This is a genomic window from Streptomyces sp. AC627_RSS907 (assembly GCF_019049165.1).
The window spans coordinates 107,953-165,623 of the sequence record NZ_JAGMUE010000127.1 but is presented as its reverse complement, the minus strand read 5'-3'; the positions used below and the strand labels follow the sequence as shown (position 1 = coordinate 165,623).

Sequence of the window (57,671 nt, the reverse complement as noted above, 5' to 3'; positions counted from 1 at the left end):
CGTCGGTGTCCCGCCAGAACCCCGTGGCCAGACCCGCCGCGTACGCCGCGCCGAGGGCGGTGGTCTCCGCGACGACGGGACGGCTGACCGGGACGCCGAGGACGTCGGCCTGGATCTGCATGCACAGGTCGTTGGCGGTCACACCACCGTCGACCTTGAGGACGTCGAGGTGGACCCCGGAGTCCTGCTCCATGGCTTCGACGACGTCGCGGCTCTGGTAGCAGATGGCTTCCAGCGTCGCCCGTGCCAGGTGCGCGTTGTCGTTGTACCGGGCGAGGCCGACGATCGCTCCCCGGGCGTCGGAACGCCAGTAGGGGGCGAACAGGCCCGAGAAGGCGGGGACGAAGTACATGCCGCCGTTGTCGTCGACGGTACGGGCGAGTTCCTCGCTCTCGGCCGCGGACTTGATGATCTTCATCTGGTCGCGCAGCCACTGCACGGCGGACCCCGTCACCGCGATGGATCCCTCCAGCGCGTAGACCACCGGGCTGTCGCCGAACTGGTAGGCCACGGTGGTGAGGAGACCGTGCCGGGAACGGACCAGTTCCGTGCCGGTGTTGAGCACCAGGAAGTTACCGGTGCCGTAGGTGTTCTTGGCCTCGCCGGGTGCGAAGCAGACCTGTCCGACGGTGGCCGCCTGCTGGTCGCCGAGCACCCCGCCGACGGGAACGGCGGCGCGCACCGGCCGGGAGGTCCGGGTCGTGCCGTACGCCTCCCGGTGCGAGGAGGGGTTGATGGTGGGCAGCATGGCCCGGGGGATGCGGAAGAAGCCCAGCAGTTCGTCGTCCCAGTCGAGCGTCTCCAGGTTCATCAGCATGGTGCGGCTCGCGTTGGTCACGTCGGTGGCGTGGATGCCGCCGTCGGGGCCGCCGGTCAGGTTCCACAGGACCCAGGCGTCCGTGTTGCCGAAGAGGGCGTGGCCCGATTCCGCCGCCTCCCGGACACCGTCGACGTTCTCCAGGATCCACTGGATCTTGCCCGCGGAGAAGTAGGTCGCGGGCGGCAGTCCGGCCTTGCGGCGGATGACGTCGCCCCGGCCCGAACGTTCGAGGTTCGCCGCGATGGAGTCGGTGCGGGTGTCCTGCCACACGATGGCGTTGTAGTAGGGGCGGCCGTCGCGCGGGTCCCAGACGATCGTGGTCTCCCGCTGGTTGGTGATGCCGATGGCCGCCAGGTCGGTCCCGGAGAGACCGCCGTAACGCAGGGCGTTCTGCATCACCGAGTTGGTGCGTTCCCAGATCTCCACCGGGTCGTGCTCCACCCATCCCGGGCGGGGCAGGATCTGGGCGTGCTCCAGCTGGTGCTTCGCCACCTCGTTGCCGTCGTGGTCGAAAATCATGAACCGGGTGCTGGTGGTCCCCTGGTCCACCGCGCCGATGAAGTCCGCCATGCTGTGCCGCCTCTCCGGCCGGTGTCAGTCCTGGGGCGCCGGGACGCGCCCGGTGGGCTCCGGTTCCGCCGTGGGCAGGAACCGGCTGACGAGGCCCTTGTACAGGCCCGCGCCGAGCACGCCACCGATCAGCGGGCCGACGATCGGCACCCAGAAGTAGAGGTTCCCGTACTGGTCGCGCCATGCCCCGCCGTATCCGGTGAGGAAGCTGGCCAGCCGGGGGCCGAAGTCGCGGGCCGGGTTGATGGCGTACCCCGCGTTGGTGCCGAAGGCCATTCCGATCGCGACCACCACCAGGCCGATGACGAAGGGCGCCAGGTTCGCGCCCGGAGGCGTGTTCAGCATGTCCGTGATGGCCATGATCAGCAGCAGGAGGATGGCCGTGCCGATGACCTGGTCGCGAAAGGCACCCCACTCGTGGACCGGCAGGGCCGTGTTCCCGTTCGCGGGGAGCGTGGAGAACACGGTCTGGGTCTTGACGGTGTGGCCCGGGTCGGCCTTGGCCAGCGCCTCGGTGTAGTTCCAGCGGACCAGGAGAGCGGCCACGAAGGCGCCGGCCGTCTGAGCCAGCGCGTAGGGGACCACCTTCCGCCACGGGAAACCCTTGAACGTGGCGAGGGCGAGGGTCACCGCGGGGTTGAGATGGGCGCCGCTCAGCCGTGCCGCCACATAGACGCCCAGGGTGACACCCAGGCCCCATGCCCAGGAGATGCTGTCGTGGTCCCCGAGCCCGCCGGCCGGGTCCGTGAGGGCGCCGCCCGCGCTCACCTGGGCCACCACGCCGCAGCCGAAGAGGATGAGGATCATCGTGCCGGCGAACTCTGCCGACAGTTCGCCGGCCAGACCGGACCTTTTGAGCCGCTCGGCCATGGAAGCTCACCTTCCGCCGGGTGAACCGGCCGTCGACTGTCCAAGCCTCTCCTCGGCCACGCTAAGGCGGTAAGGGAAAAAGCGCACGTGAAGTGCGTACGTCCGGACGACGGGCCAGATGCCGGGGTACCGGCACAGACGGACCGGCGCGCGCGCCGCCGTCCGCGGGAGCCCGCGGGACGGCCGGCCGGTGTGCGCTTCCCCCCTCCGGACCCCGTCCGGCGTCACGGACCGATGGGCAGCCGGCGCTTGTGATCGGTCAGCCGGTAGCGGGTGACGATCGTCTCGAAGGCCCGCTCGGGCACCGGCTTGCCCTCCAGGAAGTCGTCGATCTCCTCGTAGGTGACTCCGAGGGCGTCCTCGTCGGCCTTGCCGGGGTCGAGGCTCTCCAGGTCGGCCGTCGGGACCTTCCACACCAACTCGGCGGGTGCGCCCAGCACGTCGGCGACGGCGCGCACGCGGCGCTTGGTGAGGCCGGTCAGCGGCACCACGTCGGCGGCGCCGTCACCGAACTTGGTGAAGAAGCCGGAGACCGCCTCGGCGGCGTGGTCGGTGCCGACGACCAGGCCGTTGTGCGCCCCGGCCACGGCGTACTGGGCGATCATGCGCTGCCGGGCCTTGATGTTGCCGTGCACGAAGTCCTGGTGACCGGCGTCGCGGAAGGCGACGTCGGCGGCGAGCAGGGCCTCGAGCGCGGCGTCGCTCGCGGGCTTGATGTCCACGGTCAGTACGTGGTCGGCCCGGATGAAGGTGAGCGCGAGCTGGGCGTCGTGCTCGTCGGCCTGGACGCCGTGCGGCAGCCGCATCGCGTAGAAGCTCGCCTCGTGCCCCTCGTCCCGGGCCCGCTCGACGGCGAGCTGGCACAGCCGGCCCGCGGTGGTCGAGTCGACACCGCCGCTGATACCGAGCACGAGCGACCGCAGACCCGTGGAGGTCAGTCGCTCGGCGAGGAAGGCCACCCGGCGTTCGATCTCGTGCTCGGCGTCGAAGGTCTCGGCGACCTCCAGTTCCCGGGCGATCTCCAGTTGCAGGGCGATGGACGCCGGCTCGCTCAATTCCGCTCCTTGTTCGACTCACGGGTGACCTTTCGTCCAGCCTACCCAGAGGCGCCCGGCGGATGAGGTCCGGCCGGCGGGGGAGCGCGACGTGCGGGGCGGCCGTCAGGGGCCGCCCCGCACGTCCGCCGGTCAGTCCAGCGGCTCCACCCGGATGTCGCGGAACCGGACCTTGTTCCCGTGGTCCTGCAACCGGATCGCTCCGGCGGCCGGCGTCTCGGCCCTGCCGGACGCGGTGGGCCCGTCGAGGACGACGTCGTCGTGGACCGTCTCGCCGTTCCACACCACCGACACCCGTGCGTCGGCGGTCTTGCGTCCGCTGTCGTCGAAGCGGGCCGCGCGGAAGACGATGTCGTACGTCTGCCACGTCTCGGGAGCGGCCGCCGCGTTGGTGTCGGGCGCCTTCTTCAGATAGATCGCGCCGGCCTCGTCGGTGCCCGGGGAGGTGTCACCGTAGGAGTCGAGGATCTGCAGCTCGTAGCGGTCCTGGAGGTAGATGCCGCTGTTGCCGCGGTCCTGACCGGTCACGTCGGGCGGCAGCAGCGGCACGCGGAACTCCACGTGCAGCTTGAAGTCCTGGTAGGCGTCCTTGGTGCGGATGTCACCGCAGCACACCTCCATGGACCTCTCCTCGGCGAGCGGCCACGCCACGCGCCGCCCGTCCGTGTGCTGCCACTGGTCCCGCGAGGCGGCGGTGCCGTCGAAGAGGGCGACCCGGGTGCCGTGCGGGTGCACGGTGATCAGGTCGAGGTTCACATGTCCGGTGTCACCGGGGTCGTACCGGTAGGAGACCGTGTTGTGCCCGGCCCGCAGGGTCAGGCGTTCGGTCCGGGTCGACCAGGTGTCCCAGTCCCCGGTGGAGGCGAGTTCCGTCTGCCGCACCTTCTTCCCGTTGGCGTACAGGGAGAGCGTCTTGGTGCCCTCGAAGGGGTTCGGGCCGTTGGAGTAACGCAGGTTGACGTCGTAGGTGCCCGACTTCGGGACCGTCACGTCGAACGTCGTGGCGACCTTGCCCTCCGTGGCGTAACGGTCGACGAATCCGCTGCCGGAGTAGCCGACGTGGTCGGTGTTGATGCCGGCCCTGCCCGTCAGACGCGCCTCCTCGGCCTCGTACAGGGTGGCCGGCGGCGGCTGCTTGCCGGGCATCTCGTTGAGCGTGTACCAGGCCTCGGTGCTCCACAGCGTCTCACCGGAGGCGGAGGTGAAGGGGCGGGGGGAGCGCACGTGCACCACGCGGTCCGGCTTCAGGCCGTCCAGCCGCAGCCGCACGGTCCGGCCGTCGTCCGAGAGCGTCGCCGACCGTACGGTCAGTTCCTCCTCGGCGATCTTCGGGCCGCCGTAGCCGGCGGTCGGCGTGTAGCGCCACTGCTCCACCTCGTAGCGGGCGGCGAGGTCCGCGGCGGTCCCGGCGGACACCGGCTGGGTGTACGTCAGGTCGAAGCCGCCCGGTACGGCCCGCATCTTCTGCACGTCGAAGGTGTTGCCGCCGTTGGGTGTCAGTTTCTGCAGGCCGAACTTGAGCTTGCCCTCCTGGCCCCAGTTGCCGTCGGCGCCCAGGCCGCCGGCGTAGATCGCGCCGTCGGGGCCGAGGGAGATGCGGTTGACGCCCGCCTCCAGGCCCTGCGTGTAGCGGAAGACGGCGCCCTGGTACTGGCCCCTGACCTTCTCCAGGTAGGCGCGCTGGAGGCCGCCGTAGGTGACGTCGCCGATCAGCATCTGGCCCGCGAAGCGGCCCTTGTCCAGGAGCAGCGGTGTGGAGGGCGAGTTGCCGATCTCGTTCTGCGGAAGCCACAGCACCGGCTCGGTGACGGGGGAGCCCTCGAAGGGGCCGGCGGGCTCGGTGTAGTGGTTGAAGAAGCGGTCCTGCTTGATCTGCACGAGCTTCGAGGCGGGCAGCCAGCCGCCCTGGTTGTCGGTGGTGAACAGGCCGCCGTCGGGGCCCCAGCCGATGCCGTTGGGGGTGCGCAGCCCGCCCGCGACCGGGCTGATCTTCCCCGTCCTCTTGTTGATCTTGTACGTCGTCCCGCGGCCGGGCGCGGGTTGCGGGGTGGTGGTCGCGCCGCCGAGGTCGATGGCGACGGAGAGGTTCACGTAGAAGTGGCCGTCGCGGTAGAGCAGACCGAACGCGAACTCGTGGAAGTTGCCACCGTACGGCCAGGTGGCGACCGTGCGGTACTCGTCGGTCACGTCGTCGCCGTCCCGGTCGACCAGCCGGGTCAGTTCGTGCTTCTGCGAGACGTAGAGCGAGCCGTCCACGTACTTGATGCCCATGGGCTCGCGCAGCCCGCTCGCCACCTTCTTGACGGTGACCTTGTCGCGGCTGGTCGCGCCGGTGACGTTGTCGAGGACGTACACCTCCCCGGCAACGTTGTCGGTGCCGCCCCACGTGCTGATCGCGAGACGTCCGCCGGGCAGCCAGTCCATGCCGCTGACCTGGGGCTCGAAGCCGTCGGGGCGCAGGTCGGTGAGCGTGAGGTCGGGGCGCACGGAGGTGAGCGGCAGACCGTCGCCGGGGGTGTCGCGCCCGGCCTCGCACTCCTTGCGGCCCGGAGCCGTCACCCTGACGACACCGGCGTCGGTGCTCAGGGCCTCGCGGGGCACGACGGTGAACGCGCTCTCGCCCGGCGGCTTCCAGGAGAGTTGCAGCTGCTGCCCGCCGCCGCGGTCGAAGTGCTCGATGCGCAGCGGGTGGGGTCCCGCGGTCAGGTCGACCGTGCCGTCCTTCGGCTCCGCGCCGTGCAGACCGTCGTGGTCGATCACCGTGGCGTCGTCGAGCGTCAGCCGTGAGCCGTCGTCGCTCGTGAGCCGGAGCACGTAGGTGCCGTCACGCGGCGCGATCAGGTAACCGGACGCCTCCGTGACGAAGTTGTCGGCGATTCCGCCGAAGTCGGCGGTGGTGGACCAGTCGACCGTCGGCATCAGTTTGTCGTGGTTGGGCGTCTGGCCGGGTTTGAGGGTGCACAGCTTGCTCAGGGGCGTCTGCACGTCGAACACGCGCAGGGTGACCCCGGGTTCCTGCGGCGGGATGTCCGCGGGGGCGGCGGAGGAAGCGGGGGCGGCCCAGACGCCGCCGGCGGAGATCGCCGATGTCAGCAGGAGGATGAGGTGTCTTCGGGCACGCGAGAACAGCCGTTGGTGCATTGGTCCTCCGGGAGGTGGGGACCGGACCGTGCCGGAAATCGCTCCGGTCTGTGGCGGTGTGACGGAAGTTCCGCCGCCAAGGTAGGAGACTTCTGCTTGACATGTCCATACTTTGTCATCGTCGTGTTCAAAGTCCCTGGTGGTGGCGTCCGCCCACCGCGTCGGGGCAGCCCTTGCATCGACGTCCCCGTGCCGTGGACCCTGCGGGCAGCCGGAACGGGAACGGCGGGAGCGGAAGATCCGCCCCCGCCGACTACGCGTCCCCGGGCCGCGCCCGGCACGAGCGCCCCGCGACCCGCTGGTGGCGGTGGTGACCGCCGGACGCCGCCGTCCCTCGCCGCTCGCGCTCAGTCGAACGGGGCGAGCGTGAGCTGTGCCTGTGCCGGGTTGCCGTCGTGCACCAGCGACTCGTGGTTGCCGACGTCGTCGAAGGCGAAGGCGTACGCCTTGCCGTCGGCCATCCGGTCGTGGATGACCCGGGCGTAGTGGTTGGTGACGGGGTCCCGGTAGAAGTCGGCCGCCGACGTGTCCGGCTGGTTGGGGTTGCTCAGCAGCGTCGACCGGTTGAAGCCGGCGCACAGCGTGCGGGAGATCGGTCCGCGTACGGCGTCGTTGGGCGCGTCCAGGAGCTTGTGGCAGCCGAAGACGCTGGAGGCGTCGGGCTTCTGGAAGCTGGTGACGACCGTCCCGGCGCTGTCGGTGAAGTGCATGACGCCGCCCGAGACGCGTCCGGCGTACTTGGTGGCCGGCCGGTCGGCGAACGGGGTGACCGTGAGCGTGGTCGACGTGTACTTCTGCCAGACCCGGTTGATGTAGTCGTCCATGGCCGACGCGGGCAGTGCGCCGGTCTCCAGCCCGTACAGCGGCGACAGCGCCCGCAGCACCGTGCCGTCGGACCGCGTCTGGACCAGGCCGCCCCAGCCGGGCTGGGCGCGCAGAGCGCTGAACACCCCCTTGTAGCCGCCCGGCTCGAGCTGCCCGGTGGTGGTCACGCCGCCGTCGGCGCGCTGCACCCCGACGGTGTAGGGCGCGGAGAACATGTCGACCTGTGTGCTGTTCAGCCACAGCCCGGCGTCGTTGAGCGTGTACTCCGACCAGTTGAACAGGATGTTGCGGTTCGGGTCGCTCGGGTTCTGCACCGCCGGCTGCACCAGGCCGCCCGTGGCCAGCCGGAAGTCGAGCTTGTGGCCGTAGGAGAAGTAGATGCGTCCTGACAGCTTGGGGATGCGGATGGTCTTGGTCTGCCCGGCCGCCGGTCCGGGGATCGAGGCGTCCGGGGCGGGGGTGGGGGGATTGCCGCCGGCGGGCCAGGCGTGGAACGTGCCGCTCGCGTCGGCCCAGCCCTGCCGGCCCGTCGTCAGGGAGGTCCCCAGCGTGTAGATGTGGAGCTGGTCGCCGCGGCCGGAGTTGTTCGTGATCTTCAGGGGGATGGTGGCGGGCACAGCGGCGTCCGCGGGCGGGGAGGCGCCGACGGTGAGCAGGGCGCCGGCCAGGCCGACGGCCGCGGTCGCGGCGAGCAGACGGTCTCTGAGGCTCGAGAACACTCTCCACCTCCGTGCAGGTGTGGGGGGATTGGTCCGTACCGGTGCGTGAGAGCGCTCTCAGCGTCGCGCGCGGGCGCGTTCATGTCAACGTGTAGGGAGGGTTCGGCGCCTCGCACCCCCTCCGGCCCTCTCGTATCGGCGTGTACGCGGCCTTCGGCGGCTTCTTCTTCCTCACCGCCCTCCAGCTCCAGGTGGTGGTGGGCTACTCGGCGCTGGAGGCCGGTACGGCACTGCTCCCGACGACGGCCCTGATGCTGCTCTTCTCCGCCCGTTCGGGTGAGGTGGCCCAGCGCGTCGGACCGCGGGCCCCGCTGACCGTGGGGCCGTTGCTGTGCGCCGTGGCACTGCTGCTGATGCTCCGGGTGGGCCCGGGCGCCTCCTACGCGCGCGACGTGTTGCCCGCGCTGCTGGTCATGGGGGCGGGCATGGTCACGCTGGTCGCGCCGCTGACGGCCACCGTCCTCGCCTCCGTGGACACCGCCCGCGCGGGCCTGGCCAGTGGGATCAACAACGCCGCGGCCCGCGCGGCGGGGCTGATCGCGGTGGCCGCCCTGCCGCTGCTCGCGGGGATGGGCCCGGACGCGTACCGGTCGGCGGGTGCCTTCGACGCGGCGTTCCGGCGGGCGATGCCGCTGTGTGCGGGCGTCCTGGTGGTCGGGGCGGTGCTGGCCTTCGCGACCGTACGACGCCCGGCGCCCGACTGCCGCCGCCCGCAGTGCCGTACACACGGCTCCGTCGCGGTGCCCCCGCTGGAACCGCGACGGGAGGACACCCGGCCCGGCCGCGACGCCGGGGGCGGCATCCCGTAACCCACCACCTCGTGAGCGTCCAGCAGAATGACCTCCATGACCCCTCCCTCCGGAACCCGTGCCGCCCTCGACGCCGATCCGGCGCGGACGCGTCTCACGGCGGCCGCGGCCGCGTTGGTGACCGTGGGCGCGGGTCTGGGGCTCAGGGCGACGGCGGGGGGAGAGGTGGCCAAGTACGGCGGGGACGCCCTGTACACGCTCCTTCTGTCCGTCCTCGTCGTACTGGTGGCGCCCCGGGTGGCTCCACTGACGGCAGGGGGAGTCGCCCTCGCCGTGAGCTGGGGCGTCGAGTTCCTGCAACTCAGCGACCTGCCGGCGGAGCTCTCCCGGCACAGTACGGCCGCCCGCCTGGTCCTCGGCTCCACCTTCAACGCGCCGGACCTGTTCTGGTACGCGGTGGGCGCGGTGGCCGGCCGGCTCGTCGTGACCGGCGTGTCGTCCCGCCGCGCCCGACGGCGGTGACGGCGCGGGCCTCCGGTGGCCTCACGTTCAGGCTTCGGGGAGCCCGCGTGCGGGGCCGTGCCCGCCGCGCTCCGGGCCGGGCCGGGTCCGGAACCGGCGCCGGTACTCGGTCGGTGTCGTGTCGAGTCTGCGGCGGAACGCCCTGACGAGGGTGTCAACGGTGCCGAAACCGCACAGGGACGCGACGCGTTCCAGGGTGACGTCGGTGGCTTCGAGCTGCTGGCGCGCCATCTCGACACGCGCGGACTCGACGTAGGCGTGCGGCGTCGTGCCGAGTTCGTTCTTGAAGATCCGGGTGAGCTGCCGGTCGCTGACGTGGGCGCGTGCGGCGAGGTCCGCCACGGTGAGCGGCTCCCCGATGTGCCGCAGGACGTACTGCCGCAGGTCCTCCACGCGCCGGGACGCGGAGCGGTGCCGCAGTGGAACGCTGAACTGGCTCTGCCCGCTCGGTCGTTTCAGGTACATCACGAGTTGCCGGGCGACCCGCAGTGCCACGTCCTCCCCGAGGTCGTCGGCGATCAGGGCCAGTGACAGGTCGAGGCAGGCGCTGATGCCCGCGCCGGTCCACACGTCGCCCTCCCGGATGAAGATCGGGTCTCCGTCGACCTCGACCGCCGGGTGGTCGTCGGCGAGTTGCCGCGTGGTCGACCAGTGGGTGGTGGCGCGCTTGCCGTCGAGGAGTCCGGCGGCTGCCAGGATGTGCGCTCCGACGCAGACGGACGCGATCCTCCGCGTCTGTCCGGCGAGTTGCTTCACCCGCGCCACCACGGCCGGGTCGGTGAGCGCGCGTACGCGGCGCTGACGGTCGACCTCGACCGCGCCGGGCACGACAAGGGTGTCGACGCTCCGCGTGGACAACTCGTCGAAGGTGACGTCGGGCAGGACGCGGACTCCGGCGGCCGTCGTGACCGGTGCCGTGCTCTCGGCGGCGAGCACCACGTCGTAGCCCGCCGCCTCGTCCGTCTCGCGCCGTGCGAGGGAGAACACCTCCGGTGGTCCGGTGACGTCGAGCAGGTCGACCCCTTCGAAGAGGACGATGACGACCAGTCGTCCGATGGTGTTCACGGGACCCCCACGCTCCGCAGCGACGATGTCGGTAACTGCAGGTTAGTTGACATTGCCGACGCCCCTCGGCGGCCATAGCGTCATGGGCACGGGTTCACCGCGCCGGTGGCCCGCCTTCCCCACACCGGACCTCAGGAGGTTCCCCATGCCCGGAACGACGCTGCGCCGGCTCAACGGCCTCGACGACTCCCCCGCCAGGCTCGCCGACGCGACGCTGGTCCTCATCGACTACCAGAACACCTACACGACCGGTGTGATGGAACTGGACGGCTGGCGGGCGGCGCTCGACTCCGCCGCCCGGCTGCTCGCACGGGCCCGCCAGGAGGGCGCGAAGGTCGTCCACGTCGTCAACGACGGCGGCGAGGGCACCCCGTACGACATCCGGGCCGAGATCGGCCGCATCCACCCGGACGTCGCACCGGTCGACGGTGAGCCCGTCGTCGTCAAGAAGACGCCGAACGCCTTCCTCGGCACCGACCTGGACCAGCACGTCGACGCCGCGGGCCACAGCGACCTCGTCATCGCCGGGTTCATGACGCACATGTGTGTGGCCGCCACCACGCAGGGCGCCTTCCTGCGGGGCAACCACGCCACTGTCGTGGGCGACGCCAGTGCCACCCGGGCGCTGTCGGTCGCGGGCGTCGAACTGCCCGCGCGTCAGGTGCACGACAGCGCCCTCGCCGCCATCGCCGACCTGTACGGGGTGGTCGTCCCGGCGCAGAAGGACATCGCCTGACGCGGCCGCGAGCCGTTCGCGCCGGAGGCCTCCCGGAGGATCCCGTCGCGTGCCGCGGGCCGGTGTCCACCGGACCGCGGTGTCTGTCCCCCGGCCCCACGAGGCCCAGGGGGCGCGCCGCGCCCACCCCGTCGTCATCACCATGTCCGCGCCCGCGCCGCCCGTCCTCCCTCTCGCCGGCCGAGGGGCGAACCTCGTCCACCGCTACGCCCCTGCGCCCCGTCCCGCACCGCGACAGTGAGGAGTTACGCCGACCGGCTGTCCGCACCCGGCGCGCAGTCCGTCGCCGGGTGATGGTGGCGTGAGGCGGCACCCACGCCGGAACCGGCTCACGGCGGTGCCCCTTGAGTGGGACGGACAGGTGGGACACCCGGGCGGGCGGGCGGAAGCGAGGCAGGCGCGATGACGGAGGACTGGCAGGGGCCGCCGGGCGACGGCCACCCGGCAGACGGGGGCGGGACGGACGAGTCCTACACCTCCATGCTCGATCTGCCGCCCAGCTCGGAGCTGGCCCGCATCGGCGAGCAGTTGCGCGCCCTGGCCAGAGCACAGAGCACCTTGCAGGAGCTACTCCAGGCGGTGGTGAACATCACCGGCGAGCTGGACCTGCCCATGGTGCTGCGCCGCATCGTCCGTACCGCCATGGACCTCGTGGGCGCCCGCTACGGGGCCATGGGCGTGCTCGACGAGGACGGCAGGCTGCTGGAGGAGTTCATTCCGCTGGGCCTCACCGCGCAGGAACTGGCAGGCCTGGACGGGGTGGAGCTCCCGCGCGGACGGGGCCTGCTGGGGCACCTGATCCACCACCCCGAGCCGTTGCGGGTCAAGGACATCGCCCGGCACCCGGAATCGGCCGGTTTCCCGCCCGGGCACCCATCGATGCACACCCTGCTCGGCGTCGCCATCAGTGTGCGCGGGCAGGTCTACGGCAACCTCTATCTCTCCGAACGCAAGGACGGACAGCCCTTCGACCGGCACGACGAGGGCGTGATCCGGGCCCTGGCCGGCACGGCCGGGGTGGCGATCGAGAACGCCCGCCTCTACCAGCAGGTCCGCAAGAGCGGTGAACAGTTCCAGCGGCTGCTGCTGCCCCGCCTGCCCGACCTGCGGCCCTTCGCCGCCGGCGCGGCCTACCGCCCCGCGAGCGAGCCGGCCGCCGTGGGCGGCGACTGGTATGACGCCATGCTGCTGCCGGACGGGTCCTGCGCGGCGGTGATCGGTGACGTCGTGGGGCACGATCTGCGCGCCGCCGCCGACATGTCCCAGATCCGCAACATGCTGCGGGCCCTGTACTACGACCGGAACGCCCCGCCCAGCGCCTCCCTCGCCCGGCTCGACCGCATCATGAACGCCGCCCTGGACGAGGCACCCATCGCCACTGCCCTGCTGGCCCGTCTGGAACCCGCCGAGGGCGCCTGGCGGCTGCACTGGTCCAGCGCCGGGCACCCGCCACCGCTCGTGCTGCTGCCCCACGGAAGGGTGCGGTACCTGGAGGCGGAGCCCGGGCTCCCCCTCGGGGTCGCGCCCGACCTGCCACGCCCCGACCACTCCCAGGCGCTGCCGGTGGACAGCACCGTCGTCCTCTTCACCGACGGCCTCGTGGAGACCCCCGGCGAGCCGCTGGACCGCGGTCTCGACGCGCTCGCCGTCACGGCCGCCCGCCTCGCCGGCCTGTCACCCGGTGAACTGTGCCGGTCGCTGGTCGCCCACCGTCCCGGTACCGGCCACGACGACAAGGCCGTCATCGCCCTGCGCACACCGCCCCTGACGGGGTACGGCCGCTCCTGACCCGTTTCCGCATCGGTGACGCCCTGGGATCGGGCGAACGAGCGGCCACTCGAGCGTCGTCAGGGGCACGATGGACCGGGGGCGGACCGTGTACGTGTAGTACCCGTCGGGGCCGGGCCGGATCTCGTCGACGAGGTGCTTGAAGTTCGCGTCGTACGCCTGCCCGGGGTCCGCTCCCCGGGTCTCCCAGACCTCCATGGCCGGATCGCCCAGTCGCATGTTCTCGGTCTTGATCCGGTAGGTCCTGGGCCGGTCGCTGTCGTTGACGACGATCGTCGAGAAGTCCTTCTTGCGCGGGTCGGCGAGCGTCATGTAGCTGGGGCCCCGTTCGACCCGTCGGTGTCGACGGTGCCGCTCACCCCGCTGTGGCTGGCTTCCGGCACGGTCCGCCAGATGCCCGCGGTGTTGGTGTCGTTCTCCCAGCCGGTCTTCGCGAACTGGGTGAAGTGCTGCATCACGTACACGGCCGCGTCGTAGTGGAGGTGGCCCGACCACGGGTCTCGCGCGCTGACGAGTTCCTTGTGGCTGTACTGGGCGCCTTCGTAGAAGGAGCCGATCGCCGGCTGGAAGACGTAGTGCGTCCTCTTGGAGTTCGCGTAGCTCTTGACGGAGCGGTTCGCGAGGTCGAGGGCGCTCTGCACGCCACCGATGCCCGTGCTCGCCCCGTTCGGTCCCTCGGTGTTGTTGACGCGGTACTCGGTGAAGCCGAACGAGGCGGCTCCCTCGTTGTACCAGACTTCCTTGTCCTCGCCGTACTTGTTCTCGTCGGTCGCCAGCTTGGTGTGGGGCAGGTACGTGTCGCTCTCGGGGCCTCCCTCCCGCCGGTCCTCGGTGTTGTAGTGGTAGCCGACCGCGTCGACGACGCCGAAGAGCTCCTCGTCGCGGAGCACGGAAGGCCCGATGTGGTGGGTCTCGTTCTCGTCCGAGGCGATGATCATGATGTTGTGGTAGGCCTTTTCGGCCTTCTTCCGCTGGGCCGCCGGGAGGTTGTAACGCGGGTTGCCGAAGTCCTTGTCGGTCAGGATCGCGTTCTTGTACCACTTGACGAAGGCTTCGTCGGGATCCCGCGTCTCGTTGGTGTCCGGGTCGACGTAGTCGACCATGTACCCGTACTTCTCGTAGGCGTCGAGGATCGTTTCCTTGTACCAGGTGTACATCTCGTCGGCGCCCGTGCCCTTGTCCCATTCGGCCTGCATCCAGGCGGGCATGACCCACCGAAGGATCGAGACCTTGAGGCCCGGGTTGACGGTCTTGGCGTCGGCGGCCAGCTGGAACCCCGGGGAACGGGACGCGTCGGCGTGTTCGTCCGGTGTGCGCATGGTCGCCGGGTCGGAACCGGTCGACGTGTTCGTGTCCGAGCCCCTCTCGACCTTGACGTGGTTGATCAGCGGGTGCTTTCCGCCGAACAGGACTCTGATGAGCTGCCAGTACCGCTCCGGATGCTCCGCCTTGTAGTCCATCAGCAGATTGCTCGTGCTGTTGCAACTGAGTACGCCGAGGCCCTTGTACGTCAGACCGTTCACGTTGCCGCCGCGAACGTCGCGTCCGTCGACCACGACCTCGACGGCATCGTCCGCGGGGTGCGCGGCGGGGGCCGTCATCACTCCCGCCGCCAGTACCAGGGTGGTCGCCGCGGCGAGCGACATCCATCCGCGTCTCCTGCGCGTCTCCATGCGGCATCAGGCTCCTTCGTCTCGTTTCGTCCGTGGTGGACGCGACGCGTCGGTCCCGCCCGCCGGGCCCGATCCAGTGGACCAACGGGCGAAGGAGGAATGGAAGCTGTGGCACAGGAATCGATCACATTCGATCAACTTGGAAAGTGGCGGGTTCGGGGCCGGGTGCAGGGGCGGTTCAAGGGCTGGGTGCAAGCGCGGGGTCGCGGGTTGATGGGCTCGCTCCGTGGTTTCGATTCCGTTCGTTTCTGAGCGAACGGTGCGGGAATTGTTGACGGTTGCCGTGTCCGGTACGACTCTGCGACGTACGCCCGCCCCACCCGCACACGAGGAGGCCCCCGAAATGACGTTCAGCCGTCGCGCGTTCCTCTGGTCGACCGGCGCCGCCGCCACCGGTGTCGCCCTGGCCCGTCCCGCCGCGGCGGACGTGAGCCCGCTCGCCTGGGAGACGGTCATCGGCACCGATACCTTCACCGACTACGGCGCGCTCGAGTCGGCCTGGAACTACCTGTACCCCTGGGGATCCGACCACAACGGCACCGCCCGCATGTACGCGAGCAGCACCGACCACAACCACGTCCACCTCGAGCCCGGCGGAGTGCTCGTCCTCAGGGCGTCGCGCATCGGCTGGGACGAGGGCACGAGCGGCAAGGACCCCCACCTGCCGATCCGCTACCACTCCGGGGCCATCCACTCCAAGGCACACGTGGTGGTGAACGACCAGTACCCCGCCTGGGAGGTCAAGGGCGAGTTCCGCGCGCCCTCCGCACGGGGCACCTGGCCGGCCTTCTGGCTCACCGGCGCCGACAGCTGGCCCCCGGAGAGCGACATCCTGGAGTTCAAGGGGGACGCCCGCAACTGGTTCAACACCTACGACGGGGGCTGGGACAGTACGCCCGTCGCGGTCTCCGACCCCGGCGCCTGGCATGCCTACCGGGCCTGGATCACCAAGGCCGGCGCCACGGACGTGGACATCCACTACTACCTGGACGGTCGGTGGGTCGCACAACACCGGGCCGGCGACTTCGTCGGCGCGCCGATGGACGTCATCATCAACCTCCAGATGGAAGGCTCCTCGGGAACCCCGGGCCCGTCGGGCGACACGTACTACCGCGCCCGCAACGTCTACGTCGGCCGTGCCGTCAACGGCTGACCGCTCGGGGTGGCACCCCGCCGCCGCCCCGTCGGGCCGGCACGGGCGGAGGAGTCGGCCGCGCCGCTGTCCGACCGCATCGTGATCCGTGGCGGGGCCCGTGAGCCACCCGGGCCACCGTGTCCGTGAGCCCTGTCCTCCACATCGGCACGGAGGCCCTCACCGCGGACTGCTCGTGAGGCCCGCGCAGGTCAGGTGGCCGAGGGGAGCGGGGGGAGATCCGGCCCGGACGGGACGCCTGCTTCGATGGACGTGATCAGTGCGCGCAGCGCCTGCACCGCGGGCGGCTCCGGAAGCGTTCCGTCCAGCGCGGCGAGGGCCCGGCCGGCGCGGTTCCTGGCACGGCTGCGGCGACCACGGCGGTGGTCCGCACAGGCCTGCGCGTAGCGGGCGGTGAGGACGGCCCACGCGTCGTCACGGAGATCGGGCCGGGTGAGTACCCGCCGTGCGGTGCGGGACGCCGCGCCGGGCGCGAAGCCGGCTTCGGCGACCGCCTGGGCGGCCAGGCTCACGGCGGGGGACGGCCCGCCCACCGCGCCGACCGGAATGAGGGCGGCGGCCTCCGCGAAGTGTTCCGCGGCGGCCTCCGCGTCGCCGCCGTGGAGGGCGAGCACCCCCTGGACATGGGCGATACGGCCGACCGCGGCGTCGTCTCCGGCCAGCACGGCCTGCGGCCAGGCGGGGCCCAGCAGGCCGAGCGCGGCCTGGGGATCCTCCGCCGCGCTGAGCCAGGCCGCGAGCCACCGGCCGTTCCTGGCCGCCTCGCTGTCCGGCGGGCCGTACGACAGCAACCGCGTCAGGCACCCGAGCGTCTCCGGCGCACGGTCGTGGACCAGCCACCAGAACCACAGACTCACCATGGCCTCCAGCGAGGCCTGGGCCTCACCGGCACACTCGGGGGCGTGGAGGCGCAGCGCGGTGAGTTCCTCCTGCTCCTCCCGTACGAGCCGGACCGCCTGGCTCTGGCAGCCCGCGACCCACAGGCCCTCCGCGACCCCGGCCAGCTGACGGCGGTGCGCCGCGCGGCGTTCGAGGGCTTGCTCGAACTCGCCCGCCTCGCGCAGCCGCGCGTCCCCGAAGTCCCGCGCCGCCCGGGTCATCCGATAGCGTGGCGGACGCGGTCCGCCCGGATCGCCCACCGGCTCGATCACCCTCATCGCCGCCAACTGGGCCAGCAGCGAAGGTACGTGCTCGGGGTCCACGCTGCCGCCCGCGCACAGGAACACGCCGGTGGACTCGCTGAAGGCCCCGGCGAGGACGCTGGCCCTGGCCCACACGATGCGCACCTCGCGCTCGCACAGCAGGTAACTCGACCCGACGGTGTCGCGCAGTGAGCGGTGACGGCTCAGGCGGGGGCTCCCGCTGTGCAGCCAGCACTGGTCACGCTCCAACGCGTCCGCGAGCTCGCCCACGGAGCGGCGGGCGAGCTGCTCGGCGGCCAGGCCGATGGCGTGCGGCACACCCTCCAGTGACCGGCAGATCGCCTCCACGGCCGTGAGGTCCGTCTCGTCGGCGCGGAATCCTTCCACCGCCGCGCGGGCCCGCGCGAGGAAGAGCTCCACCGCCGCCGGCCGGGCGCCGTCGGCGGGGCGGCGGGTTTCCAGCGGCGGCAGCTCCACCACCTGCTCCTCACCGAGGCCCAGTGCCCGCCGTGAGGTCACCACCACCCGCAGCGCCGGCACCGCCGCCAGCAGACGCTGCACCAGCCTCGTGCACTCCCGGTGGACCGGATCGACGTCGTCGAGGAAGAGCAGGACGCCGGGGGCGGTCAACTGCCTCACGAGGTCGCCGTGACCGGGCACCTCGGGCCGCGCGTGCCGTCCGTGCAGCGCCCGGAACACGGCCGCGGCCAGCGCCCCCGGTTCCCCGGGGCCGCGACCGTCCCACCGGACCCGGACCACACGCCGCCACGACCTCGACGTCCCCGCCACGGCCGCGGCCGCCAGGCAGCTCTTCCCGACACCGGCCCGGCCGGTCACCGTCACCAGGTGATGGGCTGCCAACGTGCCCTGGAGCGACCGGAGTTGCTCCCCCCGGCCGATGAGCCCGCCCATCACGCCACCGTCGTCCGCAGGCGTCACCACAAGACTGCCGACACTGTTCCACACGTTCCTGGCCTTCCGCGGGCTCGGGCTGCCGCGTGAGGGTGCCGCAGTACGAGGCCGGAGCCCCGTGTGCAGAACCGTCACTGCAACGGCGTCACGGCAATCCCAACGCGACACCGGCCAGAAGGTCGCGACTTCCGCGCCGGTACACCCCCCGCAACGACACCTCGAACGCCGAAGCGACCGGCGGGGGCCGAGCCGTGAGGACGGCTGCCAGAGCTCGGCGAGCGCCGACGTGGTGAGCACCGGTTCGGGAGGCCCTGCCCCGCCAGGGTGCCCTCGCGGGGAGCAGAAGGCACGCGCCGGCCGAGCGCGCGGCTGCCACGGCGAGGCCGCCGCCGGCAGGAGCCCCTGGACCGGCAGCGGGCCCGCCCGGCCCTCTTCGTCCGCGACCACACCGCCCGCGTCTGCGAACCGAGCGGGAAGGCCGGGCACGCCGTCGGCCTCGAAACCGGCAGGAAGCTCACCCCCGTGACCCTGCCGGGGGGGCACCAGCGAACTGTCGGGCACCGTCACGGGCCACTGACCCGGCGCTCGCGTCCCGGCCCCCGGCGGGCAGCCCGGCACCGGGGCCGCTCTCGCCGTGCCGCGGTGGAAACCGAGGTGCTTCACGGGCATCGGCCGGGTACCGTGCGGGGCATGTCGAGTCCTGAGTCGGACAGGGTGGGGGCTTTCGGTCACGCCGTCAGCTCCCTCAACCACTGAGTCCGTAGTTCCGCTCCACCGTCTCGCCGCGCTCCGCGGCCGGACGAGTGCGCCCGTGGGTGCTGACCGCGGTGACGAGACGACCTTCTCGTGCCTCTCCTCACCTCGGAGCCACTCGATGTTCTTCCCGCTGTATCTGCTCGCCCTGGCGGTCTTCGCCATGGGTACCTCGGAGTTCATGCTCGCCGGCCTCCTGCCGGACATCGCCGCCGACCTCGACGTCACCGTCGGGACGGCGGGCACGCTCACCACGGCCTTCGCGACCGGAATGGTCGTCGGGGCCCCGCTCATGGCCGGGCTGGCCCGCCGCTGGCCGCGACGGACCAGCCTGCTCGGATTCGTTCTCCTGTTCCTGGCGGCCCACGCGGTGGGCGCTGTCACAGCGAGCTTCACGGTCCTGCTCGTGACCCGGGTGGTCTCGGCGCTCGCGAACGCGGGCTTCCTGGCCGTGGCCCTGACGACCGCCGCCTCGCTGGTCCCGCCCGACCGGAAGGGACGTGCGCTCGCGGTGCTGCTGTCGGGCACGACGGTGGCCACGATCGCCGGTGTCCCCGGGGGATCCGTACTCGGCACGCTGTTCGGCTGGCGGGCCACGTTCTGGGCCGTCGCCGTTCTGTGCCTGCCCGCCGCGATCGGCGTCCTCACGGCGATCCCGGCGGGCCGGGCGCAGGAGGACGCGGCAGCCGGGCCGGCCCTGCGGTCGGAGCTCGCCCTGCTCAAGGGGCCGCGGTTGCTCCGGGCCATGCTGCTCGGCGCGCTGGTGAACGCGGCGACCTTCGCGAGCTTCACCTTCCTCGCGCCCGTCGTGACCGACACCGCCGGGCTGGGCGAACTGTGGGTCTCCGTCGTCCTGGTGCTCTTCGGCGCGGGCTCCTTCGCCGGTGTCACCGTCGCCGGCCGGTTGTCGGACCGGCGCCCCGGTGCGGTCGTCGCGGTCGGCGGTCCGCTGCTGCTCACCGGCTGGTTCGCCCTGGCCCTGCTGGCCGACCGGCCCGTCGCTCTGCTCGCCCTCGTGTTCCTCCAGGGCGCACTGTCGTTCGCGCTGGGCGGCACCCTGATCACGCGGGTCCTCTACGAGGCGGCGAAAGCGCCGACCATGGCCGGTTCCTACGCGACCGCGGCCCTCAACGTCGGCGCCGCCGCCGGACCGCTGGTCGCCGCGACCACCCTGGGCACCGGGGCCGGGGACCTCGGACCGCTCTGGGTGAGCGGGCTCCTGATCGCCGTGGCACTGCTCGTCGCGTTCCCCCTGCGCACGGTGACCGCCGTCGGCCCGGACGGCGAAGTGCTCCGGTGACGCACCCCCGGGACCGGAGGCAGGGCCCCTCGGCACCGGACGGGAGTCAGTGGACGGGTGCGTCGGTGACGCGGAGCACGCGCGGTGCCCGCGCGGCGGGTTCGGGCAGGCGCAGGGGCGTGAGGCCCGGCGTGATGGTGCCGAGGAGCGACGCCCGCCGCGCACCTGTCCCCGAAGGGACCGCCCCGGGCAGGCCGTTGACCGACAGGAAACCGAGGAGCGCGAAGGCCAGCGACTCCTTGGCGTCCGGCGGCAGTCCCAGCGCGTCGCTGGACGTGAGGGGCACACCGGGCAACTCCTCGGCGAGCATGTCCATCAGCACCGGGTTGTGCGCGCCGCCGCCGGAGACGATGAGCCGGGTCACCTCGTGGGCCCGGCAGGCGTCGGCCACCGTGACGGCGGTGAGCCTGGCCAGGGTCGCCAGGACGTCGTCGGGGCCAGGGACGGGCGCCACGGCGAGCGCCTCCTGCAGGTACGGCAGGTGGAACCGCTCCTTGCCGGTGCTCTTCGGCGCCGGCCTGCGGTAATAGGGGTCGTCCAGCAGCACCCGCAGCAGCGCGGGATCGACCCGGCCCCCTGCCGCCCGGCGTCCGCCCTCGTCGTACTGGGACGCGCCCCCGGTGAAGTGCCGTACGGCGGCGTCCATCAGGGCGTTGGCGGGGCCGGTGTCGAAGGCCAGGGGGTTCGCGCCGGGCGCGACCACGGTGAGGTTGGCGATGCCGCCCAGGTTCAGCGCCGCCGGGGTGCCGGGCAGCGTGCCCAGGGCGAGGACGTCGGTCATGGCCACCAGGGGCGCGCCCTGACCGCCGGCGGCGACGTCCCTGCTGCGCAGGTCGGAGACCACGGGCAGGCCGGTGGCCTCGGCGATCCAGGCGGGCTGGCCGAGTTGGAGGGTGCCGCGGACGGTGCCGTCCTCGACCCAGTGGTACAGGGTCTGCCCGTGCGAGACCACCAGGTCCGCGCTCCCGCCGCACAGTTCGCGCACGGCGCGCACCGCCGCGTAGGCGAAGGCCTGGCCGATCCCGGTGTCGAGTACGGCGATGGTCCTGGCCGTCGTCGCCGACGGCGGCAAACTGGCCGCGATCAGGTCCCGCAGGTCGTCGGGGTACGGCACCGAGAGGTGGCCGAGGGGACGCATCACGAGGGCGTCGCCCCGCAGGACGAGATCCGCGGCGCCCGCTTCGATGGCGTCGTGGGAGGTGCCTGACATCAGGCCGATCACACGCACGGTGCCTCCTGAGGGGGACGAGAGGTCGGACGGCGCCCGGGGAACGGGGCGAGTGGCCCTTCCACGAGACGCGGCACGTGACCAGGGCACGCAGTGGACCCCGTAGCCGGGGCGGGCGCCGGTCGGAACGGCCCGCCCCCGGCCGCGGGTGCGGTGGTCACCTCCGCCCGGCCTCCGTGGTCAACGGATCGTGCCCGGGCCCCGGTTCACCTTCCACCGGGCCGCCCTCGCCGGTCGCGGGCGCCCGGTGCAACAGGCTCAGCACACCGCCGACGACCAGGGTGACCAGGACCCCGACGGGCACGAGCCACTGGGCCGCGACGGCCTGGGACGTGGTGGTCCCGCCCGTGGTGACGTCGATCTTCACCCCGCGCACGACGTAGGTCATGACCCCGATGGTGACCAGGAAGGCCACGACGGAGTCGGTCTCGTTGGCACGTGTGACCAGCCGCCCGAGGAGGAACGCGCCGAGCAGCGCACCGTAGGTGTATCCCGCGATGGTCAGACCGGTCAGATAGACGTTGCCCGTGCTCGTGCTGAACGCGCAGGCGAAGACGGCCATGAGGGTGGCCCACACCAGCGTCATCCAGCGGGCGAGCCTGAGCAGCGCCTCCTCGGACGGTGTGCTGCGGAAGAAGCTGTGGATGATGTCGGCGACCGTCGAGTTGGACATGGAGTTCAGCGCCGAGGACAGCGACCCCATCGCGGCGCCCAGGATGCCGGCCACGAGGAGACCCGAGACGACGACGGGCAGCCCGTGCAGGATGAACTCGGGGTAGAGGTTGTCGGAACTGGACAGCCCGAGCTCCGCGAAGGACCTGCCCTGGTTGTACGACCACAGCAGCGCGCCGACGAGGGAGAACGCGGCGAACTGGACGGTGACGAAGACACCCGAGGCGATCATGGCCTTCTGGCCCTCGCGCAGCGTGCGGGTGGCCAGCACGCGCTGCACGATCAGCTGGTCGGAGCCGTGGCTGGCCATGGCGAAGATGGCGCCGCCGACGATGGCCGTGGGCAGGGCGAACGCACTTGTGAGGACGTGGGCGAGGTCGAAGTCGGTGTCGAAGAGCGCGAACCGTCCGGCGTCCCAGGCGCGCGCGTAGCCGTCAGCGCCGACGTGGGCGGACAGCACCGCGACGGCGAGGACCGCGCCACCGAGGTAGAGGCCCATCTGGATGGCGTCGGTCCAGATCACCGCCTTGATGCCGCCCAGGTAGGTGTAGACGACGGTGATCAGCGTGAGCACGATGATGATCAGGCGGTAGCTCGCGTGCACGCCGAACTCGTCGAGGAGCAGTTTGATCGGGATGGCGGAGGCGAACAGCCGGACGCCCTCGGCCAGGAGCCGGGTGAAGACGAAGGTCACCGAGGCGAGCCCCTGCAGCTTCGACCCGAACCGGTCGCCCAGGTACTGGTAGGCGCTGACGAACCCGCCGCGCTTGTAGAGGGGGATCAGCACGGTGGCCACGACGACGCGGCCGACGACGTACCCCAGGGCGAGTTCGACGTTGCCGAACGCCTGTCCGCTGTAGGCGCCTCCGGGAACGCTGATCACGGTCAGCACACTGGTCTCGGTGGCGACCACGGAGAAGGAGACGGCCCACCACGGCATGTGGCCCTCACCGACGAAGTAGTCCTTCGCCGACTTCTGCCGGCCGGCCTTGCGCAGGCCGATCCAGGCGATCCCGATCAGGTAGACCACGATCACCACGAGGTCGAGTTGGCGCACACTTGCTCCTAGACACTGGCCGGTGGTGTCTCCGGCGTGGGGGGAGGGGTCGTGGACGTCGTCCGGCGGACCCGGACGACGAGGGATTCGTGCGGCGCGGCGGCGTTCAGGGCCAGCAGCCGGGCCCCGTCGAGGGGGTCGCCGAGGGGGTCGTCGAGGCGCAGGGGGAGTCCGGAACCGGTGATCTTCTCGGTCAGCGGTGTCATCAGGGCGGAGCCGATGCCGGCCAGGCCACCGGTGATGGTGACGGGCAGGGTGGCGTCCCCGGCGATCCGGCGAACGGCGGCGAGGACGGTCTCGCCCAGGGCCGCGGCCGCGTCCTGGACGATCGACGAGGCGACGGCGTCACCGGCGTCGGCCGAACGTGCCACCTCGGGGGCGAACGAGGCGGCCGTACGAGCCGGATTGCCGTCCCGCCCCAAGGTCAGCGGCAGCCGGTCCGGGTCACCGAAGCGGTCGACGGCGGCGCTCAGCAGCATGGTGGCCGGACCGCGTCCGTCGTGAGCGCGCAGTGCCGCACGCAGCCCGGCCGTGCCGATCCAGGCGCCGCTGCCGTCGTCGCCGAGCTGGGGCCCCCACCCGTCGACGCGGGCGTACGACCCGTCGGTGCCGATGCCGACCGCCACCGCGCCGGTGCCGATCGCCAGCACCACACCGGCCCGGCCACCCAGAGCGCCGGCGTGGGCGGTGACGGCGTCGCTGGTGACGGCGGCCTCGTGGGTGGGCAGGTCCTCCAGGAGGGCCGTGACCAGGGAGCGGGCCGCGGCGGGAGCGGAGGCCGCTCCCGCCGCGCCCACGAGGACGGTACCGAGCCGGCCTCCGCCCGCCTGCTGGAGGAGGGGGCCGACGGCGGCTCGTACGGCTTCACGGGCCGCCGCCACACCGCCGGGGGCGGCCAGACCGGGGGCCCCGGGAACGGCCCGGACGGACCGGGACGACTCGGTGGTGTCCCACAGCACGGCGCGGCAACCGGTCTTCCCGAGGTCCACCGCCACTACCGAAGTCATACGGCCTGCCCTTCGCCCGAAGGAATCCGGCACGTCGGAAGCCACCAGATCGTCGGTGACCGGTGCGGATCGCGGTCCGAGTATGGGAAGGCCGCGCTCCGGATGTCAATAAGTGACGTCGCGTCGAGCAGAAGCGTAAGTTTTTGACGCCCTCCGGACGGGCCGACTACCGTGTGTCCACCAGACCCAGGAGGGACCATGGTCCGCCAGGCCTCACCCCGTACGCCGGAGCAGTCCGCCCAGGACGCGCCGTCCGCCGGCATCCTGGTGCGCGTCCGGACGGCCCGTCCCTCCCTGGCCCCCTCGGAACGCCGAGTGGCCGACGCCGTGCTGGCCGACCCGGGGCAGGCCGCGGAGCTGTCCATCAACGCCCTGGGGGAGCGGGCCAGCACCTCGCCCGCCACCGTGATGAGGTTCTGCCGGGCCGTCGGCGTCGGCAACTACCCCCAGCTCCGCCTGGCCCTGGCCGCCGCCGCCGCGCGGGAACACGCCCTGGGCGGTGAGCGCGCGGCGCGCGGCGGTACGGACATCAGCCCGACGGACACGCTGGACGAGATCGTCAGCAAGATCATCCACAACGAGGTGCGGGCCCTGGAGGACTCGGGCGCCGGACTGGACGTCGTGGCCCTGAGGCAAGCGGTCGACGCCGTGGCGACGGCCCGGCGGACCGACATATTCGGGGTGGGGGCCAGTGCGTTCGTCGGGCAGGACCTGCACCAGAAACTCCACCGCATCGGCCACCTGGCGTTCATCTGGAGCGACCGGCACGCGGCGCTCACCGCCACGGCCCTGCTCGGACCCGGCGACGTGGCGCTGGCCATCTCCCACTCCGGCGAGACGGAGGACACCGCCGAACCCCTTCAGGCCGCGGCCGAACGGGGCGCCACCACCATAGCCCTGACCAACGACCCGGACTCGACCCTGGCGACGAGCGCCGACCTCGTGCTGACGACGTGTGTCCGGGAGACGCCGTTCCGGTCGGGCGCGACGGTCAGTCGCATCGCCCAGCTCGCCGTCGTGGACTGTCTCTTCGTCGGCGTCGCCCAACGCTCCTACGACGCCGCGACCACCGCGCTCGAGGAGACCTACGGGGCCGTCCAGCGCCGTCGGCGTCCCGCCCGCCGCACCACGGCAGGGCCCTGACCGGCCCGGCCCGCGACGGAGCACGCCCTCCGTGCGGGCGTGCTCGCCCAGGCGGAGGAGCGGCCGGACGGGCCGGCGACCGGTGCCATGAGCCGGGCCGGTCCGCGAAGGGCGACGACCGATGACTTTTTGCAGGGCCCGGAGTCAAAGCCCCCGACCAGCACGCGGGAGCACCGCAGGCGCTCGAAGCGTGCACTGGCCTATCGTTCGTCCGACCAGGCACGAGATACCCAGGAGCCTCAGATGCGCACCCTGATCAGCACCGCTTTCCTCTCGCTCGACGGCGTCGTGGAGGCCCCCGGCGGCGAGCCGGGCTACCGGAACTCCGGCTGGACCTTCAAGCACACCGAGTTCCTCCCCGAGGCCTTCGAGATCAAGGGCCGGGAGCAGAAGGAAGCCACCGCGGTGCTGCTGGGCCGGGTCAGCTACCAGGCGTTCAGCCCGGTGTGGCCGGACATGGAGGACTTCGCGGACTACAGGGAGATGCCGAAGTACGTCGTCTCCAGCACCCTCACCGAGGACGACCTCGTGTCGAACTGGGGTGAGAACACGATCCTGCGTTCGCTGGACGAGGTCGCCGCGCTGAAGGAGACGGAGGGCGGCCCGATCATCGTCCACGGCAGTGCGGCCCTGAACCGGGGCCTCGCGGACGCCGGCCTGATCGACCGGTACCACCTGCTCGTCTTCCCGCTTCTGCTCGGCGCGGGCAAGCGCCTGTTCAGCACGACGGACAAGGACACCCAGAAGCTGAAGCTGGTCGAGCACGAGGCCTACGCCAACGGCGTGCAGAAGCAGGTCTTCGACGTCGTCCGCTGAGCGGACCCCCGTCCCCGCCCGCCGGAGCGCGGCGAACGCCTTCCGTGCCGCCCGGGGCTCGTGAAGGCGTTCGCCCCGCCACGGCTCAGACGAGTCCGGGCTGCGGTTCCGGCCGCTGCACCGGCGCGGCCTTCGGTTCCCACAGTCTCGTGGTCCGCACGTACCCGAGGATCACCGAGCCCATCGCCAGCAGGAGAAGGGGGCCGAACACCCACGGATGCCCGGCCATCTCCATCGGCAGATAGCGGTACGACACCAGGAGCAGGGCGAAGACCGTCGTGCCGTAGGCGACCAGCGTGACCGCCGACCGGTCCCAGCCGCGGTCGAGCGCGCGCATGGCCGCGTCGATCGTGAGCGCGAACACCACGCCGGCGATGAGGTCCACGCCGTAGTGGTAGCCGAAACCGAGCGTCGCGCAGAGCGTGGCGATCAGCCAGAAAGTGCCCGCGTACCGAAGGACGCGGGGGCCCTTGCGGGAATGGACGAAGATCGTGGTGGCCCACGCCGTGTGCAGGCTGGGCATGCAGTTGCGGGGTGTGACCTCGTCGTACAACACCGGGTGCGGGGTGCTGACCGGTGGTGGCGTGTCCGGCCACAGGTTGGCCACCGCCCACTCCTCGCCGCCCGTGCCGAACGCGCCGGTGCCGTAGGTGAAGATCGGCCCGACCACGGGGAAGATCATGTAGATGGCCGGCCCTAGGAGGCCGATCACCAGGAAGGTGCGGACCAGATGGTGGCCCGGGAAGCGGCGCTCGACCGCCACGTTGCGCAGCTGGTACAGCGCGACGACGGCCGCGGCCACCGCGAGCTGGGCGTAGACCCAGTCGAGGACATGGGCCCCGACCGGGCCGGTGGCCTCGATGATCCGGCCCGCCACCCACGACGGATCGCCGAGCGCGTGATCGGCCGTCACCACGTATTCGTCGAGTACCGTCGGGCGGGTCTTCGAGGTGATCAGCAGCCAGGCGTCGCCCGTCTTACGGCCGGCCACCAGCAGCAGGCCCAGTCCGACGCCCTTCAGCATCAGGAGACGCTCCTGACCGGAGCGGCGGGTGAAGGCGATGACCGCACAGCCCAGGATTACCCACAACGCGCCGTTGCCGAAGGTCATCTTGGCGTCGACCGCCCACCGCACCAGGGCGACGACGACGTCGATGCCTATCGCGGCACCGGCCGCGACGAAGCGTTGCCGCCAGGTCAGGACCACCATCATCAACGCCATACTGGCGTACAGCAGGGGCCCCGATTTGGGGGCGAATATCAATTCCTGCGCCTGGTTGGTGATCGGCCCGGGCAGGCCGTAGCGACGCGCGGCGATCTCCAGCGTGATGAGGAACGCGAGGGTCACCACACCTGCCGTGGCCCACAGCAGCACCCGTGGCTGACGCCACGAGGCGAGCTGGATCCTGCCGTTTATTCGCGAAAGCACCCGCGATGCTATAGATATCAATTTTTTTGGCCGATTTTGGTAGGGGTTGGCTAAATGATTGGCTTTTCATGCCAGGCGGCATGGTTTTCCGGTGCGGAGTGGTCGATGGGGCAATCCACGAGAGCTCGAACATGTTATCGGGGCGGTACGGGTGGTTTTCACCGGTCGCGGGTGGTGCCCCGGACGGGCGGACCGGGCGCGGTTCAGACCGGCTGCCGTCCTCGGCACATGGCGCGCAGGCCCCGGTCGGCGAAGGCGACCAGCCACTCGAAGCTCTCGTCGATGTCGGCGCTCCACTGGAAGGCGTTGGCCGCCTGCAGGGTGGCGAACCCGTGGCAGAGGCTGCGGAGCATGCGCAGGGCGTGGTCCACGTCGGACTCGCCGACGTCGTAGCCGCGCAGGACCGCCATGAAGGCGTCGAGCAGCCGCCCGCCCGCGGCGGCCAGCGGATCGTCCGGGCCGGACGGTTCCATGCCGATCGTCGCGGCGTACCGGCCGGGGTGTTCGAGGACGAAGGCGCGGAAGGCGCGCGCCGCGGCCGCCAGGGCGTCGCGGCCCGCGTACCCCTGTACCGCACCGCCGACGGCGTCGGCGGCCTCGTTCATCGCCAGGACCGCGATGCGCCGGACGAGGTCCTCCTGACCGCCCACGTGCTTGTACAGGGAGGGGGTGCGCACGCCCACCCGCTCGGCCAGTGAACCCATCGTCAGGTGGGCGAGCCCCACCTCGTCGGCGAGGGCGGCCCCGGCCGCGACCACGGCCGCCGGGTCGAGGCCGGCCCTAGGCACGGGCCACGCCCGGCCGGAGGAAGGCGAGCACGAGCGAAACCACCTGGTCGGGGAACTGGTCGTGCGGGTAGTGCCCGGCGCCCTCGATCATCTCGAGACGGCCGAGGCCGGACGGCAGCGCGTCGACGATCGCCGAACCCTCGGCGTGCGGGTCTGCCCAGTCGGGGTCTAGGGTGCCCATCACCACCAGGACCGGGCAGCGGACGCCCGCGAGCCGTGCGCCGGCGTCGGTCGGCGTGCTGCGGCCCATGCCCTGCAGGGCCTTCATCCGGCCGGGTTCGCGCAGCAGGGAGTCGACGCGGTCGAGCCGGTCGGCCCAGTCGGCCGGCTTCACCCCGGGGTAGGCCACGTCGAGGTACGAGCGCCAGAGCGGCACGCTGCCGAGCAGGCCCGCGCCGAGCAGCCGCAACATGCCCTGCCGGAAGCGCTTCACCCGCAGGTCGCCGACGCGGACCGTCTGCCCGCGGGTGAACGGTGCCAGCTCGACGACCGCCGTGATCAGCGAGGGCTCCTGCGCCGCGGCGATGGTGGCGGCGCCGCCGGAGGCCGAGTGGCCGACCAGCACGGCGGGGCCGCCCAGGTGGCGGACCAGGGCGAGCAGGTCGCCGGCGATGGCGGTGCGGCTCCAGGACGGCCACTCGATGCTGGACTCGCCGCAGCCGCGCAGATCGACCGCGGCGACCCGGTGGCCCGCCGCCACCAGCCGCGGCATCACGGCACGGTACGCGGCGCGGCTGTCGCCCATGCCGTGCGCGAGAACGATCAGCGGGCCGGAACCCGCCACCTCGTAGGCGATCGTGCCGCCGTCGACGGCGAGGTACTCGGTCATGGCATCCCCCTGGGTGGCTAACGTGATTAGCTAAAAGCTATTCCTGTTAGCCACCCCCTGTCAACGAGGAAGCCCCCCGGGCGTGGGGCACGCGTCCCCGGGCGTGGGACACACGTCCCCCAGGCGAGGGGCACACGCCGAACCCGGCGAGGGCTCAGCGCGCCGCGGTGAAAGCCGGCGCCAAGTACCGGGCGCCCTCGCGCACACCGCGGACGGCGATCGACCGGGTGGCCGGGAGCCGGCCGAGCAGTGAGCTGGTCAGGCACGCGTTCTCCGGGCGGGAGGCGTACCGGGTGGCCGCCCGCGGCACGGGCACGACCAGGCGCGGCGGCGCCCCCAGCGCCTCGGCGACGGTCGACGCCCACACCGCACGGCTCACCCGGTCCGGTCCGCCCAGATGCAGGACCGGAGGAAGCGGCGCCCCGGCGTGCAGGACGGCCGCCGTCACCTCTGCGACATCGTCCACCAGCACCGGTGTCGTCCACTGGTCCTGCGGCACCGTGAGCGACTCGCCGCGCAGCAGCCGGTGCGCGCACGCGGCGAAGAAGTTGAGCCACTTGGCCGCCTCCGCCGGTTCGTGGCCGTAGACGAGGCTGACCCGCAGCACCACGGCGTCCGCGGCCGCGCCGAGCACGATCTCCTCCGCGCGCAGCTTCGCGCGGCCGTACGCGTTGGCCGGGGAGACCGGAGCGTCCTCGGCGTTGTCGGGGCGGGACCCGTCGAAGACGTTGTCGGTCGAGATCATCACCAGCCTCGCCCCGCCGGCCAGCGCGGCGAAGTGGGCGGCCGCCGCGGTGTGCGCCGAGACGGCCAGGTCCGGGTGCTCCTCGCACCAGGTGACGTCGGAGGGACCGTGCACGAGGACGATGCGTCGCGGCCCCAGCCGGGCCACGAGCCGGGCGCACGCCTCCCGCTCGGTGGCGTCCAGGGCGTGCCACCCCACACCCCGGACGTCCGGGAGGTGCCCCGGCCGGTGGCGTGAGGCGACGGCGACGGGCTCGCCGCCCGCGGCCAGCCGCCGGGCGACGGCCGTGCCGACGAAGCCGCTGCCGACGACGAGCGTGCCCCCCGCGCTCATCGCGCGCCCGCCCGGGACAACCGGTCGGCCAGCAGCCTGCCGACGCCGATCAGACCGTGGTCGTCGTCGGGTCTGCCCAGCGACACCATGGCGTCGACCGCGGCCGCGTCGAGACCGAAGCAGCCCAGCCTCACGAGTTCGCCCACCAGAAGCTCCCGGTAGCGTTCCCCGATCGCCAGGGCGAAGCCGCCCATCACGACGTACCGGCACACACCGATCGACGTGAACACGGCCGCCACCGCCTGCGCGAGATGGGTGAGCGTGCCGCGCAGCACCCGGGTGGTGAACGCGTCTTCCTCCCGTACCGCGGCCGCGATCGCCGGGTTGTCGATGCCGGAGACCCGGCCCCCGCAGCGCGCGGCCAGCCCGGACCGGGCGAACCCGGAGGGATCGGCGTCCGCCGCGCGGCGGACCGCGGCGAGGACGCCCCGCCCCGAGGCGATGGCACCGAGGTGGCCGCGCCCACCGCAGTCGCACAGCGGCGCCCCGGGGGAGGGGTCGCACACCCAGTGCCCGAGTTCGCCCCCGTGGCCGTCCGCGTCCAGCAGCACGTCGCCGCCCCGGAACACCTTGTTGCCTATGCCGGAACTGACGGTGATCAGACAGAACGGCTCGGTCTCCGTCGCCGCGTAGCGCCAGGCGGCGGCGGTCAGGTCGTTGACGACCACGACGGGCACGCCGATCCGCTCCGTCAGGAGCTCCGCCAGCGGCAGCGGGTCACCGCGCCGCCCCCACACCGTGGGAGCGGCCAGGACCAGGCCGCCGGCCGAGATCGGCCCGGCGAACGCCACACCGACGGCCCGCGGCGCCGTACGCGGGGTGTGCCGGCCGGCCTCGTGGACGATCTGGTCCACGACACGCTGCTGCAGGACGGCCACCGGGTCCCGCGGATGACGGGCCATGCCCTCGACCGGGACCCGGCGCACACGGGTGACGGACGCGGTGACCGGGTCGTAACTGCCGGTGCGCAGCGTCGTGCCCCCCACGTCGAGCACGGTGAGGACGCCGTCGAACGCTCCGGAGCCACCGGCGGGCGCGGCCCCCGCCGCGCCGTGCGCCGGGGCACCGCCCGGCGGGGCGACGGCGGCGAGTCGGTCAGACTGCGGGACGGTCATGGAGCTCCTCCTCGAAGACCAGGAGCCACAGGTCGCCGGTCGAGTCGTTGACGAGGCCGTGCTCGCCGTACGGACGGTTGACGACGACGTCCCCGGTGCCGACGCGGAACTCGGTCCCGTCCCGGTACATCAGGCCGCTGCCCCTGAGCACGACGTACGTCTCACGGTCGCGTCCGTGCCGGTGGCGCCCTATGGAGGTCCCGGGCGGCAGCACGGCGATGTCGATGAACTCCGCTCCGACACCTCCCTCCGGCCGGGAGAACACGCGGTGGGCGAGGATCGTGCCCAGCCCGCCGTGGTCGTGCTCCTTGCCCCGCAGCAGCGTGTCGAGGTTCACCACGTCGCGGGCGGTCACGAGTCCCGCCCGTCACGCGCCAGGGCGTCCAGGGCGGCCCGCAGCACGTCGGCGGGCACGTCCTCCAACCGCTCCACGAAGTCCGCCTTGCCGATGCCGGTCGGCACCACGAGGTGCAGCTTGCGTCCCCGCCGCTGCCAGGACGCCTGGAGGGCCTGCGTCATCAGCTCCGGCGTACAGGTGGCGACGTCGAACAGGGGAAGGCCGATGCGGCGCAGCAGGGACACCACACGCTCGCAGCTCTCCGCGTCGACGAGGCCCATCAGCCTGGCCAGGTGCGCCGACAGCGCCATGTCCACGGCGACCGCCTCGCCGTGTTCGAGGCGGTGTCCGCCGGCCGTCTCGATCACCGGGCTGAAGGTGTGACCGAAGTCGACGAGCCGGGCGAGGTCGTGCTCCCGGAGATTGGGGCACAACTCCTCCATCATCAGCCGCATCGAGGTGCGCACCACATAGGTCTCCAGCGCGCCGTCGGACGTGCGCAGGAACGCGTCCGGGTGCTCCTCCAGCGCCTGGAAGAGATCGGGGTCGAGGATCACGGCCATCTTCACGATCTCCGCCAGGCCGCAGCGGATCTCCCGGGCCGGCAGGGTGGCCAGCAGGGCGGGGTCGTTGAGCGACGCGTGTGCGGGGTGGTAGGCGCCGAACATGTTCTTCGTGTTCAGGGCGTTGACACCGGTCTTGACCCCCACGCCCACGTCCACCTGCCCCACCAGGGTGGTGTTGACCTTGATGTAGCGGATGCCGCGGGCGTACATCGAGGCCGCGAAGCCCACGATGTCCGCGACGATCCCGCCACCCACGGCGAGCATCACCCCGTGGCGGTCCAGGCCGCTCGCCTTGGCGACGGCGCACACCTCTTCCACCGACGCGAGCGTCTTGTTCCGTTCCCCGGTCCCGATGGTGTGCACGCTCCAACTGCCCGGCTCCAGGCGGGCGTCGAGGTAGGCGCGCAGCCGGTCACCGTAGAGCCGGTGCACCGTGGGACCGACGAAGGCGACCACACGGCGTCCCGCCACGTAGCCGGCGAGGAGCGGGTTGTGAGGGTCGAACACTCCGTCGGTGACGTCCACGCGGTACCGCGTGCCGTCCGGTGCCAGCAGGTCGAAGCCTCCGGAGTCCTCACGGACCCCCTCAAGCTGAGCAAGAGCCTGGCCTGACATCTCTCTCCTCGATCTTCGTTCCGTGCGGTTCGCCGTCGGTGAACACGTGGGCGACGGCCTGTAGATGGGGGTGGTCGGGCAGGTCCTCGAGCGGCACCGGCCGACCGAGCCGGTCCGCCACGGGCAGCCTCCAGTTGGGGTGCACCCGCGCCGTGCCGGGAAGGTTCTGGGGTCTGCGGTCACCGGTGGCGTCCGGCAGCCAGACGCCGAGCAGCGTCGACGGCGTGCGGGTCAGGAAACGGTGCAGGGCGACGACCTCGCCGTCTGCGTCGGGCAGCAGATCCAGCCGGCGCAGTTCCTCCAGCCAGCCGTCCCGTTCGGCCGCCGCCTGGGCCTTCTCCTCCGGTTCCGGGCGGGTCAGCAGCCCCAGCCGGGCCCGCAGGTCGACGTGTTCGCCGCTCAGCCAGGCCGCGGTCGTCGGCAGGTCGTGCGTGGTCAGCGTGGCCAGGCAGTTCCTGCGCCACCGTCGCGCCGGCAGCGGGCCGTGCCGTCCCTCGGACCCGCCCAGGTACTCGAAGCGCTGCACCGAGGTGCCGAGCACGCCGCGCGCGGCCAGCTCCTCGCGGACACCGCGCTCCACCGTGCCGAGGTCCTCGCCGATCACCGCCACCCCGGCGCGGTGCGCCTCCAGGAGCAGGACGCCCAGCATGGCCTCGGCGTCGTAGCGGACGTAGGTCCCCTCGGACGGAGGCCGGCCCTCGGGCACCCACCACAGCCGGAACAGCCCCATGACGTGGTCGACCCGCAAGGCACCCGCGTGCCGCATGCCGGCGCGCAGCAGCCCGGCCAGCGGCCGGTACCCCTCGGCGGCCAGCGCGTCGGGCCGCCAGGGCGGCTGGCCCCAGTCCTGTCCGAGGGGATTGAAGTCGTCCGGGGGAGCCCCGACGCTCATCCCGCCGGCCAGGCAGTGCTGGAGCGTCCAGGCGTCGGCCCCCTCGGGCGCGACACCCACCGCGAGGTCGTGCACCAGGCCGATGTCCATGCCCGCGCTCTTCGCCGCGCGCTGGGCGGTGGCGAGCTGCTCGTCGGTGATCCACGCCAGCCAGCGGTGGTACGCGACGGCTTCCGCCAGCTCCCCGCGCGCCTCGGACACCCGCGGCGACCGCGGGTCGCGCAGCCCGCCGGGCCAGGACCGCCAGGCGCCACCGTGCACCTCGGCCAGCGCGCACCAGGTGGCGAAGTCCGTCAGGTCCTCGCCCTCACGGGCGATGAACGCCTCCAGAGCCGCACGGCGGCCCGGGGACCGCGGCACCTCGTACACCCGGCGCAGCGCCTCGTGCTTGAGGGCGCGCACCGTCTCCCGGTCGATCAGCGTCTCGCCGCGCAGCACCCGTTCGTTGAGCGCCCGGGCCCGGGCGGCGCAGGAGTCCACCGCGCGGCGGGCCTCCCCGTCCAGGTAGCGGTACTCCGGCACCTCCTCCACCCGGACGTGCATCGGGTCCGCGAAGCGTCGCGAACCGGGCCGGTACGGTGACGGATCGGGCAGCGGCCCCGGCTCCGCCGCGTGCAGGGGCCCCAACTGGACGAACCCGGCTCCCAGCGCCCGGCCGGACCAGGAGGCCAGCTCCGCCAGGTCGGCCAGGTCGCCCATGCCCCAGGACCGGCGGGAGAGCACCGAGTACAGCTGGATCAGAAAACCCCAACTGCGCCGCTCGGGCACCGGGATCCGCCCGGGCACCGACAGCAGCGGGGCCGTCGCCCGCCGGCCGCCGGCGACGGCGTGCAGGACGTGCGCTCCGGGCGGCAGCGGCGCCGTCGGACCGCACTCGCCGCCGTCCTCCAGGGCGACGCGGGCCTCGGCGCCGGGCGGCAGCCGCAGCCGTACGGCTGATCCGGCACGGGCGACCACGCAGGGCGGAAGCAGCCTGTCCGCGTCCGCGGCGTGCCGGGCTGTGAGGGCCCGCCGGGCCGCCTCCGGAGTGCTCGCGTCCACGCCGCACGACGCCAGGACCGCGACCAGGGTGTCCGCGGCGACGGTGACGCCCTCGCCCCGGTCGGTGACGTACTCGGTGCTCACGCCGTGTGCGCGGGCCAGTTCCCGCAGGGAGGCGTCGGGTGCCGTGCCGTGGTTCATGTTCCGGCCTCCACGGGCGCGAAGAGGCGTTCCAGGACGTGGGCCACGCCGTCCTCGTCGTTGCCGGGGGCCACCTCGTCGGCCATGGCCCGCAGGTCCCGGTGGGCGCCCGCGACCGCCACGCCGTGGGCGGCCCAGGCCAGCAGCGGGATGTCGTTGGGCATGTCGCCGAAGGCGACGGTGTCGGCGCCGGTGAAGCCCAGGAGCTCGGCGGCCCTGGCCACGCCGGTGCCCTTGTCCGTGCCGGCGGGCAGGACCTCCACCATGCCTTTGACGGAGTGCACGACGGTCACCTCGCCGCCCGTCAGCCGCCGGGTGACGGCGGCCAGCCGGTCCTCGTCGACGTCCGGGTGGTGCAGGATCAGCTTGTCGATGGGATCGGCCCACAGCAGGTCCCGGTCGGTGGTCACGTCCCACCCGTGCCGGACCCGCTCCCCGAAACCGGGGGTGACCTTGAACCGGCTCTCCGGCGGCGAGGTGACGATGCCGAGTTCGACCCGGCCCAGTTCCGCCTCGACCCTCTCGACGACGCCGCGGGCGAGGCCGAGGTCCAGGGCCAGCGAGGAGAGCAGGCGGTCGGCGCCCGCGTCGTACAGCTGCGCGCCCTGGCCGCAGACGGCCAGTCCCCGGTAGCCGAGGGTGTTCAGGAGGTGCTTGCAGGCCACCGCCGGGCGTCCGGTGACCACCAGGTGGTGGGCACCGGAGGCGGCCACGCGTTCCAGGGCCCGGCGGGTGCGTGCGGACACCGTCAGGTCGCTGCGCAGCAACGTGCCGTCCAGATCCGTCGCCACCAGCCGGTACACGGGTGTGCGGGCCGGGGCCGTGTCCCAGACGACGCGGCCGGAACGCAGGGTCACCATGGCCACGGCGTGGCTCCCGACGGGCGGCCCGTCCAGCGTCCCGGTGAACACGCCGTCGCCGTCGGCGGTGAGCGGCCGCAGTACGGCGCCGCCGGGTGCGGGAGCCGGTTCGTCGGAGGACAGCGCCTCGGCGGCCGACTCCAGCGCGGGGCGTGGCACCGGCGGGGCGGGCAGTCCCGCGGGAGCCGGTCCCCGGCGTTCCGCGACCGGCGTGACGGACCCCGGCGCCTCGCCGTCCGCGACGGGTGGGGACGCGTCCGGGACGGAGCCCGCCGCGTCCGGACCGGAGCCCGCCGCGTCCGGACCGGAGCCCGCCGCGTCCGGACCGGAGCCGGCCGGCCCCGCGGGTGCCTCGACCACCAGCTCGACCCGGTCCGCCCCGGGATGCGCGTACCGCACGCGCCAGGTGCCGTCCGCACCGGCGCTGAGGCGGAAGCGGTCCGCCAGCCGGGCGTACAGGTCCGGCCGGCCCGCCCACCGGGCCAGCTCGGCGCAGCGGGCGAAGTCGCCCCGCTCGTGGGCCGCCGCGAAGAGCCGGTCCCAGGTGTCCGGTCCGAGATCATCGAGGCCGCACCCGAGGGCGCGGGCGAGGGCGGCGGCGTCCCCGCGTCGTGTCGCCGCGCGTACGATCAGGTCGCGGTGCCCGGCACCGGCGGTGGGGGGCAGCCGGTCCAGCCAGCCCCGCTCCACCAGTTCACCGACCGGGGGCTGTGCGCGCTCGCCGCGCAGCAGCCGGTCGTAGGCCGCCAGGCGCAGGTCCGCGCTGCGGGCCCAGGTGAACGAGCGGGCCAGACGGCGGGCGTTGTCCGACAGCCGGGCATAGGTGTCCGGTGCCGTGCGGAAGACCGCCACGGCCTGGCGTATTCGCTCCGCGAGCGCGCGGGCCAGGGCGGGGTCGTCGTCACGGAAGGAGCCGGGCACCGAGAACCCGGTCGCGGCCGGGTCCTCCAGGGGCCGCTGGTGCCCGAAGTGGGAGGTCACCCGCTGGGCCGTGGCGACCGGCACCGCGCCACAGGCCATGGCCTCGGCCTGGGCGATGAGGAAGCCGTCCAGTTCGAACTTGGAGGGGTACACGCAGAAGTCGGCGCTCGCCGCCTGCGTGAACAGGGTGTCCTCGTCGGCGAGCCGCCAGTCCAGGTGGAGTTGGCCCGGATACCGGTCGGCGAGCCGCTGGAACGCGGCGTTCGGGACCGTCGCCGGAGCGTCACCGCCGCCCCCGGTCGAGCAGCGGACCACGAAGCCGACCTCCGGATCGTCGGCCAGCACCTCCTCCACGGCCCGCATCAGCTCCAGCTGTCCCTTGTGGTGCACCGCGTAACGGGCGGCGTGGTAGAAGACCGGACCGGACACCGTCAGTCCGAGCGCCCGGCGTACCGCGGCACGGTCCACGGCGTCCGGATCGCGCGCCAGCCAGCTGTCCGCGACGCCGCAGCCGCCGGCCAGCAGCCGGTCCGGCCGTTCGCGCAGCCGACGGGCCACGGGCAGTGTCCGGAACAGGGCTTCGAACGGTGTGTCCTGCCAGGTGACGTAGTGGTCGCGCTGGCCGGGGGACACGAAGTCGACCAGGTCCGCGCCGGCGACGACCAGCGGGAACACGCCCACGTGGTCCGGGCCGTACTCGAGGTGCATCCGGGTGCCGGCCAGCAACCGGGCCATGGTGGCCTCGGGGGAGTCCTCGGCGGGCGCCGGCCCGTCCAGGGCGTCGAGGTCCCCGGCCGGCACCCCGAACAGCTCCAGCAGGCGTTCCACCTGCGGCCGGTACACCTTCTGCGTGACGGGGGCGTTCGCGGCGACCGTGCTCACCGTCCGGTACCGGTCGTCGCCGGCGAGCACCGCGGGCAGCAGGTAGTGGTAATAGGGCTCGAAGCCGTGCACGACCGCCGGGCCGTCCGCCAGCCACCGCTGGAGGAACCGCAGGCCGCCGACCTGGAACACCAGCGGCTTGACGTACGCCAGGTCCCGGCCCTCGAAGGCCGGGGGCGGGTAGAGCCGGTCCGGCAGCAGGTCCAGGAAGGCGTCGGACAGCAGGTACACGTCCACGCCGTCCAGGCGCAGCAGGTGGGCGCGGGTGTCGAGGCGCAGGCCCGTCTCGGCGGGCCGGCCCGGCCACACCTTGGGGTCGAGCACCACGGGCACCGTGTGCTCGTCGCGGTAGTCGAGTTCCCGTACGTCGAACCGCTCCCGCAGTGCCTCCAGATGGCCGTGCGCGGGGGTGACCAGCGAGACGCGGTGGCCGCGTGCCGCGTACGCGCGGGAGAGGTTCCACACGAGCGGGGACAGCCCGCCGCGCATCAGCCGGTTGTCGAAACCGCCGCACTCGAAGGAGAAGGCGATGATGTGCACCTGGGACGCTCCTCACTCCGCCGCGCCGGCCCGGGCGCAGGCCGCGCGCAGACCGGGCAGGTCGATGAACTCGGTGTGGGTGCCGGCGGCACCGCAGGCGAAGGCCCCGGACACCGATCCGGCCAGGACGCACTCCTCCACCGGCCGCCCCTCGAGGTGGGCGTGGAGGAAGGCGGTGACGAAGGCGTCGCCCGCGCCGTTGCTGTCGACGACCGGCCGCTCCGGCCGCACCGCGGGGAAGTGGCGCACCGTCGTCTCGCCCCGCACCAGCAGGTGGCAGCCGTCCGCGCCGTCGGTGGCCACGACGAAGCGGGCCCGGCCCTCGTCGACGATGCCGTGCAGGACCTCGTCGAGCCGGTCGTGGACGGCCGCGGCGCTCATGAAGACGTAGTCGGAGGCGAGGGCGTAGGTGCGGTGGTGGGGGTTGACGCCGTCCCAGTCGTGCAGGTCGGTGGAGCTGGTCACCCCGAGCCGGTGGACGTCCTCGTACAGGTCGCGGTTGTGCCCGACGATGGACAGGTGGACGTGACGGGCCCGCTCCAGGTGGGGCAGGTAGAAGGCGCGGGGCAGCCGGAGGTCCTGCGGGTGCCGTGAGTCGTAGAAGGAGAAGCGGCGGCCCTGCGCGTCGACCAGGTTGACGCCGCGCGGAGTGCCGTGCGGGGACACCAGATGGCTGAAGTCGAGGCCCCGCTCGGCGTAGGCGGCGAGCACCGCCCGGCCCTGGGGGTCGTCGCCGAGGAAGTCGATGAACTTCGTGGCGAGGCCGAGGGCGTGCCAGCCGAGCGCGACGCCGTTGCCGGTGTGCGCGACGTAGTCGTGCACGGGAGGCACGTGCAACGAGTCGCCGGGCGGGATCCGGAGCTCGTCGACGCGGACGACGGTGTCCACACCGGCTCCGCCGACCACCAGGACGTCGTAGGGGGACTGGCTCATGTACGGGTTCCTTCCGTGACGGCCGCGGTGTCCTCGACCCGCTGCACATGTCCGTTCTCCAGGACCACCGCCGAATCGATGTCCTGACCGGGCCGGACCGTGGCGCCCGGCAGCAGCACGCTGCGCCGCACCCTCGCGTCCGCCCCGACGGTGACGCCCGGGAAGAGCACGCTGTGCTCCACCCGGCCTTCGTTGACGAGGTCCGCCGGAATCAACGAGGCGACCACGCCCGGGGAGTCGGCCACCCAGCCGCGGTCCACCTCGGGCCGCACGGTCCGGGGCATCCGTTCGACGGGGAGCCCGGCGCGCGGGCCGGCGGCCGCGAGCAGGAGATGCGCCCGGTGATAGCGCTCGACGGTCCCGATGTCCGCCCAGTGCCCGACGACCCGGTGGCCGCGGATGTCCTCGCCGCCCGCGAGCATCGCCGGGATGACGTCCCGGCTGATGTCGTGCTGCCAGTCGGTGCCGTCGAGCTTCTCCAGGTAGCGGTGCAGCACCGCGGCGTCGAAGACACAGAACGCGGCGAAGACCAGGTCGCTGGTCGGTTCGGCGGGCTTCTCCACGAACTCGGTGAGCCGGCCGGCACCGTCGAAGCGGACCATCCCGAACAGGTGGACCCAGCGCCGCTCGATCCGCTGGTAGGCGATGGTCAGGGCGGCACCGGAGGCCCGGTGCTCCGCGATCAGCGGCCCGTAGTCGAAACGGTAGACGTGGTCGGCGTGCAGGACCAGCACCTGTTCGGGGCCACCGCCGAAGACGTGTCCGGCCTTGCGGATCAGGGCGTCCGCGGTGCCGCGTTCGGCCGGCCAGGTGCGCTCGGGCAGCTCGCGGGGGAGCCCGCCCCCCGCGGCCCGGTAGGCGTCGTCGTACGGCCCGAAGTGGACCCGGAAGCCGGTGTCCCGGTTCCACACCTCGTGCAGGTCGTCCATCAGCCGGCGTTCCTCGTACTGGGACAGCAGCAGGACCTCCCCCAGTCCCGAGGCGCGCGCGTTGGCGAGGCTGAAGTCGATCAGGCGGCAGGCGCCGCCGTAGGGGACGAGCGGCTTGAGGCGTCCCGTGCCCAGCGGACCCATGCGCCGCCCCTCACCGCCCGCCAGCAGGACCGCGCGTACTCCTCCACGCTCAGCCATGACGGGCCTCGTCCCAGGTGACCCGCCCGGAGGCCAGCGTCAGCAGCAGCCGGGCCCCCGGTGCGGGCGGTGGCCCCTCGAACGCGCCGGCCCCGGTGCGGCGCAGCTCCCGCACCTCGGGCCGCGCCCGCGCCGCCGTGCCGCGCGGGGCCGGGGTCACCAGCTCCACCCGCTCGGCGTGCGGCAGGCGGTACACCAGCGTGCCGTCGGCGGTGACCGAGCACCGCTCGCGCAGGCCGCGCACCTCCTCTTCGGTCACGGCGGTGGGGAAGCGGTCCACGACCCGCTCACAGGTCGCGAAATCGGCCCGCTCCCAGGCGGCGAGGAAGAACCGCCGGGCGACCGAGGGGCCGACGGGCGCGCGGCGCGCGTACGCCGTCAGGTCGCCGTGGGCCAGCGCCGCCTCCTCGGTGATCTCCTCGTCCTTCACCAGGTCGAACCAGCCGTGCCGCAGGGCCCGTTCGGCGGGCAGTGCGGCCGGCTCGCCACGCCACAGGCGGCCGAACGCGGCGAGGTGCAGGTCCGCGCAGTGCTCCCAGGTGAACTGCCGGGCGACCGCCGCCGCGCGGTGGGACAGCTCCCGGTAGCGGGCCGGGTCGTCGTGCCAGAGCGTCACCGCCTCACGGATGCGCGCCACCAGCGCGGTGGTGAGCAGCGGGTCGTCCTCCGCGAAGGAGCGGTTGACGGCGAGCCCGGTGGTCTCCGGCTCGGGCCGGGCGTGCCGGAAGTGCGCCATGCCCTCCTGCGCCGTCGCGATGGGCACCGCTGAGCAGACCATCGCCTCGCCCTGGGCGATGAGGAAGGTGTCCATCTCGAACTTGGAGGGGAAGAGGCAGAAGTCGGCGGCCGACGCGTACTCGAACACCCGCCGCTCGTCCACCCGTTCCGACTCCAGGTGCAGCCGGCCCCGGTGCCGTTCGGCGACCTCCCGGAAGTAGGGGTCGTCGAGCGGTGCACCGGAGATGCAGCGCACGACGAAGTTCGCGGCCAGGCCGTCGCTCAGTACCTGGTCGACGGCGCGCAACAGCTCCAGCTGGCCCTTGTGGTGCAGGGCGTAGCGCGCGTTGTGGAAGAAGGTGGGCAGCGCGGGGTCCAGCCCGAGGCCCGCGAGCACCGCCGGCCGGTCCACCTCCCGCGGGTCCCAGGCGAGCCACTGGTCGGAGATCGCGCAGCCTCCCACGAACATCTTGTGCGCGTTCGCCTTCACGGCCCCGGCCAGGGGCAGGCGCGCGAAGAGGGCCTCGAAGGGGGTGTCCAGGAAGGAGGCGTAGAAGTCGAGCTGGCCCGGCGAGAGGAAGTCGATCAGATCGGCGTTCTCCAGGACCAGCAGGTAGAGGGCCACGTGGTCCGGCGGGTACTCGTAGTGCAGGTGCGTCAGTTGCTGGTACTGGGAGACCGCTTCGAGTTCCGGTCCGGCCGGCGCGGGGTCCTGCGGGAGGCCGGTCCCGGCTCCCAGGAGTTCGAGGAGCCGGCGTACCTCGGGCGCGTAGACCTTCTTGGTGATCGGCATGTTGCTCTGCACCGTGCTGACGACGAACTTGCGCGGATCGTCGCGCAGCGCGGCCGGCAGCAGGTAGTGGTAGTAGGGCTCGTGCGCGTGGACCAGTGCCTTCTCCGCCCCGAACCAGTGGCGCAGGAAGCGCACGCTGTCCACCTGGAAGACCAGCGGTTTGAAGAAGACCAGGTCCCGGCCCTTGGCGGAGTAGGGCGGGTAGAAGGTGTCCGGGAGCCGGTCGAGGTAGTCGTTGGAGAGGAAGTACAGGTCCACGTCGTCGAGGCGGATGCGGTGCGCGGTGGTGCGCAGGGGCAGGTGGACCTCGGCGGGCTGGTCGTGCCACACGTCCGGATCCAGGACCAGCGGCAGGAGGTACTCGTCCGCGTAGTCGAGGTCCTCCACCTCGTACCTGCCGCGCAGGTCGTCCAGTCTGCCGTGCGCAGGGGTCACGATGGAGACCCGGTGGCCGCGGGCGGCGAACGCCCGGGACAGGTTCCACAGGTACACCGAGGTGCCGCCCTGCAGGAAGGTGTGGTCGAAGCCGCAGCATTCGAAGTAGGTCTCGATGATGTGCATACGGGGCTCGGTCACGTTCACGTCCTTGCTGGGATGGTCGGGGCCGGGGTACGGGCGCCGAGCGCGAGGGCGTGGCGCAGGTCGATCGCGGCGTGGTAGGGGCGGGCGTGTTCGACGTTGTAGGCGAGCTCGTGCAGCAGCCGGCCCAGGTACAGCAGGCGGCGCAGGGGGTCGTCGGCCGTTCGGCCGAGGAACAGCCGCAGGACCCGCGCCCGCCAGACGTCGGCGGCGTGGAAGACCAGGCGCAGCGCGGCGCGTGGCCCGGGCGGCCAGTCGTCGGCGCCGTCCAGGGCGCCCCGCATGGTCTCGGACGAGTCGAGACCGAGGCGCCGCGCGCTCTCGAAGGCCGCCTCGTCGGCGGTGAAGTACTCCAGTGCGCGCTGGACGGCGACGAAGTCCTGCACCGGGGACTGCGCGGCCCATCCCGCCTGGTCGGGGCCCAGGGCCGGGGTGGACATGTCGATCACGTTCATCGACCAGCCTCCCTCCTCCCGCACCCGGCACAGCAGGTGGGACAGGTGCAGGTCGCCGTGGCACGGCCCGGAGGGGAACCCGGCCGGAGCGGCGTCGAAGGCGCCGTGCAGCGCGGCGGTCTCCTGCCGGAGGGCTGCGAAGGCGGCGGCGCGCGGGGCCGCGGGGAGGGCGATGTCCGCCGGGGCCAGTGCGGCCACCCGCGCGGTGGCGCGGGCCAGCACCTCCCGCACCGGGTACGGCGCTACGGGGCCGCCGCCGAGTCTGCCGGCCAGGTCGCGGTGGAAGCCGGTCAGGAAACGGCCGGCGTCGCGCAGGTTCCCCGCCAGCGGGCTCAGGTGCTCCCGCACGACGGCGTCGAGGTCGCCGGGCGCGTGTCCGCCGGTCACCTTCGGCCACAGTGAGCGCATGCTGCGCCTCAGCGGCAGGTCGATCCCGTCGCCCGGTGCGTACCCGTAGAAGACGCCCAACGGGTGGTGGGTGCCGTCGGCGGGGTCGACGTAGGTGTAGTCGCCGGCCCAGCCGGGGGTGCGGCCGGTGCGGTTCATCAGCCGCAGGAGTTCCGGTTCGCGGACGGTCCCGTCAAGCCGCCGGTAGGTCTTGTGGACGTAGGCCGCCCCGTCGTTCTCCACCAGGGACAGGACGTTGGAGGACCAGCCCCGCTCGAACGGCAGCCGGCGCACCGAGCGCGCCGTGAGTCCCGCACCGCGGAAGCGCACCCAGCCACCGCGGGCCGTGGGCAGACGGCGGTCGGCGCAGACCGCGTCCAGGGCGGCGGCGTCGTACTCGGCGCTGCCGTGGGCCTCTTCGACGCCGGCACCCGTCGGGTCCGGCCGGACCGGCACGAAGTAGCGTCGTCCGGGCGAGGGTCCGCCGACGGCGGCCACGACCAGCAGGCGGGCTGCGGCGCCGAGTTCCGCGTGGTCGACGCACTCGAAGCGAGCGGCCCTCCGGTCTTCCTCGGGCATCCACGGGGCTGTGCGCAGCAGGGGGCCGAGATCGTCGTTTCGTATCATGCCCGACTCAACTTCCGGTCATCTCGTATCGGTTGACGCCGCGGCGCCAGACGGTCAGGGCGAGCGCCAGGGCACCGGCGGTCACCACGGGGAGCCAGCCGAGCAGACCCGTGGCGCCGGTCAGCAGGTAGGCACTGGGCACGTAGGCGGTGAAGGCGAAGGGCAGGATCCAGGTGAGCAGGGTCCGCAGCGAGGGGTGGTAGATGTCCAGGGGGTAGGAGGAGAACTCCGACACCTGACTGGCCGCGTACATCGCGGGCATGCTCGTCACGGTCCAGAAGGAGAGGGAGGCGAAGAACAGCTTCACCGAGGTGTGCAGCAGCGCCCCGCACAGGACGAGCAGCGGTGCCAGCGCCCACTGCGCGGCGGTGAGGGACAGGCCGAGCTCGCTTCCCGCGTACCCCACCAGTACGGCGCCGACGACGAGTTCGCCGAGCCCGTCGGGGTGGAAGAAGCGCTCCGACAGCAGGGAGAACAGGGGGTCGACCGGCCTGACGAGGTAGCGGTAGAACTCGCCGCGCTGGACCAGTTTGCGGCCCAGTTCCCACAGCTGGTCGGTGAAGAGGTGGTCGAGCCCGCGCGGCAGCAGGGAGAACCCCAGCAGGAACAGCACCTCCTCGTACGACCAGCCGCCCACGGCGGGGACCTGCCGGAAGACGAGGCCCACGACCGCCGTCTGGACGCCCACCCGCACCAGGAACGCGCCCGCGCCGAGCACGAAGTCCGTGCGGTAGGCCGCCAGCCGGTGCAGGCCGACCCCGCCGAGGAACCACGAGAGCCGTAGGTACCGTGACATCGTGCGCGTCATCCGCCGAGCACCTCCAGCCGTCCGAGGGCGGCGCGCCAGAGCGCGGCGCACAGCAGTGCCAGGCCGGCCGCCCAGGCCATCTGCTGGGCGAGCAGCCCGGCGGCGTCCGTCCAGCCGTGGTAGCGGCCGAGCAGCAGGGTCAGGGGACCGTCGACCATGCCGCGGAAGGGCAGGGCCTTCGCGAGCGCGGCCAGCGGGCCGGGCATCAGCGCGATGGGCACGAGTTGCCCGGCGAAGAAGGCGACGACGCTCTGCTTGACCATCCGCACCCCCCAGGTGTTGGTGGTGAGGAAGCCGGTCATGCCGGTCAGCAGGTTGACGCAGAAGGCCAGCAGCACCGAGAGGGTGGTGGACACGGCGAACAGCAGCAGATCCGCCGGCCGGGGCGCGCTGAGCGGCACGAGCAGGGCGAACAGGCCGAGGACGGGCAGGCCGACCAGCACCGCGTTGGCCCCCACCACGGGCAGGCAGGCGAAGAACCGCATCACCGGGTAGCTCACGGGGCGCACGAGCATGACCGCGACGTCCCCCCGGTACACCTCGGCCGCGACTTCGTCGTCCACCCGGTTGGTGTGCAGCACCTGCAGGACCTGGGCCACCAGCAGGTAGGTCGTGATGTCCTCCACGGTGAAGCCGCCGGGTCCGCGGCCGGGCGTGCCCGCGTACACGGCGCGCCACAGGAAGACGGTCACCGCCGCTCCGGCGGCCGCGGTGACGGCGGTCATCGCGAACATCGAGCGGTACTGCAGCAGGGACTGCAGGCCGCTGGTGGCGAACGGCGTGTAGCGGCGCAGGCGGGCGGTCATGCGGCTCCGTCGCGGGCGTGGCCGGGAACGCGCGAGCGGTCGTAGATCTTGCGGAGCACGTCCTCGAGGCCGGGTTCGGGGGCGTACCAGTCGGCGAGGTCGAAGTGGTCCAGGAGGAAGGTGAGGACCTGCCGGGAGGTGTAGCGGCCGGTGGGGTAGTCGACGCGGACACGGCCGCCGTCGTCCGGCGTGGCGTGCACGCCCGGCAGACCGGCTTCGATGCGGGTCCGTACGGTCGCGGCCGTGGTGCCGTCCCGGTGGTCGAAGACGACCGAACGGTGGTCGGCCGTGCGCAGCAGGTCCTGGAGGGTGCCCTGGTGGACGACCCGCCCGTGGTCGACGACCAGGGCGCTGTCGCAGATCGCGGCGATGTCGGCGATGTCGTGGCTGGTGAGCACCACGGTGGTGCCCAGCTCCTGGTGGGCCCGGTTGACCAGATGGCGCACCGCGTCCTTGAGCACCATGTCGAGGCCGATCGTCGGTTCGTCCCAGAACAGGACGGAGGGATCGTGCAGCAGGCTCGCCGCGATCTCGGCGCGCATGCGCTGTCCGAGGCTGAGCTGGCGTACGGGCGTGGCACCCAGCGCGTCGATGTCGAGGAGTTCCCGGAACAGGTCGAGATTGCGCCGGTAGACCGGGCCGGGGATGTCGTAGACGCGGCGCAGGATGCGGAAGGAGTCGGGCACCGAGAGGTCCCACCAGAGCTGGCTGCGCTGTCCGAAGACGACGCCGATGGTGCGGGCGTTGCGCTGCCGGTGCTTGTACGGCTCCAGCCCGGCGACCAGGCAGCGGCCGGAGGTGGGGGTCATGATGCCGGTCAGCATCTTGATCGTGGTCGATTTGCCGGCGCCGTTGGCCCCGATGTACGCGGTCTTGGTGCCGGCGGGTATCTCGAAGGAGATGTCGTCGACGGCGCGCACGACGCGGTACTGACGGGTGAGGAGGGTGGAGAGGCTGCCGAGCAGGCCGGGTTTGCGTTCGGCCAGCCGGAACTCCTTGACGAGGTGCTCCGCCACGATCACGCGACCACCCGCTCAACGGCCTTGTCCAGCAGGCGCAGGCCTTCGTCGAGCACGGCCTCGTCGAGGGTGAAGGGCGGCGCCAGGCGCAGGATGTGGCCGCCGAGGGAGGTGCGCAGCCCCAGATCGAGCGCCGTCGTGTAGACGGCCCGGGCGACCTCGGGCGCGGGTGTGCGACTGGTGGGGTCGGTGACGAACTCCAGTCCCCACAGCAGCCCGAGGCCCCGGACCTGGCCCAGTTGCCGGGGGAAGCGGGACCGCAGGGCGCCGAGGCGGTCCGCCATGATCTCGCCGAGGACGCGGACGCGCTCGATCAGCCGGTCGCGCTCGACGACTTCGAGGGTGGCGCGGGCGGCGGCGATCCCCAGCGGATTGCTCGCGTACGTCGAGGCGTACGCCCCCGTGGTGGCCGCTTCCGGCCTGCGCAGCAGCTCTCCGCGGCCGGCGAGCACGGCGAAGGGGAATCCGCTCGCCGTGCCTTTGGACAGCATCGCCAGATCCGGTTCGACGCCGAGGAGTTCACTGGCGAGGAAGGCCCCCGTGCGGCCGCCGCCGGTGAGGACCTCGTCCGCGACGAGCAGGACGCCGCTGTCCCGGCAGGCTTCGGTGATGCGCTCCCAGTAGCCCGGCGGTGGCACGATCACGCCTGCCGCGCCGAGGACGGGCTCGAAGACGAGCGCGGAGACGTGGGGCTTCTCGGCGATGTGCCTGCGCACGAGCGTCGCGCAGCGCACGTCGCACGACGGGTACTCCAGTTCCAGGGGGCAGCGGTAGCAGTAGGGGCTGTATCCCAGCACGCTGTTGCCGCTGAAGGACTGGTGGCCGACGTCCCAGTGCACGAGCATCCGGGCGCCCATGGTCTTGCCGTGGAAGCCGTGGCGCAGGGCGCCGATCCGGTTGCGGCCCGGTGGCGCGGTCGCCTGGACGACGCGCAGGGCGGCCTCGACCACCTCCGCGCCGGTGGAGAAGAAGGCGTAGGTGTCGAGCTGTTCGGGCAGGAGTCTGGCCAGCAGTTCGAGGAGCCCGGCACGGTCCGGTGTGGCACTGTCGTGGACGTTCCACAGGCGGCGGGCCTGTGCGGTGAGCGCCTCGACAACCTCCGGGTGGCCGTGGCCCAGGGACTGGGTGAGGGTGCCGGCCGCGAAGTCGAGGTACTGGTTGCCGTCGAGGTCGGTCAGCACGGGACCGCGTCCCTCGGTGAACACCCGGCGCCCGTGGGCGGCCTCCTCGGAAGCGCCCGGTGCCAGGTGCCGGGCCTCCCGGGCCAGGTACTCCGCTTGCCGTAAGCCTGTCATTGCTGCCCCCGCTCGTCGGGCCGACTGCTCGTGATCGCCAGCGAACTCCGGTGTGGTGCACCACCGTTGGCGGCTCGGCGTTGAGTCAAACACTTGAACGCAGAACACTGCAAGACCTTGCGGATGGTTTCAGAAAGTTGTTGCGGAAACCGGTGGCGCTCTGCTTGAGTCGGGGTGGCTTACGGCGACACCACGCCTCACGTTCGAGGAGGGACCTGTGAGAACACGCCCCAAGACCGGCTCGCCCCACCGGAGGCCGAGGTGAAGGCCCTGGTCCTGGCGGGTGGCACCGGCAGCAGACTGAGGCCGTTCACCCACACCGGCGCCAAGCAGCTGCTTCCCATCGCCAACAAACCCGTGCTGTTCTACGCGCTGGAATCCCTCGCCGCGGCGGGCATTCGCGAGGTCGGTGTCGTGGTGGGCGCGTACGGCCGGGAGATCCGCGAACTGACGGGTGACGGCGCCGCTTTCGGGTTACGCATCACGTACCTCCAGCAGCCCAGCCCGCTCGGTCTCGCGCACGCGGTACGCATCGCCCGCGACTTCCTGGGCGACGACGACTTCCTGCTCTACCTGGGCGACAACTACCTCCAGCAGGGCGTCACGGACTTCGCCCGTCTCTCGGCCACCGACCCCGCGGCGGCCCGGCTGCTGCTCACCCCGGTCGCGGACCCGTCCGCCTTCGGCGTCGCGGAGGTCGACGCCGAGGGGAACGTGCTGCGTCTGGAGGAGAAGCCCGACACCCCCCGCAGCCCGTTCGCGCTCATCGGCGTGTACGCCTTCAGCCCGGCCGTGCACGACGCGGTGCGGGCCATCACTCCCTCCGCGCGCGGCGAGCTGGAACTCACCCACGCCATTCAGTGGATGATCGACCGAGGGCTGCGCGTACGTGCCGAGACCACCACCGGTCCCTGGCGCGACACCGGCAGCACGGAGGACATGCTGGAGGTCAACCGCCACGTCCTGGACGGGCTGGAGGGGCGGGTCGAGGGCAAGGTCGACGCGCACAGCGTGCTCGTCGGCCGGGTCCGGGTGGCCGAGGGCGCGGTGGTGCGTGCCTCACGCGTCGTGGGCCCGGTGGTCATCGGCGCGGGTGCCGTCGTCAGCAACTCCAGCGTCGGCCCGTACACCTCCATCGGGGAGGACTGCCGGGTCGAGGACAGCGCCATCGAGTACTCCGTCCTGCTGCGCGGCGCCCAGGTCGAGGGGACGTCCCGACTGGAGGCGTCCCTCATCGGCCGCGGCGCCGTCGTGCGGCCGGCTCCCCGTCTCCCGCAGGCCCACCGGCTCGTGATCGGCGACCACAGCAAGGTGTATCTCACCCCATGAACGCACGCATCCTCGTCACCGGCGGCGCGGGTTTCATCGGCTCCGCCTACGTCCGCCACCTCCTGTCGCCCACGGCGCCCGGGGGCACGGCGGTGACCGTCCTCGACAAACTCACCTACGCCGGCAGCCTCGCCCGGCTCCACACGGTGCGCGATCACCCCGACCTCACCTTCGTCCAGGGCGACGTGTGCGACCCGTCCCTGGTGAACGCCCTGGCCGAACGCCACGACCACATCGTGCACTTCGCGGCCGAGTCGCACGTCGACCGCTCCATCGTGGACGGCGGCTCCTTCGTCCGCACCAACGTGCTGGGCACCCAGGTCCTGCTCGACGCCGCGCTCCGCCACGGCGTACGCACCTTCGTGCACGTCTCCACCGACGAGGTGTACGGTTCCCTCGCGCACGGGGCCGCCAAGGAGAGCGACCCCCTGCGTCCCACCTCGTCGTACGCGGCGTCGAAGGCGGCCTCGGACCTGGTCGCCCTCGCCCACCACCACACCCACGGTCTGGACGTCCGGGTGACCCGCTGCTCGAACAACTTCGGCCCCCACCAGCATCCGGAGAAGCTCATCCCACGCTTCCTGGCCCGCCTCCTGTCCGGCGGCACCGTCCCGCTCTACGGCGACGGACAGTACGTGCGTGACTGGCTGCACGTCGACGACCACGTCAGGGCCGTGGAACTCGTCCGCACGTCCGGCCGGCCGGGAGAGGTCTACAACATCGGGGGCGGCACCTCGCTGCCCAACCTGGACCTGACGCACCGGCTGCTGGCACTGTGCGGCGCCGGTCCGGAGCGGATCGTGCACGTCGAGGACCGCAAGGGGCACGACCGGCGCTACGCGGTCGACCACAGCAAGATCACCCGGGAACTCGGTTACCGGCCGCTCACCGACTTCGAGGCAGCCCTGGCCGACACCGCGGAGTGGTACAAGCGCCACTCCGACTGGTGGGCTCCCTTGCTCGCCGCCGCGTGAGTGCGTCCGGTGGGGCCGGCCGGTCAGCGCCGGCCCCGCGCCGGGCGCCGACCGGCACGGGGACCGGCGGCGGTGGATCCCCGGACCACCAGTTCCGGCATGAAGACGAACTCGGTGCGGGGCGGCGGCGTACCGCCCATCTCCTCCAGCAGCGCGTCCACGGCCACCTGCCCCATCGCCCTGACGGGCTGTCTGACGGTGGTCAGGGGAGGATCGGTGAAGGCGATGAGCAGCGAGTCGTCGAAGCCGACGACCGAGATGTCACCGGGCACCGCGAGTCCCTTCTGCCGCGCCGCCCGGACGGCGCCGAGGGCCATCATGTCGCTGGCGCACACGACGGCCGTGCAGCCCCTGTCGATCAGTGCGGACGCCGCGGCCTGACCCCCCTCCAGGGTGAACAGCGAATGCTCGACCAGGTCGTCGGACTCCCGTGCCGACAGACCCAGTTGACTTCGCATGGCGGCACGGAAGCCCTCGATCTTGCGCTGTACCGGCACGAACCGCTCCGGCCCGAGCGCGAGCCCGATGCGGTCGTGCCCCAGCTCGGCCAGGTGCGCCACGGTCAGACGCATGGCGGCCCGGTCGTCCGGGGAGACGAAGCACGCCTCGATCCGGGAGGAGAACCCGTTGACGAGCACGAAGGGCACGCGCCGTGCACGCAGCCGGTCGTACCGTTCGGTACCCGCGGTGGTGTCGGCGTGCAGTCCGGAGACGAAGACGATGCCGGCCACCCCGCGGCTCACGAGCATCTCGGTGAGCTCGTCCTCGGTCGAACCTCCCGGTGTCTGCGTTGCCAGGAGGGGTGTGTACCCCTGACGGGTCAGCGCCTGCCCCATCACCTCGGCGAACGCGGGGAAGACGGGGTTGTCCAGCTCCGGCGTGATCAGACCGACCAGCTCCGCGCGGCGCTGCCGCGACGGGTACGCGTAGCCCAGCGCGTCGCGCGCGGCGAGTACGGAAACGCGGGTGCCCTCGGCCACGCCGCGCGCACCGTTGAGCACACGGCTGACCGTCGCCTTGCTGACGCCCGCCCGGGCCGCGATGTCGGCAAGCCGCGTGGTCATGGCAGTGAACTTTACCCGTCGGCCGTCACCGGGCCCACCGCATGGGGAAACCGACGGGGCTGCGAGGTGTCGCCCGCTTTCGGGTCTCTGGGAGCGGCCCGACGCGCGCACGCGTCGTCGCTCCCCGGAAAGCCATCGGCCGACGGGCGGCCAGCGGGCGGTCGGCGGGCCGGGCGCGTGGGCCCGAACATGACATCAGGCCTCCGGCCCGCCGAACCGGACGTTGATTGAACGTAACACCTCTGAAACGCCGACGAAAGGGTTTGCGTTCCCCCGATCCACCTACCGAGCAGCGTAGTTGTCCTTCTGGTGTGGAGAACGACGAGTCCGGCAGGAGGGGTTGACCGAAAGTACAGGGGCTCGTACGGTCTCGACCGCAAGCTCTTGCAGCCGTGTTTCAGCAAGAGATCTCACAGGCCTGTCGGGCAAGGCGCGTTGCTGCGGGAAGGCCTCTCATCCCCATCAGGTGGATCAGGAGGAACGATGGCCAACAAGACCGTGGCCACTGCACTCGCCCTCGTGGCGGGAGCCGCTGTGGTCGTCACGGCACCTGGACCCGCACAGGCCCAGCCGCCCGGCGACAAGGACGTCACCGCGGTGATGTTCGAGTGGAACTTCGACTCGGTCGCCAAGGCCTGCACGGACGACCTCGGCCCGGACGGATACGGGTACGTACAGGTGTCACCACCGAACGAGCGGGTCCAGGGCCCGCAGTGGTGGACCGCGTACCAGCCCGTCAGCTACCGGATCGCCACGAGACTGGGCGACCGGAACGCCTTCAGGAACATGGTCGACACCTGCCACGCCGCCGGCGTCAAGGTTGTCGTGGACACGGTGATCAACCACATGGCCAACAGCGCCGGCACGGGCACCGGCGGCTCCCGCTACAGCAAGTACGACTACCCCGGCCTCTACTCCGCGTCCGACATGGACGACTGCACGAGGAACATCAACAACTACGGGGAGAGCTGGAACGTCCACCACTGCGAACTGGCCGGCCTGCCCGACCTGGACACCGGCGAGGAGCACGTCCGCAGGACGATCGCCGGGTACATGAACGACCTGCTCTCCCTCGGCGTGGACGGATTCCGCATCGACGCGGCCAAGCACATCCCGCCGGGCGACCTCGCCGACATCAAGAGCCGGCTCGGCGACCCGGGTGTCTACTGGAAGCAGGAGACCATCGGGGCCTCCGGCGAGGCCGTCCAGCCCGGCCAGTACACCGGCACCGGAGACGTCCAGGAGTTCTCGTACGGCAGGGACCTGAAGCGGGTCTTCTCCGGTGAGAAGCTGGCCTACCTGAAGAACCTCGGCGAGGCCTGGGGTTACGTCCCCAGCAGCAAGGCCGCCACCTTCGTGGCCAACCACGACACCGAGCGCCATGACACCACGCTGACCTACAAGGACGGCGCCACCTACACGCTCGCCCACGTCTTCATGCTGGCCTGGCCCTACGGCTCCCCGGACGTCCACTCCGGCTACGAGTTCACCAGCGACGCGGGCGGACCCGACAACGGCCAGGTGAAAGCCTGCTACACCGACGGGTGGAAGTGCCAGCACGCCTGGCGCGAGATCGCCGGCATGGTCGGGTTCCGCAACACCGCGGGCGGTGCGGCGGTGACCAACTGGTGGGACAACGGCAACAACGCCATCGCCTTCGGCCGCGGCAGCAAGGCCTACGTCGCGATCAACCACGAGTCCGGCTCGCTGACCCGCACCTTCCAGACGTCGCTGCCCGCCGGCACGTACTGCGACGTCCAGAGCGGCAAGCCCGTCACCGTGAACGGCTCCGGACAGTTCACCGCGACCCTCGGCGCCAACACGGCGCTCGCCCTGCACACCGGGGCGACCAGCTGCACCGACCCGGGCGGCGGAAACCCCGGTGAGACCGCCGGCGCCTCGTTCAGCGTCGGCGCCACCACCGCCTGGGGCGAGAACATCTACGTCACGGGCAACAACCCCGCGCTCGGCAACTGGAATCCGGCCGACGCGCTCAAGCTCGACCCGGCGGCCTACCCCGTCTGGAAGCTCGACGTCGCCCTCCCGGCCGGAACGTCCTTCGCGTACAAGTTCCTCCGCAAGGACGCCTCCGGCAACGTCACCTGGGAGAGCGGCGGCAACCGCACCGCCACCGTCCCGTCCGACGGCAAGACACTGCTGAGCGACACCTGGCGCAACTGACCGGGAAGAGCGCTCCGTCTCGCCGACCGAAGGACCGCCCGGCTCGCCACGCGAGGGGAACCGGGCGGCCCGCCTCGCCCGTGCCGGCTCCGGCCGGCGCGGACCAGGCGGACCATCCCGTTCGACCGGTGAGGAGAAAGGCCCCATGACCGGTTTACCGTCCCGGCGCGCAACCGCCCGGATCTCGGCCGCCGCACTGTTCCTTTCGGTGCTGTCGGCCCTGCCACCCACCACCCCGTCCGCCGATGCCGCGGCCCCACGACCACCGTCCGACCGCGCGCTCGCCCGCACACCGGCGCGGCCCGCACCCTCGCGCGAGCAGTTCTACCTGGTGCTGCCTGACCGCTTCGCCAACGGAACCACCTCCAACGACCGGGGCGGCCTCACCGGCAACCGCTCGCAGACCGGATACGACCCGACCGACAAGCGCTTCTACCAGGGCGGTGACCTGAAGGGCCTCATCAAGAAACTCGACTACGTCAAAGGCCTGGGCACCACCGCGATCTGGATGGCACCGGTCTTCAGGAACAAGCCCGTGCAGACCACGGCCGGCCAGGAGATGGCCAACTACCACGGCTACTCCATCACCGACTTCACCCAGGTCGATCCGCATTTCGGCACCAACGCCGAGCTCGCGGAGCTCGTCGACAAGGCCCATGCCAAGGGCATGAAGGTCTTCTTCGACGTCATCACCAACCACACCGCCGACACCGTCGACTACGCGGAGGAGAAGTACGGCTACCGCTCCAAGGGCGCCTACCCCTATCTCGACACCGAGGGCCGCCCGTTCGACGACAGCACCGGCATGGGGGAGATCGACCGGGACGGCTTCCCGTACACACCGTGGAACCGCACCGGCGAGCACGACACCAAGGTTCCGGCGTGGCTGAACGACCCCACGATGTACCACAACCGGGGCGACTCCACCTTCGCCGGCGAGAGCGCTCTGTACGGCGACTTCATCGGCAACGACGACCTGTGGACGGAGCGCCCCGAGGTCGTCGAGGGCATGCGGCGCATCTACGAGACGTGGGTGAAGGACTTCGGCATCGACGGCTTCCGCGTCGACACGGCGAAGAACGTCAACATGACCTTCTGGACCCAGTGGGCCACGGCCCTGGACGCCTACGCGGCCCGGCAGGGGAAGCCGGACTTCTTCATCTTCGCGGAAGCCTTCTCCGCCGACCCCGTCGTCATGGCGCCCTACCTGACGGAGGGCCGGCTCGACGCCACCCTCGACTTCCCCCTGCAGGCCGCGGTGCGCAACTACGCGTCCCGCGGCGGACCCACGCGTGACCTCGCGCACGTCCTGGCCCAGGACTACCGCTACACCACCGACAAGGCCAACGCGTACGGCGAGGTGACCTTCCTCGGCAGTCACGACATGGGCCGCATCGGGAGCTTCGTCAGCCAGGACAATCCGGGCGCGGACGACGCCGAGCTGCTGCGCCGTGACCGGTTCGCGCACGAGCTGATGTTCCTGTCCCGGGGCAACCCGGTGATCTACGCGGGTGACGAGCAGGGGTTCACCGGGTCGGCGGACGACGTGTACGCCCGGCAGACGATGTTCGCATCGGAGGTGGCGGAGTACCTGGACGACGACCAGATCGGTACGGACCGTACGCATGCCTCGGACGCGTACGACCGGGGTCATCCGCTGTACCGGTCGATCGCGGCGTTGTCGAAGCTGACGAAGCGGCATCCCGCGTTGCGTGACGGTGTGCAGGAGGAGCGGTACGCGGACGACGGGCGGGGGGTGTACGCGTTCTCGCGCACGGACCTGGAGGACGGGGTCGAGTACGTGGTGGCGGTGAACAACGCCGAGCGGTCCCGGACGGTCGGGGTGCCGACGTACTCGGCGGGGATGGACTTCCGTGGTGTGTACGGGTCGTCGGCGCGGGTGACCAGTGGCGGTGACAGGAAGGTGGCGGTGGAGGTTCCGGCGTTGTCCGCGGTGGTGCTGAAGGCGGCGAAGCCGCTTGGTGCTCCTGCCGCCGGGCCGTCGGTGTCGGTGCGGGCGCCGGCGGCCGGTGCCACCGGTGATGTGGAGGTCACCGCGGCGGTGGACGGCGGCCGGCTGAACCGGGTCGTGTTCGCCGCCCAGGTCGGTAACGGGCCGTGGCGGACCCTGGGTTCGGCCGACCACGCCCCCTACAGGGTGACCCAGCACCTGCCCGGCACGGTGCGGGCCGGAACACCTCTGCGCTACAAGGCCGTCGTGATCGACAGCGCCGGACGCACGGCGAGCGCCACCGCGGCCACCACCGCCGGACAACCACCCGTCCTCGGGAAACCCACGGCGCAGCGGCACCACGCGGTCGTCCACCACCGGCGGGCCGACGGCGACTACGACGGGCTGCTCCTGCGCACCGCCGACGGTACGACGGCCCGCTTCGCCGGCCGCGACGCCTACGGGGCCTTCGCGTGGATCACGCCCGCCGCCGGCGCCGACACCATCCGGTTCACCATCGAGAAGGAGGGTGTGGCAGACGGGCCGGAGCGTGCCTTCGACTTCACCGCGACCGGCGAGGTGTGGACCGAGGAGGACAGCGCGACCGTCCGGACGGCCAGGCCGGACGCCGCGTACCCACCGCAGGACGTGACCAAGGCCGTCCTGCACTACCACCGGCCCGACGGGGACTACGAGGGGTGGGGCCTGCACACCTGGACGGGGTCCGCTGATCCGCCCGAATGGAACGACCCCGTCCAGCCGGTGCGCGAGGACCCCTTCGGGCTCGTCTTCGAGGTGCCGCTGAAGGACGGAGCCGCCTCCCTCAGCTACATCCTGCACAAGAAGGAGGAGAAGGACGTGCCCGTCGACGAGGCCCTCGACTTCTCCCTGCACGGGCACGAGGTCTGGCGCGTGGCGGGCGACCCCACCTACCTGTCACCCTCTCTCGGTGGCGCCTTCGGCCTGGACCTGGGCGCATCGGAGGCCGCCTGGATCGGTGACGCCACCGTCGTGTGGGCGGGTGAGGGCACCGGCGTGGCCAGCGGGCAACTGGTGTACGCCGCCGAGCGCGACCTCACCGTCGAGAACGGCGCGCTCTCCCACGAGGGGCGGTGGCTGCGGCTGGTGCCGACCGAGCTGACCGAGGCCCAGAAGTCCCGCTACCCACAGTACGCACAGGCCTCGGCGTTCCGCGTGGACTCCAGGGACCGCCACCGCATCGGCGAGGCGCTCGCTGCCCAGTTGATCGCCACCCAACGCGCGGACAACGGCGCCCTGTTGGGTGCCACCAGCGTGCGCATCGAAGACAGTCGACCGGAAGGACCCGGGAAGTGACCGGTTCGTTCACCGACCGAAGCGGCCGAAGTGGCCCAAGCAGCCAGAGCGGCCCAAGCAGCCAGAGTGGCCCCAGCAGTTGGAGTGGCCGAAGAAGCCGCACACGTCGTGGAAGCACGCCACGTCCCACGGCCGCCTCGGTCGTCGTGGCGGCACTGCTCGCCACGGCGCTGGGCACGGCGCAGCCTGCGGTCGCGGCACCCGGCGCGCCCGGCCCGCCGTCCGACGCCCGACTCGCCGCCGAGCCCGCCCGGCACGACCTCACCCGGGAGCAGTCCTACTTCCTGCTGCCGGACCGGTTCGCCAACGGCTCCACGGCCAACGACCGCGGAGGCCTCACCGGGGACCGGACCACGACGGGCTTCGACCCCACCGACAAGGGCTTCTACCAGGGCGGTGACCTGAAGGGCCTGATCAAGAAGCTCGACTACATCAAGGGCCTGGGCACCACCGCGATCTGGATGGCACCGATCTTCAAGAACAAACCGGTGCAGGGCGGCGGGGAGTCCGCCGGCTACCACGGCTACTGGATCACCGACTTCACCCAGGTCGATCCGCATTTCGGCACCAACGCCGAGCTCGCGGAGCTCGTCGACAAGGCCCATGCCAAGGGCATGAAGGTCTTCTTCGACGTCATCACCAACCACACCGCCGACACCGTCACGAACGTCGAGAAGAAGTACGGCTACCGTCCCAAGGGCGCCTACCCCTATCTCGACACCGAGGGCCGCCCGTTCGACGACAGCACCGGCATGGGGGAGGTCGACCGGGACGGCTTCCCGTACACACCCGTGGTGAACGAGGACGAGGCCGACGCCAAGGTTCCGGCGTGGCTGAACGACCCCACGATGTACCACAACCGGGGTGACTCCACCTTCGTCGGTGAGAGCGGCCTCTACGGCGACCACACCGGTCTCGACGACCTGTGGACCGAGCGCCCCGAGGTCGTGAGGGGCCTGGAGAAGATCTACCAGAGGTGGGTCAAGGACTTCGACATCGACGGCTTCCGCGTCGACACGGTCCGCAACGTCGACATGCCGTTCTGGACCCGGTGGGCCACGGCGATCGACGCCTACGCCGCGAAGAAGGGGCGCGAGGACTTCTTCATCTTCGGCGAGACCCTCTCCTCCGACCCGGCCGTCACGTCGCCCTATGTGACTCGGGGCCGGCTCGACGCCACCCTCGACTTCCCCCTGCAGAACGCCATTCGCGGATACGCCTCCCAGGACAAGCCCGCGACCGTCCTGTCCGGCATTCTCGCCCAGGACCACCGCTACACCACCGACAAGGCCAACGCCTATGAACAGGTGACCTTCCTGGGCAACCACGACATGGGCCGCATCGGGAGCTTCGTCAGCCAGGACAATCCGGGCGCGGACGACGCCGAGCTGCTGCGCCGTGACCGGTTCGCGCACGAGCTGATGTTCCTGTCCCGGGGCAACCCGGTGATCTACGCGGGTGACGAGCAGGGGTTCACCGGTCCGGGCGGGGACAAGGGCGCCCGGCAGACGATGTTCGCGTCGAAGGTGGCGGACTAT

General features: G+C 72.0%; 42 protein-coding genes and 1 pseudogene (1 of these 43 running past the window's edge). 13 read left to right on the top strand and 30 right to left on the bottom strand.

The window, feature by feature from the left end; translation table 11 throughout:
* The 5 genes from glpK to KUM32_RS26870 all read right to left on the bottom strand — a co-directional run.
* Nucleotides 1–1,390 carry the 5' portion of a glycerol kinase GlpK gene (gene glpK, locus KUM32_RS26890; protein WP_217144540.1) on the bottom strand. It extends 134 nt beyond the left edge of the window, so only the first 1,390 of its 1,524 coding nucleotides appear in the window; it begins with the start codon at nucleotides 1,388–1,390; its stop codon lies beyond the left edge, outside the window.
* 24 nt (nucleotides 1,391–1,414) lie between these two features.
* Entirely contained in the window at nucleotides 1,415–2,260 is an 846-nt protein-coding gene (locus KUM32_RS26885) for an MIP/aquaporin family protein (RefSeq protein ID WP_217144539.1), read from the bottom strand.
* A gap of 224 nt (nucleotides 2,261–2,484) precedes the next feature.
* Nucleotides 2,485–3,315, bottom strand: coding sequence for an ammonia-dependent NAD(+) synthetase (gene nadE / locus KUM32_RS26880; RefSeq protein WP_254406168.1), 831 nt, complete (start codon nucleotides 3,313–3,315; stop codon nucleotides 2,485–2,487).
* 132 nt (nucleotides 3,316–3,447) lie between these two features.
* Nucleotides 3,448–6,456, bottom strand: a complete 3,009-nt coding sequence (locus KUM32_RS26875) for a family 16 glycoside hydrolase (protein ID WP_217144538.1) — start codon at nucleotides 6,454–6,456, stop codon at nucleotides 3,448–3,450.
* 347 nt (nucleotides 6,457–6,803) lie between these two features.
* Nucleotides 6,804–8,000, bottom strand: a complete 1,197-nt coding sequence (locus tag KUM32_RS26870; protein ID WP_217144537.1) for a glycoside hydrolase family 64 protein — start codon at nucleotides 7,998–8,000, stop codon at nucleotides 6,804–6,806.
* 140 nt (nucleotides 8,001–8,140) lie between these two features.
* Here KUM32_RS26870 and KUM32_RS26865 point away from each other — a divergent pair.
* Both KUM32_RS26865 and KUM32_RS26860 read left to right on the top strand, forming a co-directional pair.
* Nucleotides 8,141–8,809, top strand: a pseudogene (locus tag KUM32_RS26865) (MFS transporter); the annotation flags it as partial.
* A 36-nt stretch (nucleotides 8,810–8,845) separates the two neighbouring features.
* Nucleotides 8,846–9,271 carry a DUF2809 domain-containing protein gene (locus KUM32_RS26860; protein WP_217144536.1) on the top strand — a complete coding sequence of 142 codons (426 nt, stop codon included), beginning with the start codon at nucleotides 8,846–8,848 and terminating at the stop codon, nucleotides 9,269–9,271.
* A 27-nt stretch (nucleotides 9,272–9,298) separates the two neighbouring features.
* Here KUM32_RS26860 and KUM32_RS26855 read toward each other — a convergent pair whose 3' ends face one another.
* Entirely contained in the window at nucleotides 9,299–10,336 is a 1,038-nt protein-coding gene (locus tag KUM32_RS26855; protein ID WP_217144535.1) for a GlxA family transcriptional regulator, read from the bottom strand.
* A 145-nt stretch (nucleotides 10,337–10,481) separates the two neighbouring features.
* On the opposite strand from KUM32_RS26855, the gene KUM32_RS26850 reads away from it, so the two are divergent.
* Nucleotides 10,482–11,072: a cysteine hydrolase family protein gene (locus tag KUM32_RS26850; protein WP_217144534.1), complete on the top strand. Its 591-nt coding sequence runs from the start codon at nucleotides 10,482–10,484 to the stop codon at nucleotides 11,070–11,072.
* A gap of 402 nt (nucleotides 11,073–11,474) precedes the next feature.
* Nucleotides 11,475–12,860: a GAF domain-containing SpoIIE family protein phosphatase gene (locus KUM32_RS26845; protein ID WP_217144533.1), complete on the top strand. Its 1,386-nt coding sequence runs from the start codon at nucleotides 11,475–11,477 to the stop codon at nucleotides 12,858–12,860.
* Here the strand turns inward: KUM32_RS26845 and KUM32_RS43860 are convergent.
* Together KUM32_RS43860 and KUM32_RS26840 are read right to left on the bottom strand one after the other, a co-directional pair.
* Nucleotides 12,747–13,172: a hypothetical protein gene (locus KUM32_RS43860; protein WP_254406167.1), complete on the bottom strand. Its 426-nt coding sequence runs from the start codon at nucleotides 13,170–13,172 to the stop codon at nucleotides 12,747–12,749. The genes KUM32_RS26845 and KUM32_RS43860 overlap by 114 nt on opposite strands.
* Nucleotides 13,169–14,533 (bottom strand): hypothetical protein, encoded by a 1,365-nt coding sequence (locus KUM32_RS26840; protein WP_254406166.1) that lies wholly within the window; start codon nucleotides 14,531–14,533, stop codon nucleotides 13,169–13,171. The genes KUM32_RS43860 and KUM32_RS26840 overlap by 4 nt, the downstream gene beginning before the upstream one ends.
* A 343-nt stretch (nucleotides 14,534–14,876) precedes the next feature.
* On the opposite strand from KUM32_RS26840, the gene KUM32_RS26835 reads away from it, so the two are divergent.
* A complete protein-coding gene (locus tag KUM32_RS26835) occupies nucleotides 14,877–15,686 on the top strand; it encodes a family 16 glycosylhydrolase (protein WP_217144532.1) in 810 nt (269 codons plus the stop codon).
* A gap of 191 nt (nucleotides 15,687–15,877) precedes the next feature.
* Here the strand turns inward: KUM32_RS26835 and KUM32_RS26830 are convergent, their stop codons facing one another.
* Nucleotides 15,878–17,740: a hypothetical protein gene (locus KUM32_RS26830; protein ID WP_217144531.1), complete on the bottom strand. Its 1,863-nt coding sequence runs from the start codon at nucleotides 17,738–17,740 to the stop codon at nucleotides 15,878–15,880.
* An 874-nt stretch (nucleotides 17,741–18,614) separates the two neighbouring features.
* Here KUM32_RS26830 and KUM32_RS26825 point away from each other — a divergent pair.
* Nucleotides 18,615–19,793, top strand: a complete 1,179-nt coding sequence (locus KUM32_RS26825) for a Cmx/CmrA family chloramphenicol efflux MFS transporter (RefSeq protein ID WP_217144530.1) — start codon at nucleotides 18,615–18,617, stop codon at nucleotides 19,791–19,793.
* Between the two features lie 46 nt (nucleotides 19,794–19,839).
* On the opposite strand, the gene KUM32_RS26820 is transcribed toward KUM32_RS26825, so the two are convergent.
* The 3 genes from KUM32_RS26820 to KUM32_RS26810 all read right to left on the bottom strand — a co-directional run bounded on the left by KUM32_RS26820 (nucleotide 19,840) and on the right by KUM32_RS26810 (nucleotide 23,757).
* Nucleotides 19,840–21,021, bottom strand: a complete 1,182-nt coding sequence (locus tag KUM32_RS26820; RefSeq protein WP_217144529.1) for an anhydro-N-acetylmuramic acid kinase — start codon at nucleotides 21,019–21,021, stop codon at nucleotides 19,840–19,842.
* Between the two features lie 157 nt (nucleotides 21,022–21,178).
* Nucleotides 21,179–22,750, bottom strand: coding sequence for a sodium:solute symporter (locus KUM32_RS26815; protein WP_217144528.1), 1,572 nt, complete (start codon nucleotides 22,748–22,750; stop codon nucleotides 21,179–21,181).
* A gap of 8 nt (nucleotides 22,751–22,758) precedes the next feature.
* On the bottom strand, nucleotides 22,759–23,757 hold the full coding sequence (locus tag KUM32_RS26810; RefSeq protein WP_217144527.1) for an N-acetylglucosamine kinase: 999 nt from the start codon (nucleotides 23,755–23,757) through the stop codon (nucleotides 22,759–22,761).
* 198 nt (nucleotides 23,758–23,955) lie between these two features.
* Between KUM32_RS26810 and KUM32_RS26805 the strand changes: the two genes are divergently transcribed.
* Nucleotides 23,956–24,900 (top strand): MurR/RpiR family transcriptional regulator, encoded by a 945-nt coding sequence (locus tag KUM32_RS26805; protein ID WP_217144526.1) that lies wholly within the window; start codon nucleotides 23,956–23,958, stop codon nucleotides 24,898–24,900.
* 243 nt (nucleotides 24,901–25,143) lie between these two features.
* Nucleotides 25,144–25,716 (top strand): dihydrofolate reductase family protein, encoded by a 573-nt coding sequence (locus KUM32_RS26800; RefSeq protein ID WP_217144525.1) that lies wholly within the window; start codon nucleotides 25,144–25,146, stop codon nucleotides 25,714–25,716.
* 85 nt (nucleotides 25,717–25,801) lie between these two features.
* On the opposite strand, the gene KUM32_RS26795 is transcribed toward KUM32_RS26800, so the two are convergent.
* From KUM32_RS26795 to KUM32_RS26715, 17 genes are all read right to left on the bottom strand, one after another.
* Nucleotides 25,802–27,145: a phosphatase PAP2 family protein gene (locus KUM32_RS26795; RefSeq protein WP_308408726.1), complete on the bottom strand. Its 1,344-nt coding sequence runs from the start codon at nucleotides 27,143–27,145 to the stop codon at nucleotides 25,802–25,804.
* A 203-nt stretch (nucleotides 27,146–27,348) separates the two neighbouring features.
* On the bottom strand, nucleotides 27,349–27,903 hold the full coding sequence (locus KUM32_RS26790; RefSeq protein WP_217144553.1) for a TetR/AcrR family transcriptional regulator: 555 nt from the start codon (nucleotides 27,901–27,903) through the stop codon (nucleotides 27,349–27,351).
* Nucleotides 27,904–27,925: 22 nt separating this feature from the next.
* Nucleotides 27,926–28,762 carry an alpha/beta fold hydrolase gene (locus KUM32_RS26785; RefSeq protein WP_217144523.1) on the bottom strand — a complete coding sequence of 279 codons (837 nt, stop codon included), beginning with the start codon at nucleotides 28,760–28,762 and terminating at the stop codon, nucleotides 27,926–27,928.
* Nucleotides 28,763–28,916: 154 nt separating this feature from the next.
* On the bottom strand, nucleotides 28,917–29,840 hold the full coding sequence (locus KUM32_RS26780) for a sugar nucleotide-binding protein (protein WP_217144522.1): 924 nt from the start codon (nucleotides 29,838–29,840) through the stop codon (nucleotides 28,917–28,919).
* Nucleotides 29,837–30,955 carry an ROK family protein gene (locus tag KUM32_RS26775; protein WP_217144521.1) on the bottom strand — a complete coding sequence of 373 codons (1,119 nt, stop codon included), beginning with the start codon at nucleotides 30,953–30,955 and terminating at the stop codon, nucleotides 29,837–29,839. The genes KUM32_RS26780 and KUM32_RS26775 overlap by 4 nt, the downstream gene beginning before the upstream one ends.
* Entirely contained in the window at nucleotides 30,936–31,310 is a 375-nt protein-coding gene (locus KUM32_RS26770; protein WP_217144520.1) for a cupin domain-containing protein, read from the bottom strand. The genes KUM32_RS26775 and KUM32_RS26770 overlap by 20 nt, the downstream gene beginning before the upstream one ends.
* Nucleotides 31,307–32,473 (bottom strand): sedoheptulose 7-phosphate cyclase, encoded by a 1,167-nt coding sequence (locus tag KUM32_RS26765; RefSeq protein ID WP_217144519.1) that lies wholly within the window; start codon nucleotides 32,471–32,473, stop codon nucleotides 31,307–31,309. The genes KUM32_RS26770 and KUM32_RS26765 overlap by 4 nt, the downstream gene beginning before the upstream one ends.
* Nucleotides 32,445–34,547 carry a 4-alpha-glucanotransferase gene (malQ, locus tag KUM32_RS26760; protein ID WP_217144518.1) on the bottom strand — a complete coding sequence of 701 codons (2,103 nt, stop codon included), beginning with the start codon at nucleotides 34,545–34,547 and terminating at the stop codon, nucleotides 32,445–32,447. Before malQ ends, KUM32_RS26765 begins: the two co-directional genes overlap by 29 nt.
* On the bottom strand, nucleotides 34,544–37,750 hold the full coding sequence (locus KUM32_RS45425) for an HAD hydrolase family protein (protein ID WP_217144517.1): 3,207 nt from the start codon (nucleotides 37,748–37,750) through the stop codon (nucleotides 34,544–34,546). The genes malQ and KUM32_RS45425 overlap by 4 nt, the downstream gene beginning before the upstream one ends.
* Nucleotides 37,751–37,762: 12 nt before the next feature.
* On the bottom strand, nucleotides 37,763–38,683 hold the full coding sequence (locus tag KUM32_RS26750; protein WP_217144516.1) for a carbohydrate kinase family protein: 921 nt from the start codon (nucleotides 38,681–38,683) through the stop codon (nucleotides 37,763–37,765).
* A complete protein-coding gene (locus KUM32_RS26745; protein WP_217144515.1) occupies nucleotides 38,680–39,813 on the bottom strand; it encodes a sugar phosphate nucleotidyltransferase in 1,134 nt (377 codons plus the stop codon). The genes KUM32_RS26750 and KUM32_RS26745 overlap by 4 nt, the downstream gene beginning before the upstream one ends.
* Entirely contained in the window at nucleotides 39,806–41,899 is a 2,094-nt protein-coding gene (locus KUM32_RS26740) for a glycosyltransferase (protein WP_308408725.1), read from the bottom strand. Before KUM32_RS26740 ends, KUM32_RS26745 begins: the two co-directional genes overlap by 8 nt.
* 2 nt (nucleotides 41,900–41,901) lie before the next feature.
* Complete coding sequence (locus KUM32_RS26735) at nucleotides 41,902–43,371, bottom strand: phosphotransferase (RefSeq protein WP_217144514.1); 1,470 nt, start codon at nucleotides 43,369–43,371, stop codon at nucleotides 41,902–41,904.
* Nucleotides 43,372–43,378: 7 nt separating this feature from the next.
* Nucleotides 43,379–44,179, bottom strand: a complete 801-nt coding sequence (locus KUM32_RS26730) for an ABC transporter permease (RefSeq protein WP_217144513.1) — start codon at nucleotides 44,177–44,179, stop codon at nucleotides 43,379–43,381.
* Nucleotides 44,176–44,985 (bottom strand): ABC-2 family transporter protein, encoded by an 810-nt coding sequence (locus tag KUM32_RS26725; RefSeq protein ID WP_217144512.1) that lies wholly within the window; start codon nucleotides 44,983–44,985, stop codon nucleotides 44,176–44,178. Before KUM32_RS26725 ends, KUM32_RS26730 begins: the two co-directional genes overlap by 4 nt.
* A complete protein-coding gene (locus tag KUM32_RS26720) occupies nucleotides 44,982–46,007 on the bottom strand; it encodes an ATP-binding cassette domain-containing protein (RefSeq protein ID WP_217144511.1) in 1,026 nt (341 codons plus the stop codon). Before KUM32_RS26720 ends, KUM32_RS26725 begins: the two co-directional genes overlap by 4 nt.
* On the bottom strand, nucleotides 46,004–47,299 hold the full coding sequence (locus KUM32_RS26715) for an aspartate aminotransferase family protein (RefSeq protein WP_217144510.1): 1,296 nt from the start codon (nucleotides 47,297–47,299) through the stop codon (nucleotides 46,004–46,006). The genes KUM32_RS26720 and KUM32_RS26715 overlap by 4 nt, the downstream gene beginning before the upstream one ends.
* Before the next feature lie 261 nt (nucleotides 47,300–47,560).
* Between KUM32_RS26715 and KUM32_RS26710 the strand changes: the two genes are divergently transcribed.
* On the top strand, nucleotides 47,561–48,628 hold the full coding sequence (locus tag KUM32_RS26710; RefSeq protein ID WP_217144509.1) for a glucose-1-phosphate thymidylyltransferase: 1,068 nt from the start codon (nucleotides 47,561–47,563) through the stop codon (nucleotides 48,626–48,628).
* A complete protein-coding gene (gene rfbB / locus KUM32_RS26705; RefSeq protein WP_217144508.1) occupies nucleotides 48,625–49,602 on the top strand; it encodes a dTDP-glucose 4,6-dehydratase in 978 nt (325 codons plus the stop codon). The genes KUM32_RS26710 and rfbB overlap by 4 nt, the downstream gene beginning before the upstream one ends.
* Nucleotides 49,603–49,625: 23 nt before the next feature.
* Here rfbB and KUM32_RS26700 read toward each other — a convergent pair whose 3' ends face one another.
* Nucleotides 49,626–50,666: a LacI family DNA-binding transcriptional regulator gene (locus tag KUM32_RS26700; protein WP_217144507.1), complete on the bottom strand. Its 1,041-nt coding sequence runs from the start codon at nucleotides 50,664–50,666 to the stop codon at nucleotides 49,626–49,628.
* Nucleotides 50,667–51,149: 483 nt separating this feature from the next.
* On the opposite strand from KUM32_RS26700, the gene KUM32_RS26695 reads away from it, so the two are divergent.
* The 3 genes from KUM32_RS26695 to KUM32_RS43830 all read left to right on the top strand — a co-directional run.
* Nucleotides 51,150–52,847, top strand: coding sequence for a carbohydrate-binding module family 20 domain-containing protein (locus tag KUM32_RS26695; RefSeq protein WP_217144506.1), 1,698 nt, complete (start codon nucleotides 51,150–51,152; stop codon nucleotides 52,845–52,847).
* 145 nt (nucleotides 52,848–52,992) lie between these two features.
* Nucleotides 52,993–56,133 (top strand): alpha-amylase family glycosyl hydrolase, encoded by a 3,141-nt coding sequence (locus KUM32_RS44770; protein ID WP_217144505.1) that lies wholly within the window; start codon nucleotides 52,993–52,995, stop codon nucleotides 56,131–56,133.
* Nucleotides 56,134–56,279: 146 nt separating this feature from the next.
* Nucleotides 56,280–57,671, top strand: a 1,392-nt coding sequence (locus tag KUM32_RS43830) for an alpha-amylase family glycosyl hydrolase (protein ID WP_308408724.1), incomplete at its 3' end; no start/stop codon positions are given.

Coding starts and splice junctions, on each gene's coding strand:
- KUM32_RS26885 (WP_217144539.1), bottom strand. CDS start 2,260: ATGGCCGAGCGGCTCAAAAGGTCCGGTCTGGCCGGCGAACTGTCGGCA.
- KUM32_RS26875 (WP_217144538.1), bottom strand. CDS start 6,456: ATGCACCAACGGCTGTTCTCGCGTGCCCGAAGACACCTCATCCTCCTG.
- KUM32_RS26860 (WP_217144536.1), top strand. CDS start 8,846: ATGACCCCTCCCTCCGGAACCCGTGCCGCCCTCGACGCCGATCCGGCG.
- KUM32_RS26850 (WP_217144534.1), top strand. CDS start 10,482: ATGCCCGGAACGACGCTGCGCCGGCTCAACGGCCTCGACGACTCCCCC.
- KUM32_RS26845 (WP_217144533.1), top strand. CDS start 11,475: ATGACGGAGGACTGGCAGGGGCCGCCGGGCGACGGCCACCCGGCAGAC.
- KUM32_RS43860 (WP_254406167.1), bottom strand. CDS start 13,172: ATGACGCTCGCCGACCCGCGCAAGAAGGACTTCTCGACGATCGTCGTC.
- KUM32_RS26840 (WP_254406166.1), bottom strand. CDS start 14,533: ATGGAGACGCGCAGGAGACGCGGATGGATGTCGCTCGCCGCGGCGACC.
- KUM32_RS26835 (WP_217144532.1), top strand. CDS start 14,877: ATGACGTTCAGCCGTCGCGCGTTCCTCTGGTCGACCGGCGCCGCCGCC.
- KUM32_RS26830 (WP_217144531.1), bottom strand. CDS start 17,740: ATGGGCGGGCTCATCGGCCGGGGGGAGCAACTCCGGTCGCTCCAGGGC.
- KUM32_RS26825 (WP_217144530.1), top strand. CDS start 18,615: ATGTTCTTCCCGCTGTATCTGCTCGCCCTGGCGGTCTTCGCCATGGGT.
- KUM32_RS26810 (WP_217144527.1), bottom strand. CDS start 23,757: ATGACTTCGGTAGTGGCGGTGGACCTCGGGAAGACCGGTTGCCGCGCC.
- KUM32_RS26805 (WP_217144526.1), top strand. CDS start 23,956: ATGGTCCGCCAGGCCTCACCCCGTACGCCGGAGCAGTCCGCCCAGGAC.
- KUM32_RS26800 (WP_217144525.1), top strand. CDS start 25,144: ATGCGCACCCTGATCAGCACCGCTTTCCTCTCGCTCGACGGCGTCGTG.
- KUM32_RS26785 (WP_217144523.1), bottom strand. CDS start 28,762: ATGACCGAGTACCTCGCCGTCGACGGCGGCACGATCGCCTACGAGGTG.
- KUM32_RS26780 (WP_217144522.1), bottom strand. CDS start 29,840: ATGAGCGCGGGGGGCACGCTCGTCGTCGGCAGCGGCTTCGTCGGCACG.
- KUM32_RS26775 (WP_217144521.1), bottom strand. CDS start 30,955: ATGACCGTCCCGCAGTCTGACCGACTCGCCGCCGTCGCCCCGCCGGGC.
- KUM32_RS26765 (WP_217144519.1), bottom strand. CDS start 32,473: ATGTCAGGCCAGGCTCTTGCTCAGCTTGAGGGGGTCCGTGAGGACTCC.
- malQ (WP_217144518.1), bottom strand. CDS start 34,547: ATGAACCACGGCACGGCACCCGACGCCTCCCTGCGGGAACTGGCCCGC.
- KUM32_RS26750 (WP_217144516.1), bottom strand. CDS start 38,683: ATGAGCCAGTCCCCCTACGACGTCCTGGTGGTCGGCGGAGCCGGTGTG.
- KUM32_RS26745 (WP_217144515.1), bottom strand. CDS start 39,813: ATGGCTGAGCGTGGAGGAGTACGCGCGGTCCTGCTGGCGGGCGGTGAG.
- KUM32_RS26735 (WP_217144514.1), bottom strand. CDS start 43,371: ATGATACGAAACGACGATCTCGGCCCCCTGCTGCGCACAGCCCCGTGG.
- KUM32_RS26730 (WP_217144513.1), bottom strand. CDS start 44,179: ATGACGCGCACGATGTCACGGTACCTACGGCTCTCGTGGTTCCTCGGC.
- KUM32_RS26725 (WP_217144512.1), bottom strand. CDS start 44,985: ATGACCGCCCGCCTGCGCCGCTACACGCCGTTCGCCACCAGCGGCCTG.
- KUM32_RS26715 (WP_217144510.1), bottom strand. CDS start 47,299: ATGACAGGCTTACGGCAAGCGGAGTACCTGGCCCGGGAGGCCCGGCAC.
- rfbB (WP_217144508.1), top strand. CDS start 48,625: ATGAACGCACGCATCCTCGTCACCGGCGGCGCGGGTTTCATCGGCTCC.
- KUM32_RS26700 (WP_217144507.1), bottom strand. CDS start 50,666: ATGACCACGCGGCTTGCCGACATCGCGGCCCGGGCGGGCGTCAGCAAG.
- KUM32_RS26695 (WP_217144506.1), top strand. CDS start 51,150: ATGGCCAACAAGACCGTGGCCACTGCACTCGCCCTCGTGGCGGGAGCC.
- KUM32_RS44770 (WP_217144505.1), top strand. CDS start 52,993: ATGACCGGTTTACCGTCCCGGCGCGCAACCGCCCGGATCTCGGCCGCC.